A 57671-nucleotide genomic window follows, 5' to 3' on the forward strand; every position below is an offset into this window, starting at 1 on the left:
GAACGACGCTACGGCTGCCGTCCCCCCACACAAAACAGGTCCACCCCATCGAGCATTTGGCACCAGCGAGTCCGACTGTCCAGGCGCTGAGTAGGTGGGCTGGGGCGGACCTGACGGGGCGCAGGTTGGCACCGACGGATCCGAGTGTCCAGGTGTTGGGTTGGCAGGGCTGACGAGGGCGGGCTGGGTTGGCACCGGCCGTTCCGAGTGTCCAGGGGCTGGCACTGTGGGTTGGGGCGGGCCTGGCGGGGGCTGGGTTGGCACCGCTGGGTCCGAGTGCCCAGGGGTCAGCACTGTGGGGTGGGGCGGGCCTGACGGAGGTTGGGCTGGTACCGGTGGTTCCGAGCGTCCAGGCGTAGGGCTGGCTTGGTGGGGTTGGGATGGCGCCAGTGGCTTTGGGTGTTCAGAGGGCGGGGTAGAGAGAGCCGCGAGACTGGCGAACCGACGGCTCTGGGGGTGGAAAGACTGATGGCGGTGTCTCCGGGGGGAGACACCGCCATCAGGGGTGGAAGGGGGGTTAGGAGCGGAGCATCTCCGCGACCAGGAACGCCAGTTCCAGGGACTGCTGTGTGTTCAGCCGGGGGTCGCACGCCGTCTCGTAGCGGCCGGAGAGGTCCGCGTCCGAGATTTCCTGGGCGCCGCCGAGGCATTCGGTGACGTCTTCGCCGGTTAGTTCTACGTGGATGCCGCCGGGGTGGGTGCCTAGGCGGCGGTGGACCTCGAAGAAGCCTTGAACCTCGTCGACGATGCGGTCGAAGTGGCGGGTCTTGTAGCCGGTGGAGGACTCGTGGGTGTTGCCGTGCATCGGGTCGCACTGCCAGATGACGCGGTGGCCGGAGGCTTCGACCTTCTCCACGATGGCCGGGAGGACGTCGCGGACCTTGCCGTTGCCCATGCGGCTGATGAGGGTCAGCCTGCCCGGCTCGTTGCGCGGGTCGAGGCGGTGGACGTACTCGACCGCCATCTCGGGGGTGGTCGTGGGGCCGATCTTGAGGCCGATGGGGTTCGACAGCAGTTCGGCGAAGGCGATGTGCGCGCCGTCGAGTTGGCGGGTGCGTTCGCCGATCCAGAGGAAGTGCGCGGAGAGGTCGTAGAGCTTGGCCTCCGGACCTGCGGTGTCCATGCGCAGCAGGGCTCGCTCGTAGTCCAGCAGCAACGCCTCGTGGCTGGCGTACACCTCGACGCTGTGCAGGGAGGAGTCCTCGACGCCGCAGGCTTGCATGAAGCGCAGGCCGCGGTCGATCTCGGTGGCCAGGGCCTCGTAGCGCTCACCGGCTGGCGAGGTGCGGACGAAGTCGCGGTTCCAGTCGTGGACCTTGGTCAGGTCGGCCATGCCCGCGCCGGTCAGCGCGCGCAGCAGGTTCATCGCCGCGCCCGCGTTGGCGTAGGCGCGGATCATCCGCGACGGGTCCGGGACGCGGGCCTCGGGGGTGGCCACCAGCGAGTTGACGATGTCGCCGCGGTAGACCGGGAGGCCGAGGGCGTCGGTCTTGGCCGAGCGCGGTTTGGCGTACTGCCCGGCGATCCGGCCGACCTTGACGACCGGCAGGCTGGCGCCGTAGGTGAGCACGACGGCCATCTGCAGCAGCGTGCGGATGTTGCCGCGGATGTGCGGCTCGGTGTTGTCGGCGAAGGTCTCCGCGCAGTCGCCGCCCTGCAGCAGGAACGCCCTGCCGTGGGCGACCTCGGCCAGCCGGTTGTGCAGCCGGTCGATCTCGGCGGGCACGGTGATCGGCGGGACGCTCTCCAGCAGGGTGCGCACCTGGCGCACCTGCTCGCCGTCGGGCCACTCGGGCTGTTGGGCGGCGGGCAGGGACAGGGCGGCGTCGAGTCGGGTGCGCAGAGCGGGCGGCAGCGGTGGCAGTTCCGGGAGGGTGTCCACCGGCACGTCGACGGTCCAGTTCACCTCACCAGACTACGAGTTCGGGCAACCGCGTTGGGCGGCGGGAGGAATATTTCACCGCCACTTCCACCTGGCGGAAAAACGTAACAGGGGTGGGCATGGCTAATTGCGCACGGCACGATGCGCCGGTGACCCCACCGCAACCCCACCCGACCCCTGGGCTCGACGCCGATACGGCGAGTCGGCTACTCGACACCGCGATCGCGAACATCGGCCGCGACTACCCGGTGCACTGGGTGCATTTGATCAACTCGCCCGCTGAACTGGTCCCGCAGCGCACCCTGCACCCGATCTTCGCGGGCTCGCTCGACTGGCACTCCTGCGTGCACCAGACCTGGCTCGCCGTCCGCCTCTTACGCCTGTTCCCGCAGTTCAGCACCACCGCGGCGGCCACCATCGACGCCCTCGTCACCGAGGAGTCCGCCCAGGTCGAGGCCGAGTTCTTCCGCACCCCCAACGGTTCGTTCTGGGAGCGCCCCTACGGCTGGGCGTGGCTGCTGCTGCTCGACGCCGAGTGCCGCGCCTGGCCGGGCGGCGCGCGGTGGGCCGAGGCCCTCCAGCCGCTGGTCACGCAGGTGCGCACGGGCTGGCTGGACTGGTTGGGCCTGTCCAGGTGGCCGGTTCGGGTCGGCACCCACACCAACACCGCGTTCGCCCTGTCGCTGGTGCTCGACGCGGCCCGCGCGACCGGCGACACCGCCCTCGAGATCGCCTGCACGGCCGCTACCAGGCGTTTCTACCTCGCCGACCGCGACTACGGCGGGTTCGAACCGAGTGCCGCGGACTTCCTGTCACCCGCGCTCACCGAGGCCGACCTGCTGCGCCGCGTGCTGCCCCCGGAGGAGTTCGCGGGCTGGCTCGACGCGTTCCTGCCGGACCTCGCCGCAGCCCGCTGGACGGACCTGCGCGACCCGGTCCCGGTCGATGACCCGACCGACCCGCACGGCTCCCACCTGGCCGGATTGGCCCTGTCGAGGGCTTGGGCGTGGCGCGGCATCGCCGAGTCCCTGCCCGAGCACCACCGCTACGTCGAGCTCGCGAGCGCCGCGGCGGCACGCCATCGGGAGGCCGGGTGGCGGTACGTGTTCGGCTTCGGTTACGCCGCCGAGCACTGGCTGGGTGCTTTCGCCGCCTACCTGGACATCGGAGCGGTGACTTAAAGCTCGTCGAGATAGTGCTGTAGATGCGCTATTGGACGCCCCAGTCGCAGTTGGCCAATAGCGATCAACGGTGCCATCGACCGGCACCACCGCTCAAGGCGCTCCGGTGAGAGCGACGTCACCGAAATGAGGTCCGCTAATCGCACGGCGACGTCCGATTTCCCGAGGACGTAATCGACCGCGTCGAACTCCGGCTCGCCCAGGGTGCCTTGCGGGTCGAGCACGACGACCCCGCGCGGGCCCGCGTCGAGCAGGTTGTCCCGGTGCAGATCGCCGTGCAGCAGCACCGGGGCGCCCTGGGTGGCGATGAGGTCGTCGGCCAGGGCGCGGGCGCGGCGCAGGTGCTCGGCGGTGACCGGGCCGAGCGGGGTGAACCTGGGGAAGAACCCGGGTACGCCGGTGGCCAGGTCGGCGCGGGCGTGCCGAGCGGGGTCGGGCACGGCGTGCAGGTCGCGCAGCAGCGCGGCGAACCGGTCCGGATCGGGCCAGCGGGACTCGCCGTCGACCCGTTCCATGAGGACGGCGCCCTCGGCCGTCTCGAGGATCTCCGGCGCCCGAGTGCCCTGCAGCCGCATGAGCGTCACCTGCTTAGCGAGGATCACCGGGTCGGGCGAGACCTTGAGAACCAGCGGCACCCCGTCCCGACTCGCCCGCAGCGTCACTGCGGAGTTGCCGTCGGCGAACGCCTCGCCGAGCGATAGGTCCCAGCTCGCGGCCAGTCGTTCCAGCACACGCGGCAGGTCAGCGAGCCAGGGCCGGATGGACTCCCCATAGCGGCGGACCAAGCGCTGCTCGACGGTTACAGCGCGGGCCTGCGGTTCGACCACGGGCGGACCCCCTCGAATTGCGCTGACAGCGACAGCAGCAGCCGCTCGGCGCCGGGCTGCCCGATCAGTTGCACGCCGACCGGCAGGCCCCGGTTGTCCTGGCCGACCGGAAGCGCCGCCACTGGGTAGCCGAGCACGTTCCAGGTCGGGAAGTACGGGATGCGCGTAGTGACACCGAGCCAGGTGGTGAGCAGGTTGGCGGTCCTATAGAGGCCGATCTCCGGCGGGTTGCGGGTCCACGCGGGCTGCAGGATCACGTCGTGGCGCGAGGTGAAGCCCTCCATCCGGGCGTGCAGGTCGGCCTCTGCGTCGCGTGCCCACTGCAGCACCCGGTCGGGGACACGAGCGCCTATAGACGCGATGTGCCGTGTGCGGGCCTCCAGCAAGTGGGGGTGCGGCAGCCGGGCAACGTCATCGGCGACTCCGCGCAGGTAGCGGACAACGAACTGCGGCGTCGGCCGGGCGCCCAGCGGTGGGTCTGCCTCAATGACACGGTGGCCGAGAGATCGCAGCGTCGCAGCGGCGTCCAGAACTGCCTTACGCCAAGCGGGAGCTAGCCGTGGAGTTCCGAGCGGGGTGCGCCAAGACAGCGCGACACGGGTGGGCTCCGGGACAGAGTCAACTGCGGACCGGAAGCCGCGGGTGCCAGCGAGTGCATCTAGGAGCAGCCCGGCATCGGCGACCTTCCTGCCCATCGGGCCGATAGTGGAAAGACCTTGCCAGCCCTCAGGTTTCGGGTCCGTAGAGATAAGGCCCCTGGTGGTCTTAAGAGCGAACACCCCGCAAGCGGTCGCGGGGATGCGAATCGACCCGCCCCCGTCTGAGCCTGTCGCGGCACCCACGATGCCTGCGGCGATCGCGGCGGCAGACCCGCCGGAGGACCCACCCGGTGTGTACGCCGGATGCCACGGGTTCCGGGTCGCGCCTGCCGTCCTGGACTCGGTGAAGGGCCAGAGGCAGCGTTCAGGGGTGCGGGTGTGGCCGATGATCACAGCGCCCGCCGCCCGCAGGTTCGCCACGGCGGCACTGTCCTGTTCGGCCACCGGGAACTGCGGCTGCCCGCCCTGCGCGGTGAAGTCGCCCGCCACGTCGATGTCGTCCTTGACCGCGACGGGGACGCCGAGCAGGGGCAGCCGCTCACCGGCCTCGAGGCGGCCCTGCGCCGCGGCGGCGGACTCCCTGGCCTGCTCGGCGTAGACCGTGCGGAAGGCGTTGAGCGTCCCGGCGAGCTGGTCGGCCCGCCGCAGCACCAGCTCCAGCAGCTCGGGCGCGGTGACCCAGCCGTCGCGCAACGCCCGCGCCTGGGCGTCGGCCCCGGCCCAGAGCAGTTCGTCCATGAACGCACCCTAGGCGCTGTTCGGCGAGTCCGGCACCCGCTGTCCGCGCCCGCGCGGCCCTTGGTCCACCGGACAGCGCCCAGCCCGGGATCGCGGCTCAGTTCAGGGCCGCGACACCGGCGTTGAGCAGCGAGGCGTACAGGATCCAGGCCAGGTAGGGGACCAGCAGCCAGGCCGCGACCCGGTCCGCCCGGCGAAACCGCACGATCGTGGCTATCACGGCCAGGTCGAGCAGCAGGATCACCACGAACGCGGGCCACAGCCAGCGCAGCGCGAAGAAGGTCGGCGTCCAGGCCAGGTTCAGCGCCAGCTGCACCGCCCAGACGCCCAGGGCCGAGCGGTCACCGCGCCGCCACACCAGCCACGCGGCGACCGCGATCAGCCCGTAGAGCACCGTCCACACCGGACCGAACAGCCAGTTCGGCGGGGTGAACCAGGGTTTGTCCGCGCTCGCGTACCAGCCGCGGACGTTGTCCAGCGTGGCCAGCGACCCCAGCGCGGCGACGCCGTAGCTCAGCAGGCCGAAGCCGAGGAGGGCGAGCCAGTCCTTCGAACGGGTGACCATGGACCCAGTCCACCGCACCCCGGGCGACCCCACAACTCGAACCTCAGCCTGCTGAACAATCGCCATCCACTCGGCCTAACAAGACCCCGCCCACTGAAGACGTCAAGTCTCCAGGTCATCGGCGTCCGCTTAGCCGAAGAAGACTTCGGCCTCGGCGTAGCGCTCGATCGGCACGGTCTTGAGCTCGGCGGTGGCCTCGGCCAGCTTGACCCGGACGATGTCGGTGCCCTTGAGCGCCACCATCACCCCGAAGTCGCCGTCGGCCACCGCGTCCACCGCGTGCAGGCCGAAGCGCGTCGCCAGCACCCGGTCGTACGCCGTGGGGGTGCCGCCGCGCTGGGTGTGGCCCAGCACGACCGCGCGCGACTCCTTGCCGGTCTTGGCCGCGATCTCCTCCGCCAGCCAGGTGCCGATGCCGCCGAGGCGGACGTGCCCGAAGGCGTCCTTCTCCCCGGTGAGCAGCACCTCGTTGCCGCCCTCGGGCAGTGCGCCCTCGGCGACCACGATGATCGGGGCGTACTGCCGCTCGAAGCGGCGCTCCACCCACTCGATGACCTTCTCCACGCTGAACTCGCGCTCGGGCACCAGGATCACGTTCGCCCCGCCCGCCAAGCCCGAGTGCAGCGCGATCCAGCCCGCGTGCCTGCCCATGACCTCCACGACCAGCGCCCGGTGGTGCGACTCGGCGGTGGTGCGCAGCCGGTCGATCGCCTCGGTCGCGATGTGCACCGCGGTGTCGAAGCCGAAGGTGTAGTCGGTGGCGCCCAGGTCGTTGTCGATGGTCTTCGGCACGCCGACCACGCCGACGCCGTCGTCGGTCAGCCGCTTGGCGACCCCGAGGGTGTCCTCGCCGCCGATGGCGATCAGCGCGTCCACGCCGTTCTCGGCCAGGACGGCCTTGATCCGCTCGACGCCGCCGTCGACCTTGTACGGGTTGGTGCGCGAGGAGCCCAGGATGGTGCCGCCCCGGGTCAGGATGTCCTCGACGTCGTTGAGGCCGATCGGCTTCAGATCGCCCTCGATCGGGCCCTTCCAGCCGTTGCGGAACCCGACGACGTCCCAGCTGTGGGCCTCGATCCCCTTGCGCACGACCGCCCGGATGACCGCGTTGAGACCGGGGCAGTCGCCGCCCCCGGTGAGTACGCCGACCCGCATGACTACCGACCTTCCCCGCGCTCGCCCGTGATGACCACCACGGCTTGACGCGTCAAGACTGCCGGCAACTGAATCGGTATAGCAAGGTCGCGACGGCGGTTACTGCCCGTTGCGCATCCGCCACCGCTCGTCGATCACGCGCCAGCGCACCAGGTTGTGCCGGGCGTCGGCGAGCGCGTCGTGCGCGTCGTCCGGGGGCGGCGGCAGGGTCGGCTTGCCCACGTCCTCCCAGCGCTGCCGCAGCTCGCGGGTGAACCGGGGGATCAGCCGGGGCAGCGCGGGCATCGCGCCCCACAGCTGGCCGATGGCCACGTGGTCGTAGGCGCCGAACCAGGCCCACAGCTCGACCTTGTCCTTGGCCCGTGGCGGGGTGAGGAACTCCAGCAGCCTGCGGCGCAGCTCCGCGCGGTCGCACCAGGACTTGTCGGCGGGCGGCGGGAGCTTGTCGAGCACGTTGGCCCGCACCCACGGGCCCGCCTTGTCCGGGTCGAACTCGGTCGAGACCGCGTAGAACTCCCGGCCGTCCTCGTCGACGACACCGATCGACACCAGGTCGATGGTCGTTCCGTCCTCGATGAACTCGGTGTCGTAGAAGTAACGCACTGACCAAGCTTAGTCAGTTGTGTGCGGTGGATACTGATCGACATGCGCACACGGGCACTGGTGACCGTGCTGGTCGCCACACTTGTCGCGGCCGGTTGTGGCGGACCGGACGGTCCGCCACCGCTCGCGCTGACCAAGGTGGACCTACCCGGGGCGCCGGTGACCCTGACGCCCTCCGGTGGCGCGCTGCTGATCGGTCTGCACCGCGACGGCCAACCCGTGGTCCCCGCCCTGGTCCGGCGCGACGCCTCCGGCGCGGTCACCGAGATCCCCACGACGACCGCGACGCCCTACGGCAAGCTCGCCCGCTGGACCCAGATCGCCACCGACGGCACGAGGCTGTTCGCGGTCGGCGGCGAACGCGGCGGCGCCCACGGCAACGTCCGCTGGAGCGTCTGGGACGGCGCGCTCGCCGGGCTCACCGAGAAGCGCCAGGCGTTCAGCACCTTCGGCGGCTACGGCGCGGGCGACCTCGTCGGCGTCGTGATCACCCCGGCCGGACCGGTCGTGCTCGGCGGCTGGGACAACCCGAACGGCGGCTTCGACGTCGCCACCTGGCTGCCGTCGGGCGACGACTGGATCAGGCAGCCGTCGGCGGGCACCGCCCTGGAGGCCTCGCGCGAGGCGCTCCCGTTCCCCATCGCCGCCACCCCCCTCGGCGACGGCATCATGATCGTCGGCTGGCAGTTCGCCGACGGCCGCGAGCAGCCGGTGGCCTGGCGCTCGAAGTCCGGCAACACCGGCTGGACCAAGACCCCGCTGCCCGCCCCACCCACAGCGCACGGCGCCGCGATGTCCGTGTCGTGCTCGGCAGCGGAGTGCGTGGCCGCGGGCCGCCTCGACTCCACCCTCGCCCTGTGGCGGCTGACCGGCGACACCTGGTCCCAACTCCCGGACGTCCCCACCTTCCCGGTGAGCGACACCGACGTCCTACCCGCCCCGGCGGTGACACCCGACGGGACGGTCGTCCAGTTCATCGGCACCCCGGACGGCCTCAAAGCCCTTCGCCGCACCGGAACCACCTGGACCGTCCACAGCACCACCGCCAAGGGCAAGCCAACCGCCGCCACCACCGTAGGCACCACGATCTACACCGTCGTCGACGACGCGTTGTGGAGCGTGGACATCACCAAGCTGCCCTGATCACCGACTGTCGACGACGCCTCGAGGAGCCTGGAACTTCCCAAGCGGCAGGCTGCCTTCACCGCGGGGCCGAGGTCAGACCCTGGTGACGCTCGCTGTGTAGAGCAGGCGTTCGGTGGTGAGGAGGTTCTCGTCATCGCCGATGAGGCCGAAGACGCCGACCAGCTCGCGCAGCAGGACCACCCGCTCGGTCACCGACAGGTCGGCGACGCTGGTGAGTTCGGCGAGGACGGTCTGCGCGGTCGCGCCCGCGATGTCGGGGAGGCCGCCCTCGGCGAGCAGGCGGGCTTGGCGGACGTGGGTGCGGTGTTCGCCGAGGCGAGTTCTGGTGACGAGGACGTCGTGGGCGTCGGCGGCGCTGGTGGCGAGGATGCGCCGTTCGGGGACGTGGTCGGCGGGCAGCAGCCGGTGCAGGTGCGGGACCCGGTCGTGGGTGAGCAGGTGGAACCAGTCGCCGAGGTTGCCCGCGGTGAGGGCGAACATGCGGCCCAGGTGGTCACCCAGCCGCAGGCGGCCCGCCCAGTCGGTGTCGGCGGGCAGGTCGAACGCGGGGAAGGCGGTGTCGAGCACCCCGATCGTCGACCGCGGCAGCAGGTTCCACGCCGCTAGCGCAGGCACGACCCGCTCGCCCACCACCCGGCCGTAGACCAGCACGACCGGGAACCCGCTCAGGGCACCGCGGATGGCCCAGACGTCGGTGTCGAAGTCGCGCAGCGGGCGGTGCACGAGCCGGGGTAAGAGCGCCAGGTCGTCGTTCCACGGGCTGGCGGTCCACGCGCGGCGCAGGGCGACGGCGAACCCGGTCGAGCCGGGGTTGGCGTCCTCGGGCTGGAACGGGGCGATCAGCAGCGCGGGCCGCCTGCCGCCGTCGGTGTGCTCGGCGACCTGCTCGCGGGCGCGCGGCCCCAGCGGGCTGTCCACCCGCGAGCGCTCCAGCGCGGCGAGGTGGGTGTGCACGGTCGTGGTGACCGCCCCCCGGTCCCAGTCGGGGACCCGACCGCTCGCGCCGACCAGCTCACCGCCGACCTCCACCGCCGAGTCGACCCAGTCCAGCGACACCGCCGCCCTGGTCAACTCGGCCAGCCGGGACCTGCCCCGCCGCCGCGCCGTCGAGGTGCGCGCCCTGGCCGCCACCCCGAGCAGCTTGTCGGTCTGGCGCACGACCCCGACCAGCCCGGCGAACCTGGCCAACTTGCCCGACTCCACCGCGTCTTCGACCGACACCGCACCCCACCCGCATTCGCCGCTGACCCGGGTAGTTCGCGCTGGTGGCCCAGGTGTTCCTGCCCAGCGCCCGCATTCACCCGATGAGCCCAAACAGTGGAAGGGGGCTCACTTTCCAGGTGTGGTTCCCGTGTGGTCAGCCCGCTTCGCGCAGCTGCGGCTCGCGGTTCTGGGTGGGGACCTCAACCGCCTGCTGCTCCTTGGCCTTCGCAGCGTAGACGTCCACGTACTCCTGGTCGGAGAGTTCCATCAGGGCGTACATGATCTCGTCGGTGATCGACCGCTCGACGAACCGGTCGCCCTGCAGGCCCGCGTAGCGGCTGAAGTCCAGCGGCGGGCCGATCTTGATCCGGATGGGGTAGGGCTTCCACATCTTCGACCCGATCGGGTTCGCCTTGTCGGTGCCGACCATCACGACCGGCAGCACCGGCACGCCTGCCTCGAGCGCGATCCTGGCGACCCCGGTCTTGCCCTTGTAGAGGCGGCCGTCGGGGGAGCGGGTGCCCTCGGGGTAGATGCCGACCAGGTGCCCCTCGCGCAGCAGGCGGATCACGGTGTCGAGCGCGGCCTGCGCGGCGCCGCCACCGGAGCGGTCGATCGGGATCTGGCCGACGCCGGTGAAGAACCACCGCTTGACGCGGCCCTTGAGCCCCGGCGCGGTGAAGTACTCCATCTTCGCCGGGAAGGTCACCCGCCGCGGCACCACCAGCGGCAGGAAGAAGGAGTCCGACACGGCGAGGTGGTTGCTGGCCAGCAGCGCGCCGCCGGTGGTGGGCACGTGTTCGAGGCCCTCGACCCGGGGTCGGAAGAACAGGTGCAGGACCGGGCCGAGCAGGACCCGTTTCATCAGCCAGTACAACACGCGACCAGCGCTCCCGTCTCCCCGTTGTGCACCGCCGAGCCTACGAACGCCCCGGTGGCGCGCACAACGGCGGGGCCGATCAGATTCGCCCCGGTCGACAGGGGCGCGCGCGGCCGGGTTCGTGCGACGATGGCCCTGTCCCAGGCTCACCGGTGATCATCATAGGAGGGGCGCGGTGGTCGAGAACGGCCTGCGCTTCGCGCACGACGGCTCGACCGGGGTCGGCGTGCTGCTCAGCCACGGCTTCACCGGCTCGCCGGTCAGCATGCGCCCGTGGGCCGAGCGGCTCGTCGCCGAGGGCCACAGCGTGCGGTTGCCGCTGCTGCCCGGGCACGGGACGACCTGGCAGGAGATGAACGGCACGACCTGGCCGCAGTGGTACGCCGAGGTCGAGTCCGCCTTCACCGAGTTGACCGAGCGCTGCACGGCGGTGTTCGCGTTCGGCCTGTCCATGGGCGGCGCGCTGTGCCTGCGGTTGGCCGAGGAGCACGGTGACCGCGTCGCCGGGCTGGTGCTGGTGAACCCGTCCGTGCTGACCGTGCGCCGCGCGGCCCGGCTGGTCCCGCTGCTGTCGCGGGTGGTGGCCTCCGTCGCGCCGATCAGCAACGACATCGCCAAACCCGGGGTGAGTGAGCACGCCTACCCGCGGACCCCGTTGCGCGCGCTCGCGAGTCTGGCCAAGCTGTGGGAGACGGTGCGCCGGGACCTGCCCAGGGTCGACCAGCCGGTACTGCTGCTGCGCTCCGCGGTCGACCACGTGGTCGAACCGCAGAACGCCGCCGCGGTCCTGGCGGGCATCTCCAGCCGCGACGTCACCGAGGTCGTCCTGCACAACAGCTACCACGTCGCCACCCTCGACCACGACGCGCCGGTCATCTTCGACCAGAGCGTCGAGTTCGTCCGGCGGGTGCGTGCCGAGCGGGGAGAGTGATCGGCCGTGAAGAGCCGCCCCGGTGACGGCCCCGAAGACGTAGACGCCGCCTTCGCCCAAATCGTCGCCGACCTGGAACGCGAAGGCGTCGGCCGAGACATCCCCACCCTCAACGAAGTCCCCGCCGACCCCCCGCCGGACCCCGCCCCCGCCCGCCCCGCCTCCACCTGGCGAACCCACGACACCGAATACGACTGGTCCAACGACAACAACGACGAGCACTACGAACCCCCCGAGCCACCTCCCCTGCCCCGCCTGCGCCCGCTGACGGTGGTCGCGATCGGCTTGCTGGTGGCCGGAGTGCTCTTGCTGACCCTCGCCAGCATCCTCAACCTGGACGCCCGCATCACCACCCCCATCGCCCTGATCGGCCTCGCGACGGGAATCGCGCTGTTGCTGCTGCGGGCGCGGAAATCCCCACCTCCGCTGGATGACGACAACGGGGCACAGGTCTAGTAGCGCTATTCGATCTCGGTGGCCTCAGCCCCCATCGCAGTGCTGACGCGCCAGGCCAACACCTCCACCCCGCCCGCCTTACCGACCCCTGGGCACGCGACTCAGCGGTGCCAGCCCGGCTTCCGTCAGGTCCAGCCCCAACCCGCCTGATCAGCCCGTGGACACCCGGACCCAGCGGTGCAAACCTGCGCCCCGTCAGGTCTGCCTCAGCCCACCTGGCCAACCCCCTGGACGCTCGGAACCCGTTGGTGCCAACCCAGCCTCCGTCAGGTCCGCCCCAGCCCACCTGATCAGTCCGTGGACCTCGGACCCTGCGGTGCCACATCAACCCCCGTCAGGACCGCCCCAGCCCACAGTGCCGGCCCTGGCCACTCGGATCCGTCGGTGCCAACTGGCCTTCCGTCAGGTCCGCCCCAACCCACCTGCTCAGCCCTGGACACTCGGACTTGGCGGTGCCATCCCAGCCCGCACTCGTCTGCCCTGCCAACCCAGCCCGCGCTCCTCGGAGTCGCTGGTGCCAGGCCGGCTCGATGGGGCGGACTTGTTTTGCGTGGGGGGACGGCACCCGTAGCGTTTCCGCGCGGCAGGGCCTGCTTTTGGGCCCCTGCTTTGCGGTTCTGCGTCGGGTGTTGTAGGGGCCCCGCGCACAACAAGTTCGCCCCATCGAGCTCGTCGCATTGTCGCGGATCTCCGCCGATGTTGCCGCCAGGCGACGAGGCGTCCACCGGAGCCGAAGGCGGAGGCCCGAATCCCTTGCCCCGCATCCCCAACCACGGCCTACGCCAAGATCAACCTGATCGAAAGCCCCCAAATACACAGCCTACCGAGGAGGCCCGACAAACCGGCAGCAGCAATCAACGCCCTGTGGACAAGCGAACCCGTTGTGGACAACCACAACCAGCCCCACAAGATCATCTGCCACAAGAGCCCCCGATATACAGCCTACCGAGAACGCCCGACACAACGGGAGCAGCGAGCAGCAGCCTGTGGACAACAGAAAGCGTTGTGGACAACCACCCGCAGGCGTGGTCGATAACCACCCGCCAGCCCACTAAACCCAGCGCCAGCTCCCACAAAGCCACTGGCGCCATCTACTCAACCAACCCAGACCCGCGCACGAACAAAACCCGCGCTAGAACGCCGCCAACCGCTCCCGCAACGTGTCCAGGCCCATCGCGCCCATCTCCAGGGCGTCCTGGTGGAACGACTTCAGGTCGAACGCGTCGCCTCGGCGGGCTCGTACCTCGTCCCGGGCCTGCAACCACAGCCGCTCACCGAGCTTGTACGTCGGGGCCTGTCCCGGCCAGCCCAGGTAGCGGTCGATCTCGTCGTGCACGTGGGTCGGGTCGGTGATGGTGCGGGTGAGCATGAACTCCAGGCCGAGCTCCGGGGTCCACCGCTCGCCGGGGTGGAAGCCGTGGCCGGTCGGGATCTGCAGCTTGAGGTGCATGCCGATGTCGACGATCACCCGGGCGGCGCGGAAGAGGTGCGCGTCGAGCATGCCCAGCAGGTCGCCGTCGTCGGAGAGGTAGCCGAACTCGCGCATGAGCCGTTCGGCGTAGAGCGCCCAGCCCTCGCCGTAGGCGGGGACCCAGGCGAGCAGGCGCTGGAACTTGTTGAGGCTGGCCGCCTGGTTGACCGCGGTGGCGATCTGCAGGTGGTGGCCGGGAACGCCCTCGTGGTAGACGGTGGTGACCTCGCGCCAGGTGGAGAAGTCCTCGCGGTCGGCGGGCACCGACCACCACATGCGGCCCGGCCTGGTCCAGTCGTCGGTGGGGCCGGTGTAGTACGCGCCGACGCTGCCGCCGGGTGGGGCGATGCGGCACTCCAGGCGCATCAACGGGTCCGGGATCTCGAAGTGCACGCCGCGCAGGTCGGCCAGGGCCTGGTCGGAGAGCCGCTGCATCCACTCCTCGAGCGCCTTCTGCCCGCGCACCTGGTACCGCGGGTCGGCGTCGAGCAGGGCGGCGGCCTCGGCGGCGCTCGCCCCCGGGGAGATCCGGTTGGCGACCTCCTTCATCTCCGCCTCGAGCCGGGTGAACTCGGCCCAGCCCCACTCGTAGGCCTCGTGCAGGTCCAGCCGGGCGCCGGTGAACTCGCGCGACCACAACCGGTACCGGTCCTCGCCGACGGCGTCCTCGGTGGGCGCCTTGGCGGCGAGCTCGCCGGTGAGGAACTCGGCCAACCCGGCGTACGCGCCGGAGGCGGCAGCGGCGGCGGTGTCCAGGTCGGTGCGCAGCCCGCCCTCGACGTCGGCCCCGGCGACCATGTCGGTGAAGAACGAGGCGGCCCAGGTGCGGCACTGGTCGGCGACCTTGGTGACCTGGCGCAGCGCGGCGACGTCGCCCTTGGCGGCGGCCGCGCGCAGCGACTCCTGGTAGCCCGCGAGCGCGGCGGGGACCCGACCGAGCCGGGCGGCGATGGCGGCCCAGTCCTCGGCGGTGTCGTTGGGCATCAGGTCGAACACCTGCCGCACGTCCTGCGCGGGCGAGGCGATCACGTTCAGCTCGGCCAGCCGCTCCCCGGCCTCGAACAGCTCGACCTGCAGCCCGACCCGCTCGGTGAAGACGGCCTTGGCGTTGGCCTCACCGGCGTCGACCGGCTCGACCCCGCGGAGGGCGGCGAGTCCGGCCTTGGCCAGGTTCCCGCGCTCGCTCACCCCGTCGGGGGACAGGTCCGGCAGGTCGCGCTCACCACCCGCGACGCCGAGCAGGGTCGCCATGATCGGGTCGGCCGCGGCGATGTCGTCGACGTAGCGGTCGCTGAGCTGGTGCACGCCGTCGTGCGGGGAGGACGCCATGGTGGCCCACGTTACCCAACCGCGGGCGGTACCCAACAGTCGGCGGCGGGCGCGGTGGACGGGTACGGCAGGATGGCCGGGTGCACCAGGCCACACAACACCCCCGATCCGGTTTGCGCAGGTGGGCGGCCCTGCTCGCGCTCACCCTGCTGGCGCTGCTGACCCTGTCGGGGTGCGTGCGGGTGCAGGCCGCGCTCGCGGTGTCCGAGGACGACCTGGTCTCCGGCCAGCTCGTGGTCGCGCAGGTGGCGATCAAGCAGGGCGACAGCGGGCCCGCGCTGACGATCCCGCCGGAGCTCAAGGGCAAGGTCCGCGCGCAGAGCTACACCGCGGACGGGTACGTGGGGCAGACGGTGTCCTTCCAGGGCCTGTCCTTCGCGGAGATCACCGTGCTCAGCGACGCGATCACCGCGGGCAAGCAGTACCGGCTCAGCTTCCGCCGCTCGGGTGACCTGGTGACGATGGGCGGGTCGGTCGACCTGACCGAGCTGCCCGCCGACCGCGCCGACATCCAGGTGAAGGTGACCTTCCCCGGCAAGATCACCCGGACCAACGGCATCAACGACAACGGCACGGTCACCTGGAAGCCCAAGCCGGGCGCGGTGACCGAGTTCGACGCGGCGGTCCAGTACACCGACAAATCCGGCGTCTCGTGGACCAAGTGGGTCACCATCGTGGGGGCGTCGGCGATCGGGGTGGCTCTGCTGGTGCTCGCCCTGGCGTTCTTCACCCACCGCCGCTCGGTACGCGCCGCAGGCCCGCCGACCGTTCGCCGCTACTAGATCTATTCCTCCCACCACCCGCCCCCTCTTCCCCGCCCGGCATCGTCCCCGGCCTGAGGGGGCCTCCTCCTACCCGACCGGGCGAGCCGATCAGGTTCTGGCGGGTACCAGCCCCAGGCGGTTGACGACTTCCTTCGTCGCCTTGGACCGGTTGAACGTGTAGAAGTGCAGGCACGACACACCCTCGGCCAGCAGCCGCTGGCTGACCTCGGTGGCCAGGTCGATGCCCGCGGCGCGGAACGACTTGGGGTCGGTGTGCGGCTCCAGCAGCGCGGCGATGCGCGCCGGGACCGGTGCGCCGGACAGCTCGATGGTCTTGGCGAGGGTCTTGCGGGTGGTGATCGGCATGATCCCGGGCAGCAGGTCGGCGTCGCAGCCGCGGGCGGCCACCCGGTCGCGCAGCCGCAGGAAGTCCTCGGGCTCGAAGAACAGCTGGGCGATGGCGAAGTCGGCGCCCGCCTGGAACTTGCGCACCAGGTTGTCGGTGTCGGCGTCGAGGTCGTTCGAGCGCGGGTGGCCGTAGGGGAACGCGGCGACGCCGACGCAGAAGTCGCCGAGTTCGCGGACCAGCCGGACCAGCTCGTCGGCGTAGTGCAGGCCCTGCGGGTGGGCGACCCACTCGCCGTTGGGGTCGCCGGGCGGGTCGCCGCGCAGGGCCAGGATGTTGCGGATGCCCAGGGCGGCGTACCAGCCGATCACGTTGCGCAGCTCGGCGATGGAGTGGTCGACGGCGGTCAGGTGGGCCATCGACACCAGGGTGGTCTCCCTGGCGACCCGGCCGGTCGTGCGGATCGTGCGGTCGCGGCTGGACCCCCCGGCGCCATAGGTGACGGACACGAACGCCGGGTCCAGGCCCTCGAGCTCGCGGATGGCGTTCCACAGCCGCTGCTCGTCCGCGGCGTCGCGCGGTGGCATGAACTCCACCGAGAACACCGGCCTGTCCACCCGGATGCGGTGCACCACGGTCGTCATGCGCCCCAGCCTAGCGAAGTCCCGGCCCGTGGAACGCCGTTCTCACCCGATGGACCAGACCACGTCCTGGCGGGGGGTGCCGGTCACAGTGGCCGACCCCCGGCTGCCCGCCGCGGCGCGGCGCGGCGGACCATAGGCGGGTGCGGCGGACCCAGGTGATCGACAATTCCATGGACGGGGCGCTGGCGGTACACGTCGAGCGGGCCCTGTCCGATTATCTCGCGGGCAGGCACGCCGGGATGGCCGAGATGGCGCCGTCGTTCGGGTCGGCGGTCGAGTCGCTGGCCTCGTTCGTGCTCGGCGGCGGCAAGCGGATCCGGCCGACGTTCGCCTGGTGGGGCTGGCGCGGCGCGGGTGGCGCGGGCTCGGGCGCCGACGCCGAGGCGGTGCTGCGCGCGGTGAGCGCGCTGGAGCTGATCCAGGCGTGCGCGCTGGTGCACGACGACCTGATGGACGACTCGGCGGTGCGCAGGGGCAAGCCGACCGTGCACGTCGAGTTCGCCGCCCGCCACCGCGAGCGCGGCTGGCTGGGCACCTCGGAGCGCTTCGGCGCCGCGGCCGCGATCCTGCTCGGCGACCTGGCGCTGGCCTGGGCCGACGACATGTACGTCAGCGCGGCGCTGCCCCCGGCGCGGCGGGCGGCGGCGCTGGTGCCGTGGCAGGCGATGCGCGCGGAGATGCTGGCCGGGCAGTACCTGGACGTGCTGACCCAGGCCAGGGGCGACGAGTCGGCCGAGGCGGCGCTGAGCGTGGCGCGGATGAAGACCGCCGCCTACACGGTGGAGCGGCCGCTGCACATGGGGGCGGCGCTGGCCGGGGCGGACGAGCGGGTGACCGGGGCGCTGCGGGCCTTCGGCGCCGACATCGGGGTCGCCTTCCAGCTGCGCGACGACCTGCTGGGCATGTACGGCGACACGGACGTGACCGGCAAGCCCGCCGGGGACGACCTGCGCGAGGGCAAGCGGACGCTGCTGATGTCGGTCGGCCTGCGCCGGGCGGACGCGGCGGAGCGGGCCGGGGACGCGGCGGTGCTGCGGTCGGCGCTGGGTGACGAGAACCTCGATTCGGCGACCGTCGAACGTGTGCGTGCGCTGTTGGTCGACGTGGGCGCGGTGGCCGAGGTGGAGGGCCGGATCGGTGAGTTGACCGACTCGGCGATGCTGGCGCTGACCGGGGTCGAGTTGGCCGAGCCCGCGGGCGAGGTGTTGGCCGGGTTGGCCGTCAGCGCGACCAAGCGGGCCAGCTAGCGGTGGGCGGCACCCGGGTGCTGCCCGGTCGCACCGACCACGTCGTGGTCATCGGCGCGGGCCTGGCCGGGCTGTCCGCGGCGCTGCACCTGGCGGGCGCGGGCCGTGAGGTGACCGTCCTGGAGGCCGCCGCGGTGCCGGGCGGGCGGGTGCGCCGGGAGCGGATGGGCGCCTACACCGTCGACACCGGCGCGACCGTCCTCACGATGCCCGAGCTGGTCGAGGAGGCATTGGCCGCGGTCGGCGCCTCCCTTGACCTGGACCTTGTGCCGCTGGACCCGGCGTACCGGGCGCACTTCGCCGACGGCAGCACGATCCACGTGCACACCGCGGCCGAGGCGATGGCCGAGGAGGTGCGCCGGGTCGCAGGCCCGCGCGAGGCGGCGGGCTACCTGCGGCTGCGGGCCTGGCTGACCGAGCTGTACCGGGTGCAGCGGGACCGGTTCATCGGCGCCAACCTCGACTCCCCGTTCGACCTGCTCAGCCCCGAGTTGGCGCGGCTGGCGGCGCTGGGCGGCTTCGGCAGGCTCGGCCCGGCGGTGGCCAGGTACCTGTCTGACGAGCGGCTGCGCAGGCTGTTCACGTTCCAGTCCCTCTACGCGGGGGTCGCGCCGAGCCGGGCGTTGGCGGCGTACGCGGTCATCGCCTACATGGACACGGTCGCGGGGGTCTACTTCCCGCGCGGGAGCACCGGTGGCCGCGCGGGTGGGGTTGGCGCGGTGGCCGAGCGGATGGCGGAAGCAGCAGGTCGGGCGGGGGTGCGGTTCCGGTACTCGACGAGCGCGGCGTGGCTGGAGCGGGTCGGCAGCCGGGTGCGGGCGGTGCGGACGACCGGCGGTGAGCGGGTCCCCTGTGACGCCGTCGTGGTGACCGCCGACCTGCCCGCCGCCTACGGGTTGCTCGGGGTGAGCCCGTGGCGACCACTGCGGGTGCGCTACTCCCCGTCAGCGGTGGTCCTGCACACGGGTGTCACCCGATCCTGGGATGCCCTGGCGCACCACACGATCTCCTTCGGGGCCGCCTGGGAGCGCACCTTCGACGAGGTCACCCGGCGCGGCTCGCTGATGGGCGACCCGTCGCTGCTGATCACCCGGCCGACCGCGACCGACCCGGGCATGGCACCCGCGGGCGGGCAGCAGGTGTCGGTGCTGGCCCCGGTGCCGAACCTGCGCACCGGCCCGATCGACTGGCCGCGGATCGGGCCGATCTACCGCGACGAACTGCTACGGGTGCTCGAGCGGCGCGGTCTGAGCGGCTTCTCCGACGCCGTCGAGGTCGAGCGGTTGATCACCCCGGCCGACTGGGCCGCGGCCGGGCTGGCCGAGGGCACGCCGTTCTCGGTCGCGCACACGTTCACCCAAACAGGTCCGTTCCGGCCGCGGAACCTGGTGCCCGGTGTGGACAACGTGGTGTTGGCCGGGTGCGGCACCACACCGGGGGTGGGCATCCCGCCGGTGCTGGTCTCCGGGCGGTTGGCCGCGCTGCGGGTGACCGGCAGCAACGGGGTGGGCGCGGCCGGGCGGCGTCGATCCGTGAGCGGGCTGTGAGGCTATCTTTGGTTCCTGGCCACCCAGTGCCGCGATAATCCGCGCGGTGGGCGGGTGGCGGACGGGGAGCTGCGAGATGCGCTGGGCAGGTTGGCGGAGGACGGCACGCGGCCGGGCGGTGCCGCTCGCGGCCCTGGGGCTCGGCGTGCTGGTGGCCGCGGCGGGCTGCAGCAACGCGGTGCCGGGGACGCCGGTCGCCACCGAGATCGCCGCGCCGACCAGTGCCGCCTCGGCCGTGCAGTCGCTCGACGACCTCGGCGAGGCCGGGCTGCTGCGCTTCCAGGGCACGCTGACCTCGGCGTCGGACGACCCGGTCCAGTTCGACCTCAAGGCGGCCAGCGGCGGGGAGATCAGCGGGGCGCTGAACGTCAACGGCAAGGCCGCCTCGGTGCTGGTGCTCGAGCGCGGCACCTACCTCAAGGCGGCGGCGGACTTCTGGTCGACGCTGTCGGGGGTCGGCAACGCGGAGAGCAAGGGCACGGCGGTGGCCGATCGGTGGGTGAAGGTGCCCGGCGGCCTGATCGGCATGGAGCTGGCCGACGTGTTCACCCCGGAGTCGATGAGCCAGTTCCTGGTGGTCGACACGGACAAGGCCGAGGAGGCCGACCAGCCGCTGACCGACCGGCGCCCCACCGACCTGGCCGGGACCAAGGCGTTCCGGGTGCCGCTGGTCAACGGCGCGGTGTACCTCGCGGAGGCGGCGCCGCACGGCGTGCTGAAGATCGAGCTGGACTCCGCCGGGCAGTCCGCGACGACGACGGTGAAGAAGCTGACCACCACGGTCACCGACGTGACCGCCGAGGTCGCGAAGTTCTACCAGGACGTGACGACCGAGGCCGGTGCGCTGACCGCGCCGGTGGACGTGCTGAACACGGTGCAGGAGAGCGGACACACCTTTGAAGGCTGCGGCGCGGCGAGCTGCTCGATCGTCGTGAGTTTCACCAACAGCACCAAAGCGGCGGTTCGGGTGTCGGTGCGCGGCAACTGGCAGGGTGACAGCGCGCCACTAGGGGCGTGCGAGGTGCTGGCTGGCCCGGTAGCGCCAGGTCAGCCAGGTAGCGCTACCTGCACGCTGTCCAGTCAGGAGTGGGTGCAGTTCTTCGCCCGCGCGAACTCGGTGCCGGGCAACCACCCTTACAGCGTCGAGTGGTCGACAGTCGTGCTGGCCGACGCTCCGGACCTGACAAAGGTGACTGCGCTGTCGAAGGCCGCGCCCGCCGACGCCAAGGCCCGGTTGACCGACGGTTCGCATTTCGTATTCTCGATCGGCTACGCGGGCAAGAAGGTCTGGAAGTACGGAGTGACCGGCAAGCACTGGGCGGACCGGGCAGACCGGCAGCTCGCGGTGTGCATGGGTGTGACCGGCTCGGTGTGCCGGGTGGACCTGGTGACCGCGACCAGCGACGCGGGTTCGGCGTACGGGCTGCTTAAGCAACTGGTCGACGCTTATCGCAGCGCCGACGGGGCATGCCCGGTGGGGCAATGGGCGGGGTGCGCGCGCTGACCCCGCTACAGGCGGCCTACGCGGGTAGTCGGGAGATCAACGCCAGCCACGGCCGCACGTACTTCCTGGCGACCCGGCTGCTCCCACCCGCGCGGCGTCCCGCAGTGCACGCGCTCTATGGGTTCGCGCGGGTGGCCGATGAGCTTGTGGACAACCCCGGGCTTGATCCTGCCGGTGACCTCTTGGCTTTAGAACGCGCCTTGAAGGATGCCTTCGACGGCGGGCCTACCGAGGAGCCGGTGTTGTTGGCACTAGCCGACACCGTGCGGCGTTTCGGCATCGACCGGGACCTGTTCGGGGCGTTCTTGCAGTCGATGCGGATGGATCTCACGGTCACCGACTACGCCGACCAGGACGAGTTGGCGGAGTACACGCACGGGTCCGCCGCGGTCATCGGACTGATGTTGCTGCCGGTACTGGGGACAGTGTCACCGCCATCGGAAGCCGCTCCCTACGCGTCAGCCCTGGGCGAAGCCTTCCAGCTAACCAACTTCCTACGCGACGTCGGCGAGGACCTCGACCGGGGACGGATCTACCTGCCCGCTGATCACCTCGCCGCTTTCGGTGTCGACCGGGAGCGGCTCACGTGGGCGCGCGTGCACGGGCCTGACCGCGCGGTCCGGCGGGCAATGGCGCATTTCGCGGCGCTGGCACACGCGACCTACCGGGCCGCCGAGCCCGGAATCGCCCTGCTGGACCCGGTGTCGCGCCCATGCGTTGCCACAGCGGCACAGCTCTACCGGGCCATCCTGGACGAGATCGCAGCCGCCAACTACAACGTACTGACCCGACGGGCAGTCGTACCCGCCAGGCGCAGAGCAGCGATAGCGCTACCCGGAGCCGCCCGGTGCGTCCTGGCACGACTGGCCGGTAGAGCTACCTAGTGGCGCGTTGGCTCTACCCGCCCACGACCAACGTTCAGAGTCGAGCCACTAAGCGCCCGGGCACGCTCCGCCCCGGCGGGAAGTAGGCCCACCGGGGCAGGGAGCGATGGCGCTACCGGGAGTCGGCTGGCGCGACTGGCCGGTAGGGCTACCTAGAAGGCGAGTGCCTGGGCGCGCCGCTTGACCTCGCGGCCGCGGTCGCCGCGTAGTGCGTCGATCGGGCGGCCGGGGAGGGTGTCGTCGGCGGTGAACAGCCACCGCATCACCTCGTCCGGGCTGAACCCGGAGTCGTTGAGCACGGTGATCGTGCCGGGCAGACCCTTGACCACCTCGCCCGCGTCGGTGAGGAACTCGGCGGGCACCACCAGGACGCCCTTGCGCCGCACGGCGAGCAGGTGGTGGTCGCGCAGGGCCTGGTGCACCCGGGTGATCGGCTGGGCGAGGCGGTCGGCGACATCGGGCAGCGGCAGCACCGGCACGTCGGGGTCGAGGACGTCGGCGGCCGCGGGGATTGAGCTCACAGCCCACAACGATGCCACATCGGCCGCGGGTGGGCAGTCGACCACCCGCCGGGCCGTCGCGGTGCTCGATCACCACCGGCGGCGGGTTGGCCACACATCTGCGGGGGTCGGCACGCGCGGCCGGTCGGCTCCGTACGATCCACCCTTGTGGAGGACAAGGAGTCGGCTCTGGTCGGGGCACTGCTGGAGCAGCGCTACCGGGTGGACGCACCGCTGGCGCGGGGCGGCATGTCGGCGGTCTACCGCGGCCTGGACACCCGGCTGGACCGGCCGGTCGCCATCAAGGTGATGGACGCCCGCTTCGCCGACGACAAGACCTTCGTCGAGCGGTTCGAGCGGGAGGCGCGTTCGGCGGCCCGGATCCATCACCCGAACGTGGTGGCGGTGCACGACCAGGGCCTCGACGGCGCCCACGTGTACCTGGTGATGGAGCTGGTCAGCGGCGGCACCCTGCGCGACCTGCTCACCGAGCGCACCACGCTGCCGGTCCCGCTGGCCGTGGCGATCATGGAGCCGGTGCTCTCGGCGCTGGCGGCCGCGCACCGGGCTGGCCTGATCCACCGCGACGTCAAGCCGGAGAACGTGCTGATCGGTACCGGCGGCATCGTCAAGGTCGCCGACTTCGGCCTGGTCCGCGCCATCTCCAGCGTCGGCACCACCAAGAGCAGCGTCATCCTCGGCACCGTCGCCTACCTGTCGCCGGAGCAGGTGACCACCGGGACGGCCACCGCCCGCGGCGACGTGTACTCGGCGGGGATCGTGCTCTACGAGGCCCTCACCGGCTCCCCGCCCTACCACGGCGACAACGCCCTCTCGGTCGCCTACCGGCACGTCAACGACGACGTCCCGCCGCCGAGCGCGACCGTGCCGGGCATCCCGCCGATGCTCGACGAGCTGGTCGTGCGCGCCACCCGCCGCGACCCGGCCGCCCGCCCCGCCGACGGCGCCGCGTTCCTCGCGGAGTTGCAGCAGGTGCGCGCCGCGCTGTCGCTGCCGCGGATGCGCGTGCCGATCCCCCAGGTCAGCCCGGTCGACGAGACCGTCGCGGTCACCCCGCCCGCGGCCCCGTCCGGCCCGACGCACGCCGCGGTCGAGGACATCAACGCGCTGGACCCGGAGGAGACGGTCAAGGTCCCGCTGGCCGCGATCACCGCCGCCGAGGCGACCGTGCAGACCCAGCAGCCCCCCGCGCAGGCCACCGTCATGCGCCCGGTCCCCGGCTTCTCCGCGGCGGGCCCCCAGGGCACCCGCGCCATGCTCCGGTCCGACCTGGAACGCGTGATCGACTCCGCCGCCCAGGCCGGTCCCCCCTCGGCGCCGTTCCCCGCGCCGAGCCCGCCCCCGGCCCCCGAACCCAACCCCACCCGCAGGCTGGTCCTGCTCAGCGTCATCGGCGTCCTGGTGATCGGCCTGCTCGCCACCGGCATCTGGTGGTTCTCCAGCGGCCGCTACACCGAGGTCCCCACCCTGGCGGGCAAGGACTCCGAGACCGCCCAACAACTGATCCGCGGCGCGGACCTCAACCCGAACATCACCACCATCCGCGACAACGAGGTCGAGGCGGGCCTGGTCATCAGCACCAACCCCACCGCGGGCGCCGAAGCCCTGCGCGGCGACCAGGTGAACCTCGTCATCTCCTCCGGCAAACCCGTGGTCCCCGACGTCCGCCCCGGCGCCACCCGCGACGAGGCCGAACGGCAGATCGGCACCGAAGAACTCCAGGCAGCGGTGGACGACTCGCGCAACGTCCACGACGAACAGATCCCGCTCGGCCGTGTGGTGAAGCTGGACCCGCCCTCGGGGACGCGCATGCAGCTCAACGAGCGGGTCCTGATCGTGCTCAGCAAGGGACCAGCGCCAAAACAGGTCCCAGACGTACGCGGCAAGACCCGCGACGAGGCCTTCCAGGCGTTGACACAGGCCGGATTCGAACCGGTCGACGGCCCACAGGAGTTCTCCGCAGACGTCGACAGCGGCCGAGTAGTGCGAACAGACCCCGGCGCAGGCACGAAGATCGAGGCCTCGGCCGCTAAGCGCGTCTCGGTAGTGGTGTCCTCGGCAGTGACAGTGCCAGACCTGTCCCAGCGCCCGGTGGCAGAGGCACAGGCAATGCTGCAACAGCTGGGCTTGGTGCTAGAACTACAGCCGTTCTCGAACCAAAACGGACGGGTGTTCAGCCAGGGCCCACCTGCGGGGACGAAGGTGCGCAAGGGAGACAAGGTCTCGGTGTTCGCCTGGTAGGCAGGCACTGGACGCTATCCACAACGCCTTCCGCTGTCCACAGGCTGCTACTCGCTACTCCCGTCGTGTCGGGCGTTCTCGGTAGGCTGTATATCGGGGGCTCCTGCGGCGGATGATCTTGCGGGGCCTGGTTGTGGGTTTGGTTGTCCACAACAGATTCACTTGTCCACAGAGCGCTGGTCGTCGCTCCCGTTGTGTCGGTGTGCGGCGGTAAGCTGTGTATTTGGGGGCTTTCGATCAGGTTGATCTTGGCGTAGACCGGGGTTGGGAGTGCGGGGCAAGGGATTCGGGCCTCCGCCTCCGCCTCCGCCTCCGCCTCCGGTGAACGGCTCGCCTTCGGCATTGCATCTGATCCGCGACAATGCGAAAAGCTCGATGGGGCGAACTTGTTTTGCGCGGGGCCCCTACAACACCCGACGCAGAACCGCAAAGCAGGGGCCCAAAAGCAGGCCCTGCCGCGCGGAAACGCTACGGGTGTTGTCCCCCCACGCAAAACAAGTCCGCCCCATCGAGCCGGCCTGGCACCAGCGACTCCGACTGTCCAGGCGCTGGGCTGGCAGGGCAGACGAGAGCGGGCTGGGCTGACACCGCCAGGTCCGAGTGTCCAGGCGCTGAGCAGGTGGGCTGAGGCGGACCTGACGGGGGCTGGGGTGGCACCAACGGTTTCCTGGTGTCCAGGGGCTGGGCCGGTGGTGTGGGGGCGGACCTGACGGCAGTCAGGTTGGCGCCAGCGGCTCCGAGGAGCAGCGGGGTTGGCCAGGTGGGCTGGGGCGGATCTGACGGAAACGGGGGTAGCACTTCGGCGTTCGAGTGTCTCTGTGGTCGGCAATGCTGTCGGAGTAGGGCGGCGGGGTTGGTGCCGCTTGCTCCTGGAGTCCAGTGGCTGGCACCACGGTTTCCCCGGTGGCTGGGTTGGGGCCGGGGATTCCGCTAGTTCGGGTCGGTCAGCGGCAGGGCTCGGCCGAGGACGCCGAAGGGGCGGGGGTCGCCTGCGAATTGGTAGTCGCGGAGGACGTCGGTGAAGGACAGTTTGCGGTAGAGGTTCCAGGCCCTGGATGGGCCTTCGGGGGTTGAGAGCAGCACGTGTGCGTTAGGCGTGCCCGCGACCAGCCTGCGGACCAGTTCGCCGCCGATGCCTTGGCCTTGGGTGTCTGGGCGCACGTGCAGTTCGGTCAGCTCAAAATAGTCGTCCATCCACCGCTCGGCCACGTCCAGGCCGTGGCGTTCGGTGACGCCGCGTTTGACCTGTTCGTGCCACCACTGGCCGGGGGCGCCCTGGTAGCCGTAGGCGATGCCCGCCATGCGGTCGTCGGTGTCGAACGCGGCCACGCAGCGCCAGCCGATCCGCAGCATGTGCGCCAGCCACATCGGGGCGCGCTGCTCGGCGGTGCCCTTGGGGTAGTTCATGGCGGTCACGTACAGGGTCAGCGCATCGCGCAGGCGGCTCCGCAGCTCGTCGCCGCTCAGTTCGGCGAAGCGGGCGACGCGGGGTTCTGGAGCGGCGGTCACGAGAACGGATCATCCTCCTCGACGCCCACCCGCGCAGCTGTGCCCCCGGTGAGGGTCACCAGATCGGCGTAGGTGGTGGGGAACACCGACTTCGGGTGGCCCGCCGCGGCCCAGACCGCCGGGTAGCGCTCCAGGTGGCTGTCGACCAGGGTGCGCAGCGGCTCGGGGTGCCCGATCGGGGCGACGCCGCCGATGGCCTGACCAGTGTGTTCGCGGACGAACGCCGGGTCTGCCTTACGCACCTCGGTGGCCCCGACCAGCTCGGCGAGCTTGCCCGTGTCGGCGCGGTGATCGCCGGAGGTCAGGACCAACAGCGGTTCGCCGTCCGCGATGAAGACGAGACTGTTGGCTATAGCGCCCACCGGTATGCCCAACGCCGCCGCTGCCGCCGCGGCGGTGCGGACGTCGTCGTCGAGGAACCGGATTCCGGCGGCGGCCTCGGGCAGTCCTGCCGCGCGCAGGGCGTCCGCTATCGCGGCGACCCCGCGGTGCTCGAGTGTGCTCACCGCTCCATCACACCACCCGCTCCCGGGTGACGCCCACCTGCCCGCCAGGGTCACACCGAACTCTGCTTGAACCCCGTCCCACCACGGGTTACGCTGACTTTGTTCGAACATAGGTTCGAACACGGCCCGGTGGTGGGGCGGGGGAAGCGCCTCACCGCCGGGCACCGCCGGCTTCCCCTCGGCGGGTTCGTCGCAGTCGTGCGTGACGTCTCGATCGGGAGGAGGCCCTTGATGACCAGCACACTGGACTTCCCCGTCACCCAGGCACCACCGGCCGCCGCGGTGGCCCTGCTCGGGCAGGCCGAGCGCGGGTTCGCCGCGGTGTCGGAGCGGGCAACGCCCGCGCACCTGTTCACCGAGTCGTACCTGTGCGCGCTGCGCGCCGCGGCGGCGCTGCTGGCCGCCCGCGGTCGCCCGCACCGGGGTCGGGCCAAGCCGACCAGCGTGTGGACGCTGCTGGCCGCGGTGGCCCCGGAGATGCGCGAGTGGGCGGCGCACTTCGCCGCCTGCTCGGCCACCCGCGCCGCGGTGCAGGCGGGCATCACCAGCCGGGTCGGCCCCCGCGCCGCCGAGGACCTGCACCGGCAGGCGGCCGAGTTCATCGGCCTGGTGCACCGCGCCGTGCACGGCACCCGGCGGTGACCGCGCTGATCGAAGCCGACCGGCTGCTCGACGTCCTGGAGACCGAGACCACCCTGCTCGCCGCGGCCACGGTGGGCGCCGACCCGGACCGCCCGGTCCCCGGCTGCCCCGGCCTCACCGCCGGGGAGACCGCCCGCCACCTGGGCAGCGTCTACCGGATGGCCCTCACCTGGATCCGCACCGGCGACCGCCCCACCCGCTGGCAGCGCCAACCGCTCGACGGTGAGCCCTTGGAGCACTACCTGCGAGACGGTCTACGCGCCTTGCTCGGTGAACTGGAGTCACACCCACCCGACGCCTCTTGTCCTACCTGGCACCCCGAGAACCAGACCTACGGCTTCTGGCGCCGCCGCATGGCCCACGAGGCGACGGTCCACCGGATCGATGTGCAAGGCGCTGTCGGTGAACCGATCACCCCGGTGCCGGAGGACGTCGCTGTGGACGGCGTGGACGAAGTGCTGACGCTCTGGTTCACCCACCGCCTCGCGGTGCTGGGCGTATCAGGCACCCGCGCGACAACGGTGGCGGTTAGAACCGCGGGCCACACCTGGCTGGCCGAAGTGACCACAGATAGGACTACCGCCTCACCCGCACCCCTCTTGTCCGCCGAATCGGCAGCGGCAACGGTGACCGGGCCACCACAAGAGCTCTACCTATGGCTATGGGGCCGCAGCGCCGTCTTCAGCTCAGCAGTAGAACGAGAAGGAGATCTCGACGCCCTGACCCAACTCTGGGCCCTCCTGCGCCTCGCCACCCGCTAGCCCCGCCACCGCGCCGCGCACCCCGCTCGCGGCGCGGTGGCGGATCCACAAAGGACTGGGGTAGGGGTTCGCGCGGCCGCGTGCGGGTGGTGGGAAAAGCACGCGCCGATGCCGGTGGGCCGGGAGGACTACGGTGTCGGACATGCCCACCCGCCTGGCGAGCCTCGTGATCGATGCGACCGACCCGGCGGCCGCTGCCCAGTTCTGGTACATCATGCTCGGCGGCACCGCCACTCCCGGTCGCGGCGGTTGTCACCGCCTTGTCGCCCCTGACCTGGGGGGTTGTGGGCTGGACCTGGCCTTCGTGCCGCAGCGCTGGGACAAGGCGGCGAAGAACCGGATCCACCTGGACCTGGCCACCGAGAGCCCGCACGAGTACCAGGTGCTGACCTCCCTGGCCGCCGACGTCGGGGCGGTCGAGGTCAACGTCGGGCAGGGGCCGGGGGTGCCGTGGACGGTGTTCCGGGACCCGGCGGGCAACGAGTTCTGCATCCTGGAACCGGGCGACCTCTACCACCACACCGGGCCGCTGGCCGCGCTCGTCGTCGACGCCGCCGACCCCACCCGCCTGGCGACGTTCTGGTCCGCGGCGACCGGGTGGCCGCTGGTGCACACCGAGGAGAACTCGGCGGCGCTGCGGGCCAGTGAGCGCTCCGGGCCGTGGATCGAGTTCCTGCGCGTGCCCGACCCGCGCCGCGGTCCCAACCGCATCCGGCTCACCCTCGCCGCCACCGACGACGAGGCCGACACCAGCCACCTGATCACCCAGGGCGCCACCCACCGCGACGGCGTCTTCCACGACCCGGAGGGCAACGAGTTCCGGCTCGTCCCCACGCGCGTGTCGACCTGAGCCACCGGTGCAGCGGAACCCACCGCCCACCCCGTCTGGGGAGCAGCGGCCGAAAGGGTGGGGGATGGGGTTCGACGAGTACGTGCGGGACCGCGGGCAGGCACTGCTGCGGTTCGCGTACCTGCTCACCGGCGACCAGCACCTCGCGGAGGACCTGGTGCAGACCGCGCTGCTCAAGGCGCACAGCCGCTGGCGCCGGGTCGTCGCGGCCGATCACCCCGACGCCTACCTGCGCCGGATCGTGGTGAACGCGCACGTCGACTTCCGGCGCAGGCGCTCGAGCACCGAGGTCCCGCTGCGCCCCGGTGACGCCTGGTTCGAGTCCGCGAGCTCCGCCGACCACGCCGACGGGGTCGCCGCGCGCGCCCAGACGTGGGGCGCGCTGGCCGCCCTGCCACCGCGGCAGCGGGCGGTGCTGGTGCTGCGGTTCTACGAGGACCGCGACGACCGCTCCATCGCCGAGCTGCTCGGCTGCGCGGAGAGCACAGTGCGCTCGCAGGCGTCGCGCGCGTTGAGCAGTCTGCGGGCGACCTGGGCCGAGCCGAAGGAGTCCACCGGTGAGTAGCGGGGAGGGCGCGATGGACGAGGTGGAGCGGCGGTTGCGCTCGACCTTCACCGAGCAGGCGGCCGCGGTGGCGGGTGAGGACCTGCTGTTCGCGGTCCACCAGCGGCTCCGCAGACGCCGGGTCACGCGCCTGGTGTCCGCCGCCGCGGTCGTGCTGCTCGCCCTGATCGGCGGCGGCGTCGCGCTCCGCGTCGGCACCGAGTCCACCACGAGCACCGCGGCGGGGGCGATCGCGCCACCCGCCGCCGGGCTGACGGGCACCTGGGAACCGGTGTCGATCGTGGGCGACTCCCAGGCCCAACCCGCGCTCCGCCCCCAACCACCCCTGATCCGCTTCGCCCCGGACGGCCGCTGGACGGCCTCCGACGGCTGCAACGCCTCCCAGGGCCGCTACACCGCAGGCGGCACCTCGTTCACCGCCACACCCGAGGGCGGCACGACCTACATCGCGTGCGCCAACGTCCCCAACCAGGCCGTGCTGACCGCCGCCGCCACCTACCAACTCCAAGGCGACAACCTGACCTTCTACGACGCCGCGGGCAAAGCGCTGGGCACCTACCGGCGAGCGGGCTGACGCACCGGCAGTTCGGTGGGCTTTCAGCGGGAAACGGTCACCTGCACTAGCGTCCAGGCATGCCGACCCGCTTGGTCAACGTCGTGGTGGACGCCGCTGATCCGCCTGCCTTAGCGCGCTTCTGGGCCGATCTGCTGGGCTGGGCGGCGACGCAGGCCGACAGCGGCGAGGTCGACGTGTCCGCGCCGCCGGAGGACGGCTGGTGGATGGACCTGGTGTTCGTCCCGGTGGTCGAGCCCAAGCGGGTCAAGAACCGGGTGCACCTGGACCTGTCCAGCCACTCCCCGACCGACCAGGACGCCACCGTCCGCCGGGCCCTCAGCCTGGGCGCGGTCCCGGTCGAACTGGGCCAGGGCGCCGTGCCGTGGGTGGTCCTGGCCGACCCCGAGGGCAACGAGTTCTGCGTCCTGGAACCCCGCCCCGAATACGCCACCACCGGCGCCATAGCCGCCATCGTCGTCGACGCCGCGAACCCCAGCGCCCAAGCCACCTTCTGGGCAGCCGCCACCACCCTGCGCATAGTCCGTGACGAGCCCGGCTTCGCCTCACTGCACGCCAACGACCACCACGGCCCCTGGCTGGAGTTCCTCCGCATCGACGACCCCAAGATCACCAAGAACCGCCTCCACCTGGACATCGCCCCCCACCCCGGCGAAGACCAACACCAGGCCGTCGCCCGCCTCCGCTCGCTGGGCGCGACCCCCGTCAACATCGGCCAAGCAGACGCCCCCTGGGTCGTGCTGACCGATCCCGAAGGCAACGAGTTCTGCGTCCTCACCCCCCGCTGACCCCTTCACCCCCACAGCTGGCCGCCTCAGAAGCGCCAATGCCAGGCCCCGGCAACCAGAGCGCCTTCGCTTTCCCCAGAAGTCACCGGTGTTCAGAACACCCTCGACTCCGACCACTGGACACTCAGTAGCCGCAGGCCATTCACTCCGACCCCACACTCCTCGGAAGCCGTGGTTGTCACCCGGGCGCCCTACTCCCGACCGCCCAAGCCCAGCCACTGGACACCAAGAAACCGTCGGTACCAGCCCAGCCCCGTCAGGTCCGGCCTCAGCCCACCTGGCCAGCCATTGGGCTGGAGGAAGTCGTTGGTGCCAGCCCGACTTCCATCAGGCCCGCCCCAGCCCACCTGCTCAGTCCGTAGACACTCGGACCGTCGGTGCCATCCCGCCCCCGCCAGGTCCGCCTCAGCCCGTCTGCTCAGCGCGTGGACAGTCGGAGTCGCTGGTGTCAGCCCGACTTCCATCAGGTCCGCCCCAGCCCACAGTGCCAGCCCCTGGACACTCGGACCCGTCGGTGCCAACTGGCCTTCCGTCAGGTCTGCCCCAACCCACCTGCTCAGCCCTGGACACTCGGAACGGCCGGTGCCATCCCAGCCCGCTCTCGGCTGCCCTGCCAACCCAGCACCTGGACAGTCGGACTCGCTGGTGCCAACTGCTCGATGGGGCGGACTTGTTTTGCGTGGGGGGACAACACCCGTAGCGTTTCCTCGCGGCAGGGCCAGTCTTTTCGGCCCCTGCTTTGCGGACCTGCCACGGGTGTTGTAGAGGCCCCACGCAAAACAAGTTCGCCCCATCGAGCTTGTCGCATTGTCGCGGATCAGATGCAATGCCGAAGGCGAGCCGTTTACCGGAGCCGAAGGCGGAGGCCCGAATCTCTTGCCCCGCATCCCCAGCAACGGCTGACGTCAAGATCAACCTGATCGAAAGCCCCAAATACACAGCTTACCGAAGCACGCCGACAACCGGGAGCGTCAAGCAACAGCCTGTGGACAACCAGAACCGTTGTGGGCAACCGCCCGCCACAATTGGCACCGCAAGATCATCTGCCGCGAGAGGCCCCCGATGTATAGCTTACCGTGCACCGCCGACAAACCGGCAGTAGTGACCGGCGCCCTGTGGGCAACTGAAGGCGTTGTGGACAATCGCTCAGTAAGCGGCCCTCAAGCTCGCAATCGCAATCCTTTGGGGGTGGCTCGGAAACCGGCATCTCGCAGGACTGCCGCTAGGGCGGAGGTCAATGCCACCTCTCCGTCTGCTTTCTCTACCGACAAGCTCCCCAACCACCCCTCCCGGACGGCCCTTGATAGCGCGCCGGCGCCTGCGCGGAGCAATGTGTCGTTGTCGGTGAAGGAAAGTAGGGTCTTTCCTCCGCGTTCTACGTAGATCACGGGTACTCCATCGACGAGTACGGCGAGGGCGCCTGCTTTGCGGGCGGGGCGGTGTTTGCCTTCGCCGACGGGGGCGGGCCAGTCGAGGGCGGCGCCGTAGGGCTGGGCGGGGTCGGCTGCGGCTAGGACTACTGCGTCATGGGTGGGGGTTGGTGTGGCGGGGTGTTGCAGGCTTGCGGGGATGGGCCAGCCTTCGGCGACTACTACGTCGGGTTGGGGGGTGGGGGTGTCCGGGCGGGACAGGGCTCGTAGGCGATCTACTGCGCCTCGGGCGGCGAATTGGGCGGCGCCTAGGCCTTCTACGACGTAGCCGCGGATGATTTGGCCGGAGTCTTCCATGGCGCGTAGCACCTTGTAGACGCCGCTGAATCCGCCTACGACGCGTTCGGTGTCTAGGGCGCCGCGAGTGAGGACGCCGTGTCGCTCTAGGAATGCCTCGGCGCGGGCGTGTGCTCGGCGAGTGGGGTCTTCTTCGCGTGGTATGACCAAGGACCAGCGGCCGCCCACGGTCGGCGGGCCTGTGCGGCTTGGCATGACGGGGCGTGCGGTGCGCAGGCGGGCGTACCGGCCGCGTGGGGGAGTGCGGCGTGGTTTGTGGGTGGCGCCCTTGCCTGCGACTAGGGCCCGTAGGGGCGCGATTGTGTCGTTGGTGACGAGGCCGCCCCACACTAGGTCCCACAGGGCGGTCACTACGTCCGGGTCGTCCGGGGCCTCTGCGCCGCCGTCGAGGAGGACGGCGCTGGTTCGGTCGACGATCTGGCGGAAGAATAGAGCGCCACTGTCCAAAGAAGACAGGACTGCCGTGTGCAGCGGGGTGTCGGGGACGGCTTCCTCCACCTCCGGTAGCAATAGATCCGCCACATCCGTTGGTGCCAAGGCGATCCAACCGTCGCCACCAGCCAAGGAACCGCTACCGCACCAGGTAACCTCGCCTGCCGCTGTCAGCTCATCTAGCAGCGCGGGCGTGTACCCCGGCAACCGCGCAGGCAGGATCAACGACTCCACCGCGCTTGCAGGCAACGGTGCCCCTGCCAGCTGCTCCACCACCGACAGCACATCGTCTGCGGTTGGGGCTGACCGCAACCGGCGGCCAATCCCGTGCCAGCTCGGCAAGAACCGACCCAGCGCGGCAGGCTCAACCGGCTCGACTTCGGCCCGCAGCCGGGCCAGCGATGCCCGGCGCAATCGGCGCAGCACCTCGGCGTCGCAGTACTCGGTGTGCGTGCCGCCCGGTCGCAACTCACCGCGCACCAACCTGCCGGACCCCGCGAGCCGCTCCAACACCCCCGTCACCACCGACACGCCCAGCCCGAACCGGGTTGCCGCCTCCGAGGCTGGAAACGGACCGTGCGTGCGGGCGTACCGGGCCAGCAGGTCGCCGACCGGGTCCGCCACCGGCTCGGTGAACGCCTCCGGCACCCCCACCGGCAACGCCGTCCCCAAGGCGTCGCGGACCCGTCCGGCGTCCTCGATCGCGATGAAGCGTTCCTCTCCCGCGATCCGCACCCGCAACACCCGCCGCGCGTCGACCAACTCGGTCAACCACTCCGGCAGCACGCCGCGCTCGGCCGCCTCCGCCTCGGACAGATCGCCCAGGAACCGCAGCAGGTCGGCGGTGTCCTCGGCGTGCCTGGCGTGCCGCTTGGGGTCCAGCCGCTGCAGCGACCGCTCCACCTCGGCCAGCACCTCGGGGTCGAGCAGTTCGCGGATCGCCTCCGACCCGAGCAACTCGGCCAGCAGGGCGCTGTCGAGCGACAGCGCGGCCGCCCGCCGCTCCGCCAGCGGCACGTCCACCCCGTAGAGGAACATGCCCACGTACCCGAACAGCAGGCTGCGCGCGAACGGCGACGCCGACGGGGTCTCCACCTCGACCACCCGCACCCGCCTGGCTCGCACGTCCGACATCAACTCCCGCAGCCCGGCCACGTCGTAGACGTCCTGCAGGCACTCCCGCATGGCCTCCAGCACCACCGGGAACTGCTCGTACTTCGCCGCGACCGACAGCAGTTGCGCCGACCGCTGCCGCTGCTGCCACAGCGGGGTCCGCCGCCGGGGATCGCGCCGGGGCAGCAACAACGACCGCGCCGCGCACTCGCGGAACCGGGACGCGAACAGCGCCGACCCGCCCACCTCGGCGACCACGACCTGCTCGACCTCCTCCGGGTCCAGCAGCACGTCCTCGACCCCGGCCACCACCTCTTGGCCGCTGTCGTCGACCGCGTCCGGCAGCCGCACCACGATCCCGTCGTCGGAGTGCGCGATCTGCGCGTCCACCCCGCGCCGCTCCCGCAGCCGCGCCCCGATCGCCAACGCCCACGGCGCGTTCACCTGCGCCCCGAACGGCGAGTGCACCACCAGCCGCCAGTCGCCCAGTTCGTCGCGGAACCGCTCCACCAGCACGGTCCGGTCGTCGGGGATGTGCCGGGTCGCCTCCCGCTGCTCGCCCAGGTACGCCAGCAGGTTGTCGGTCGCCCACTCGTCCAGCCCGGCCGTCGCGGCCCGCGCCCGCGCCGCCGGTTCGTCCACAGCGGACAGTTCGCGGACGAACGCGCCCAGCGCCCGACCCAGCTCCAGCGGCCGTCCCGGCGCATCGCCCTTCCAGAACGGCATCCGCGCGGGCTCACCCGGCGCAGGCGTGACGATCACCCGGTCGTGGGTGATGTCCTGCACCCGCCACGCCGAGGTGCCCAGCAGGAACGTGTCGCCCACCCTGGACTCGTAGACCATCTCCTCGTCCAGCTCACCGACCCGCGACCCCGCGCCGCGCTCGTTCGGCGGTGTCATCACGGTGAACAGGCCGCGGTCGGGGATGGTGCCGCCGGAGGTGACCGCCAGCCGCTGCGCGCCGGGACGCCCGCGCAGCTCGCCGCTGATCCGGTCCCAGGTGATCCGCGGCCGCAGCTCGCCGAACTCCTCGCTCGGGTACCGGCCCGCCAGCATGTCCAGCACCGAGTACAGCGCCGAGTCCGGCAGCGACGCGTACGGCGCTGCCCGCCGCACCAGCGCGGCCAACTCGGTCACCGTCCACGGTTCCAGCGCCACCATCGCCACGACGTGCTGGGCCAGCACGTCGAGCGGGTTGCGCGGGTAGCGGACGGCCTCGATGGCCCCGCCCGCCATCCGCTCGGCGACCACCGCGCAGGACACCAGGTCGCCGCGGAACTTCGGGAACATCACCCCGCGCGAGACCGCCCCCACCTGGTGGCCCGCGCGCCCGACCCGCTGCATCCCGGCCGCCACCGTCGGCGGCGCCTCGATCTGCACCACCAGGTCGACCGCGCCCATGTCGATGCCCAGCTCCAGCGAGGAGGTCGCCACCACGCACGGCAGCCGTCCGGACTTGAGGTCCTCCTCGACCAGGGTCCGCTGCTCGCGCGACATCGACCCGTGGTGCGCTCTGGCCACCACCGGCTCGACCATCGTGGTCAGCCCGGACTGCCCGATCGCCTCGGCCGGGAACCGCGCGAGCGCCTCGGACTCCTCGCTGGCCAGTTCGTTGAGCCGCGCGGTCATCCGCTCGGCCAGCCTGCGCGAGTTGGCGAACACGATGGTCGAGCGGTGCTCGCGCACCAGCTCCAGCACCCGCTGCTCCACCATCGGCCAGATCGACGGCCGCTGCTGCGCCTCCGGCGCGTCCGGGTCGACCGGCGCCGCGGGACCCTCGCCCAGGCTCGCCATGTCCGCCACCGGCACCTCGACGCTGACCTGAACCGTTTTCGCGATCTTCGGCCGGACCAGGGTGACCGGGCGGCCACCGCAGAGGTACCCGCTGACCTCCTCCACCGGCCGCACCGTCGCCGACAACCCGATGCGCTGCGCGGGCCGCTCCAGCAGCGCGTCCAACCGCTCCAGCGACACCGCCAGGTGCGAGCCGCGCTTGGTGCCCGCCACCGCGTGCACCTCGTCGAGGATCACCGTGCGCACCCCGCGCAGCGACTCCCGCGCCGCCGAGGTCAGCAGCAGGAACAGCGACTCGGGGGTGGTGACCAGCACGTCCGGCGGCGTCCTGGCGAACGAGCGGCGCTCGTCGGCCGGGGTGTCGCCGGTGCGCGTCCCGACCGTGATGTCCGGTTCCGGCAGGTCGAGCCGGTGCGCGGCCTGCCGGATGCCCGCCAGCGGCGCGCGCAGGTTGCGCTGCACGTCCACCGCCAACGCCTTGAGCGGGGACACGTACAGCACCCGGCACCGCTTCTTGGGATCGCTGGGGACCCCCTCGTGCGCGAGCCGGTCCAGCGCCCACAGGAACGCGGCGAGCGTCTTGCCGGACCCGGTCGGCGCGACCACGAGCGCGTGCTCACCCGCCGCGGCCGCCCGCCACGCCCCGGCCTGGGCGTCGGTCGGCGCGGCGAAGGCCCCGCCGAACCAGTGCCGGGTCGGGGCGGTGAACAGGTCGAGCGCGTCGGTCGTCACGGTCCCATGGTTACCCCAGCCGACCGACAGCGCCACGACTCGGCGCGGGCTGTGGACGGCCGGGGTGCTTGTGGACAACTGCGCTCAGTGTCCATCCGGGACCTCGCCGTGTTGGCCGTGGGAGGCGGGGGCGGACCTGGGTACGGTAAGGCTCCACCCCGGGTGACCCCGCCGGGCGTGGAGATCTGGGAGACCAGGCCCGCACGGCGTGTCACGCATGGGAGCATCTGCGACGACAACCTGGGGGAAGCACGATCGGGGTTGCGTTGAGGGGAGAGCAGTGAACGTCCTGTCGGTCGATCTCGGCACGTCGAACACCGTCGCCGTGCTGTCCGCGCACGGTCGCCCGCCACGGGTGGTCGACGTCGACGGGGCCTCGATGATGCCCTCCGCGGTGTTCGCGGGTGAGGACGGCGGCCTGGTCGTCGGTCGCGACGCCGAACGGCGCGCCCGGCTCGACCCCTCCCGCTTCGAACCCAACCCCAAGCGCCGCGTCGACGAGGGCACCCTGCTGCTCGGCGACACCGTCGTCCCGGTCACCGACGCGCTGGCCGGGGTCCTGCGCCGCGTCGCCGACGAGACCTCCCGCCAGCTCGGCAACAAGAAGCCCGACGAGGTGCGGTTGACCCACCCCGCGCAGTGGGGCCCGGTGCGGCGCAACGTCCTGCTGTCGGCCGCCCGGCAGGCGGGCATGGGCTCGAACCTGGTGCTGGTCCCCGAACCGGTGGCCGCCGCCGCGCACTTCGCTTCTTTCCCCGGCCAGACCCTGGCTTCCGGACAAGCGCTCGCCGTTTACGACCTCGGTGCGGGAACCTTTGACGTCGCCATCGTCGGTGCGACGCAAAACGGATTCGTCGTACTGGCCGAGGCAGGCCTACCGGACCTCGGTGGCTTGGACGTCGACCAAGCGCTCTTGGAACACGTGGGCCGTCAGGTCTCCCACCGCGACCCGGCCGCTTGGCAGCGCCTGCTGCGTCCCGAGTCCACCGGCGACCGGCGGGCCCAACGCGCGCTGCGTGAGGACGTGAAGGCGTCCAAGGAAGCCTTGTCGCGCCACCCGCAGACCGAGGTGCCGCTACCCGAGCCGTTCGACGACGTCCTGGTGACCCGCGTAGAGCTCGAGGCGCTGATCCGCCCCGGCATGCTCCGCAGCGTCGAACTGCTCGCCGCGACGATCCGCTCCACCGGCATGAGCCCCGACCGCCTCGTCGGCATCTACCTGGTCGGCGGGTCCAGCCGGATCCCGCTGGTGGCGACGTTGATCGCCGAGCAGTTGCGGGTCGTGCCGACCAGCCTCGACCAGCCCGAGACGGCTGTCGCGCTCGGCGCGCACCACGTGCCGCAAGAGGGCATCACCATGCGCACCGGCGACATGGCCAGCACCATCGACGCCGTTCGCCGCTCCCGCGCGACCGTCCCCCCGCGTACCAGCGGCTTCAACGCCCAAGCCCCGCAAGCGCCCCAGGCCCCGCAGACGAGCGCCACCCCGGCGCAGCAGTTCCCCCAGTCCGGCCCCCAGCGCGTCCAGGGCCCGCCGTCGCGCCCGATCCCGGTCCAGGCCCCGCCGTCGGCCCCGATCCCCGTGCAGAGCCCCCCGTCGATCCCGACGCCGGTGCAGCACCAGCAGGTGCCGGCGCACCAGCCGTTACCGATCCCGGCGCAGCGGCAGAGCTCCAACAAGGTCTGGTACGTCGCCACCGCGATCATCGCCGTGGTGGTGGTCGGCATCGTCAGCGTCATCATCGCCACCTCCGGTGGCTCCAGCCTCGCCGCGGACTGCACCGACAAGACGACCGACGAGCAGGGGTTCACCCCGTGCATGCGCGAGGTCGCCGGGTCGGTCTCCGACCACAACTGCGAAGCGGGCATGGACATCAACGGCAGCCAACCCACCCCGGGGGCGATCGCCGTGACCTGCAAGCCCGACAACGGCTATTACGTCCTCTACCACCAGTTCACCTCCGAGGACCTGGTCGAGGCCAACATCGACGCGGCGTTCACCACCGTCAACATCGACGGGACGGTCGGCGACTGGGACGGCGGGGGGATGAGCGGCAAGTACCACTACGCCGACATCGGTGGGGGTACCGGTCTGCTCATGTTCTCCGTCTCCGGCACACCGATCATGGGGACGGTCATGGCGCTGTCCGGCTCCGACGACCTGGTCGGCTTCTTCAACGACCACGTCAAGCCCGGCAGCGGTACCTGATCCACCATGCGGGTCCTGTCCGTCGATCTCGGCACCTCCAACACTGTGGCGGTGCTGTCCGCGCACGGCCGCCCACCTCGCGTGATAGAGGTCGACGGGGCCACCACCATGCCGTCGGCTGTCTACGCCAACGAGGATGGCGGGCTCGTCGTTGGTCGGGATGCTGAACGGCGTGCACGGCTGGACCCGGCGCGTTTCGAGCCCAACCCGAAGCGGCGGGTAGACGAAGGGACTCTGCTGCTCGGCGATGTCGTCGTCCCGGTGGTGGACGCGCTAGCGGCGGTCTTGCGGCACGTGATCGACGAGGTTTCCCGGCAGCTAGGTGGCGCCCGGCCTGATGAGGTCCGGTTAACCCACCCCGCGCAGTGGGGGCCTGCGCGGCGAAATGTCCTCTTAGCCGCGGCTAGGCAAGCGGGCATGGGTTCGAACCTGGTGCTGGTTCCCGAACCGGTCGCCGCAGCCGCGCACTTCACTTCGCTAGGGCATCCGATACCGCCAGGACAGGCGCTGGCCGTCTACGACCTCGGCGCCGGAACCTTCGATGTCGCCGTCGTTGCCGCTACCCAGCAAGGGTTCGCGGTCCTGGCCGAGAACGGGCTACCGGACCTCGGTGGCGTTGACGTGGACCAGTTCTTGTTGGAACACGTGGGTCGTCAGGTTTCGAACCGCGACCCAGCGGGGTGGCAGCGATTGTTGCGACCGGAATCCACCGCGGACCGTCGCGCTCGCCGGGCACTGCAAGAGGACATCAAAGCGTCCAAGGAAGCTCTATCGCGGCATCCGCAGACCGAAGTGCCCATGCCGACGCCGTTCCACGACGTCCTGCTGACGCGCGTCGAGTTGGAAGGGCTGATCCGCCCCAGCCTGCTGCGCAGTGTCGAGGTCCTCGCGGGCACCACCCGTGCCACCGGGTTCACCCCGGACCGGTTGGTGGGCATCTACCTCGTCGGCGGGGCCAGCCGGATCCCATTGGTGGCGACGTTGATCGCCGAGCAGTTGCGGGTCGTGCCGACCAGCCTCGACCAGCCCGAGACGGCCGTCGCCCTCGGTGCGCACCTGGTCACCCGCGAGGGCATCAGCATGCGCACCACCACGGTCGAGCCGTCTCCGCCGCAGCAGCCCACTTACACCGGCCCACTCCAGGCGAACTTCCCGATCCCACTGCGCCCGGTAGAGCCGCCGAAGCGTTCGAAGCTACCTCTGCTGATTTCCCTTGCCGCAGTTCTTGTACTTGCCGTAGCAGCAGGGGTCTTCTTGCTGCTACCCAGCAACGATCTACCGAGCGCGGAGTCGTGTCAGACCGAAGGCACCAAGGACTCCCAGGGCTTCACCGACTGCCTACGCCAACTCGCAGGCGATGTCGCCGATGGCGGGCAGTGCAAGACAGGGGATACGCCCGCGGACGTCACCTGTGCCCTGCCGCAGTCCTACACCGTCAACTACGCCCAGTTCGGTTCACGCGAAGACGTCCAGACGCTGTTCGAGACCCAACTCGGCGCTATGACCGAGGGTGATCACGTGGTTGCGGACTGGCGCGGCAACGGTCTGGGCGGCACCTATCGCGCGGGGGTCAAGGACGGCGCGGGGGTCTTGGTCTTCACCGTCGCGGATCGCCCGATCGTCGGCTGGGTGACCCGCGCACCGGCACGCGGCTCCGACACCACCCCGGACTCCCTCGCCGACTTCTTCACCGCCGAGGTCCAGCCCGGGACCTAAGCGGTCGGCACGGGTGTCAGCGCCGCCGATTGCGCAGCGCCATGATCCCGATTACGACCGCCGCGACCAACCCGCCGAGGACGGCGATGTCGATCAGCGTGCTCTCCAGCGCGGACGGCGGTTCGATGGCCACACCCACGATTGTGCCCTACCCCCGGTGGCTCGCCCAGGGCCGCGGGCGGGTCGAGACGGGGTCGGCGCTCAAGGGCGCGCCACTACCGCGCCACTACACTGCGCGGCGATGCGCATCACCGCTTTCCGAGCCCTGCTCGCCGACGAGTTCGGCGCCCACCTGGCCGACACCATCGCCCACGACCACGTCTTCGGCGCCCTCGGCGGCCGCACCGTCGAGCAGGCGCTCGACGCCGGGATCCCGGCCAAGGAGATCTGGCAGGCCGTCTGCGAGGCCTTCGAGGTACCACCCGAACGGCGCTGAGCAGCCACGTCGGTCGGCGTGTCGGTCCCAGGGGTCGAACAGGTGTTCGCTACGCTCCCATCCACAACGGCTCCGTTTGTCCACAGACCGGCGGTGCCCGCCGACAATCGTCGGTCCCTGCCCGTAGCGTGCTCGGCGTGAGCACGAAACAGACCCGAGGTGGATCGAAGATGCCAGCAGCACCCGACCGGGACAAGGCGCTCGAACTCGCCCTTGCCCAGATCGACAAGAACTTCGGCAAGGGCTCGGTGATGCGCCTCGGTGAGGAGGGCCGCGCCCCGATCGCCGTCATCCCGACCGGCGCCATCGCCCTCGATGTCGCCCTCGGCATCGGCGGCCTGCCGCGCGGCCGGGTCGTGGAGATCTACGGCCCGGAGTCCTCCGGTAAGACGACCGTCGCACTGCACGCGGTGGCCAACGCCCAGCGCGCGGGCGGCATCGCGGCGTTCATCGACGCCGAGCACGCGCTCGACCCCGAGTACGCCAAGGCGCTCGGCGTCGACACCGACGCCCTGCTGGTCTCCCAGCCCGACACCGGTGAGCAGGCGCTGGAGATCGCGGACATGCTGATCCGCTCCGGCGCGCTCGACATCATCGTCATCGACTCGGTCGCCGCCCTGGTGCCGCGCGCCGAGATCGAGGGCGAGATGGGCGACAACCACGTCGGCCTGCAGGCCCGGCTGATGAGCCAGGCGCTGCGCAAGATGACCGGCGCGATGAACAACTCCGGGACCACCGCGATCTTCATCAACCAGCTGCGCGAGAAGATCGGCGTGATGTTCGGGTCCCCGGAGACCACGACCGGTGGCAAGGCGCTGAAGTTCTACGCCTCGGTCCGCCTCGACGTCCGGCGCATCGAGACCCTCAAGGACGGCGGCGAGCCGGTCGGCAACCGCACCCGGGTCAAGGTCGTCAAGAACAAGGTCGCCCCGCCGTTCAAGCAGGCCGAGTTCGACATCCTCTACGGCAAGGGCATTAGCCGCGAGGGCTCGCTCATCGACATGGGCGTCGACCAGGCCATCCTGCGCAAGTCCGGCGCCTGGTACACCTACGAGGGCGACCAGCTGGGCCAGGGCAAGGAGAACGCCCGCAAGTTCCTGCTGGACAACCCGGACGTGGCCGACGAGATCGAGAAGCGGATCAAGGAGAAGCTCGGCATCGGTGCCAAGCTCGACGCCGACGAGACCGCCCCGGCCCCCGTCGAGTTCTGATGCCGGAGCGCACCCCCCGGACCGAGGGGGCCGGGTGGTGGCACGAACCCGACCCCGGGGCGGCGGCCGAGACCGCCCCGGGGACCTGGTGGTCGGACGAGCCGGATGTGCCGGACGCGGCCGATGAATCACCGTCCCCGGCCGGGGGAGCCGAGCCGGGGACGTGGTGGAGCGCGGACACGGGTGCGCCGCCGTCGCCGGAACCCGCCGAGAACTGGTGGGCTACCGAGGAACGCCCCCGGCGCCGGGCGTCGCGGTCGCGTGCCGCACCGCCCCGCGAACCGGGGCGCCGGGAGAACCGGGGCGAGCGGCTCGCCGAGCGCGCCGCCGATCGTCCACAAGAGACTCCACAAGGGACGGCGCCGAGCCGTGAACCCGCTGCGCCCACGGCGGATCCGCCGGTCAGTGCAGTCGACCTCGTGCGCGCGAAGCTGGCCGCGCTGCCCAAGCGCGCGCCGGTCGCGCCCGATGACGACGGCCAGCGCCCAACCGCTCGAGCACGGGGAGCGGACCAACCGCGGACCCGCCGCCGCGGCGCGCCCACGGGTCCCGACGGCGACGCCGACCGCTCTGAACCCGACCGCCGCGAACCCGACCGCCCGGAACCTGACCCCGATGAGCTGGCGGCGAAGGCCAGGGACATCTGCTACCGGCTGCTCGCCGCCCGCGACCGGACCAGGGTCGAACTCGCGCAGGCGCTGCGGCGCAAGGAGATCCCCGACGACATCGCCGAGGTTGTGCTCGGCAAGTTCGACAAGGCCGGGCTGATCAACGACGCCGCGTTCGCCGAGAGCTGGGTGCGGTCCCGGCACACCCACCGCGGCCTGGGGCGGCGCGCGCTGGCCACGGAGCTGCGCCGCAAGGGCGTCGACGACGAGATCGTCGCCGAGGCGGTCGCGGCGGTGGACACCGACGCCGAGCAGGAGCGCGCCGCCGAACTGGTCGACAAGAAGCTGGGCGGCGTGCGCGGCCTCGACGAGCAGACCAAGATCCGCCGCCTCGTCGCGATGCTCGCCCGCCGCGGCTACGGCGAGGGGATGGCCTACCGGGTCGTCCGCGCCGCCCTCGACGCCGACGCGGCACGCGACTAGACGCGATCCCGCCGTCACCCCGGGTGATGATCCACCCCGGCGAGCGGACATTTCCGGGGCGTCGAAAAGCGCCCGGCGATGACCTTGAGGGCTGGCCACAGTGGGCAGTGTCACAGGAGACAGTTGCGGTCCGCTTTCCTTGCCGGGCAACGGTTTCACCTGCCTTAACAGTGTACGGTCGACCATGGTGTGTGCGCGAGATCACAGGTCTTGACCACTGCTGGCGAGGGGTCGACCACCCATCGACTCGCCGTATGTGGTACTTGTCACATCTGCCGTTGCAAGGCACAGTCGGCGACGAGCGGTGACGGGTCCCCCAACGGCACGGACCCACGCCGCGACCGGACGTAGGTACGGAGGTGCGACATGTCGAGTACGGAGATCAGCGAGCTGCAGCGGACCATCGGCCAGCTGCGGCAGTGCGTCGGTGCCCTGCGGGCCCGGTACGGCGACGTGCCCGCCGTGCGCAGGCTCGTCAACGACATCGAGCGCATCGATATCGACGTCGCCGACTTCACCACCACCCCGACCGCCCCCATCCCGAGGCGGCCGGAACCGGCTGACGTCGTCGTCGTGCCGGACACCCCGTACGACCCAGCGCTGTGGCACGGCGCCGACGACGAGGGCGTCGGCGGCTACCAGCGCTGAACCACCACACAGCTCAACAACGAGGACACGATGACGTCAGGTGTTGGCGCCCCCACCCGGGCGAGTATCTCCGCGCGCACCCTGCGGACCGACCGGTGGTGGCTCCCGCCCCTGCTCACCAACCTCGGCTTGCTGACCTTCATCGCCTACGCGACGGTCCGCTCGTTCATGGGCAAGTGGTACGTGGTCGAGGAGTACGGCTACCTGACGCCGTTCTACTCGCCGTGCCTCAGTGAGTCCTGCCTGCCGGGATCCAGCCACTTCGGCACCCCGCTACCGGAGCTGCCGGGCTGGATCCCGCTGGGCTTCGTCGCGTTGCCGTTCCTGCTCGGCTTCCGGCTGACCTGCTACTACTACCGCAAGGCCTACTACCGGTCGGTGTGGCAGTCGCCGCCCGCCTGCGCCGTGGCCGAACCGCACGCGTCGTACTCGGGGGAGACGCGCCTGCCGCTGATCGTGCAGAACGCGCACCGCTACTTCTTCTACGTGGCGCTGCTCGTCTCGGTGATCAATACTTACGACGCCGTCGTGGCCCTCACCCACGGCCTCGGCCTGGGGAACCTGGTCCTGCTCACCAACGTGGTCCTGCTCTGGGCCTACACGCTGTCGTGCCACTCCTGCAGGCACATCGCGGGCGGCAGGCTCAAGCACTTCTCCAAGCACCCCGTGCGCTACCGCGCCTGGACCCTCATCTCCAAGCTCAACGTCCGGCACATGCAGTTGGCTTGGACGACCCTGGGCACGCTGGTGCTGACGGACCTCTACGTGATGCTCGTCGCCAGCGGTGCCATCTCCGATTTGCGCTTCTTCTGAACCTGAAGCGGGTAGACATTCTCGAGAGGAACACATGACCGAGGTCGAGCGCCACTCCTACGACGTGGTTGTCATCGGAGCCGGTGGCGCGGGACTGCGCGCGGTGATCGAGGCGCGGCAGCGGGGGCTGCGCGTCGCCGTGGTGTGCAAGTCGCTGTTCGGCAAGGCCCACACGGTGATGGCCGAGGGTGGCTGCGCCGCGTCGATGGGCAACGCGAACTCCAACGACAACTGGCAGGTCCACTTCCGCGACACGATGCGCGGCGGCAAGTTCCTGAACAACTGGCGGATGGCCGAGCTGCACGCCAAGGAGGCCCCAGACCGGGTCTGGGAGCTGGAGACCTACGGGGCCCTGTTCGACCGCACCGCCGACGGTCGCATCAGCCAGCGCAACTTCGGCGGCCACACCTACCCCCGGCTCGCCCACGTCGGTGACCGCACCGGCCTCGAGCTGATCCGCACCATGCAGCAGAAGATCGTGTCGCTGCAGCAGGAGGACTTCAAGGAGTCCGGCGACTACGAGGCCAGGATCAAGGTCTTCGCCGAGTGCACGGTCACCGAGCTGCTCAAGGACGGCGACAAGATCGCCGGGGCGTTCGGCTACTGGCGCGAGTCCGGCCGGTTCATCCTCTTCGAGGCGCCCGCAGTCGTGCTGGCCACCGGCGGCATCGGCAAGTCGTTCAAGGTGACCTCGAACTCCTGGGAGTACACCGGCGACGGGCACGCGCTGGCCCTGCGCGCGGGCGCCACGCTGATCAACATGGAGTTCGTCCAGTTCCACCCGACCGGCATGGTCTGGCCGCCCAGCGTGAAGGGCATCCTGGTCACCGAGGGCGTGCGCGGCGACGGCGGGGTGCTGAAGAACTCCGACGACAAGCGGTTCATGTTCAACTACATCCCGGACGTGTTCAAGGGCCAGTACGCCGACGGCGAGCAGGAGGCCGACCGCTGGTACACCGACCAGGAGACCAACCGGCGCACCCCGGACCTGCTGCCCCGCGACGAGGTGGCCCGCGCGATCAACTCCGAGGTCAAGGCCGGTCGCGGGTCACCGCACGGCGGGGTGTTCCTCGACATCGCCAGCAGGCTGCCCGCCGAGGAGATCCGGCGCAGGCTGCCCTCGATGTACCACCAGTTCAAGGAACTGGCCGACGTCGACATCACCGCCGAGCCGATGGAGGTCGGGCCGACCTGCCACTACGTCATGGGTGGCGTCGAGGTCGACCCCGACTCCGCCGCGGCGAGCGTGCCCGGCCTGTTCGCCGCCGGTGAGTGCTCCGGCGGCATGCACGGGTCCAACCGCCTCGGCGGCAACTCGCTGTCGGACCTGCTGGTGTTCGGCCGCCGCGCGGGTCTGGGCGCCGCGTCCTACGTTGAGTCGCTCGCCGAGCGGCCCGCCGTCGCGCAGTCCGATGTGGACGAAGCGGCCCGGTTCGCGCTCGCGCCGTTCGAGCCGCCTGCCGACGGCGTCGAGGAGAACCCGTACACGTTGCAGAACGAGCTGCAGCAGTCGATGAACGACCTGGTCGGCATCATCCGCAAGGCCGAGGAGGTCGAGCAGGCGCTGGCCAAGCTCGTCGAGATCAAGGCCAGGATCGGCCGGGTCACCGTGGAGGGCCACCGGCAGTACAACCCGGGCTGGCACCTGGCCATCGACCTGCGCAACATGCTGCTGGTCAGCGAGTGCGTGGCCAAGGCGGCGCTGACCCGCACCGAGAGCAGGGGCGGGCACACCCGCGACGACTTCCCGATGATGGACGCCCAGTGGCGCAACACGCTGCTGGTCTGCTCGACCGAGGGTGACGCGCTCGTCCCGGACGTGGTGATCACCCGCAAGGAGCAGGACGCCATGCGCGAGGACCTGGTGGAGCTGTTCGAGCTGACCGAGCTGGAGAAGTACTACACCGACGGTGAGCTCAGCTCCCACCCGGGACGAAAGGACTGAGGTGCCCTACAAGGCGAAGTTCAAGGTGTGGCGCGGCGACGCCGAGTCCGGCGAGCTGCGGGACTTCCTGGTGGAGGTGCACGAGGGCGAGGTCGTCCTCGACATCATCCACCGGCTGCAGGCCACCCAGGCGCCGGACCTGGCGGTGCGCTGGAACTGCAAGGCGGGCAAGTGCGGTTCGTGCTCCGCGGAGATCAACGGCAGGCCCCGGTTGCTGTGCATGACCCGGATGTCGACCTTCACCGAGGAGGAGGTGGTGACGGTCACCCCGATGCGCACCTTCCCGGTGATCCGCGACCTGGTGACCGACGTGTCCTTCAACTACCAGAAGGCGCGGGAGATCCCGTCGTTCACCCCACCCGCGGACCTCGCCCCCGGTGACTACCGCATGCAGCAGATCGATGTGGAGCGCTCGCAGGAGTTCCGCAAGTGCATCGAGTGCTTCCTGTGCCAGAACACCTGCCACGTGGTGCGCGACCACGAGGACAACAAGGAGGCCTTCTCCGGCCCGCGCTTCCTCATGCGCGCCGCGGAGTTGGAGTTCCACCCGCTCGACACCGCCGACCGCGTCCCCGCCGCGCAGGACTCGCACGGCCTCGGCCTGTGCAACATCACCAAGTGCTGCACCGACGTCTGCCCCGAGCACATCGCGATCACCGACAACGCCCTGATCCCGATGAAGGAACGCGTCGCCGACCGCAAGTACGACCCCCTGGTCTGGCTCGGCTCGAAGATCTTCCGCCGCAACGGTTCCTGACCTGGCGTTGAGAGGTGCCCCCGCGGACCCGTGTCCGCGGGGGCACCTCTCATGTGAAGACCTCAGGTTGCAGCGGAGTTCGATGTGGCTGCGGACAGCGGATCAACCGCGGGCACGCGTTACCCGGCGAGCGACGAGGCCCTACCGGTCGCGGTGATCAGCGGGCCCACGGTGCTGACACGCCGGTGCCCGCGAACCCCCCGAGGTCCGCGGGCACCGGTGTGTCAGCGCTGAGGCTCCGGTGGCTCAGCCCCCGCCGCCGGTTCCGGCGCCCGCCGGGTCGGTGGCCGAGAGGGTGGCCGCGGTCTTCTTGCCGCGGCTGAGGCGCCGTTCGACCCAGATGGCGAGTCGGCTCACCGCGTAGTTCACGGCGATGAAGATGACGGCGATGATGAAGTAGACCTGGATGGGGTTGTCCAGGTTCTGGATGATGATCCCGGCGGTGCGCACGGTCTCCTCGTAGCTGATGATGAAGCCGAGCGAGGTGTCCTTGAGCACCACCACCAGCTGGCTGATCAGCGCGGGCAGCATCGCCCGGAACGCCTGCGGCAGCAGGATCAGGCCGAGCACCTGCCCCCGGCGCAGGCCGAGCGAGTCGGCGGCCTCCCGCTGGCCCTTGGGCAGCGAGTTCACCCCGGCGCGCACGATCTCGGCGATGATCACCGAGTTGTACGCGGTCAGCCCGATCACCAGGAACCACAGGTTCGACAGGTCGACGCCGAAGCCGGGCAGCACCCGGGCGGCGAAGAAGATCAGGATGACCACCGGGATGCCGCGGAACAGCTCGATGACCCCGACGACCAGCCAGCGCCACGAGCGGCCCGCGGTGATCCGCAGCACCGCCAGCCCGGTGCCGATCACCAGCGAGAACGCCATCGCCAGCACCGCGGCGACCAGGGTGTTGACCAGCGCGTCGCCCAGCAGCGTCCACACGTTGGTGAAGTTGTCGTCGGCCGGGTCGGTGAGCGGGGCCCACTTCTCGGCCTCGAACTGGCCCTTGTCGGCGAGCCGGTTGCCGACCAGCGCCAACAACCCGGCCAGCACGACGCCCGCGACGACGCTGCCCAGCAGCACGCGGCGGCGGGTGCGCGGTCCCGGCGCGTCGTAGAGCACGGAGGTGCTCATCGGGCGATCGCCACCTTTCGCTCCAACCAGGCCAGCAGCAGGCCGCTGGGGATGGTGATCACCAGGTACCCGATGACGACGCCGAGCAGCACCGGCAGCGCGGCCTCGCCCCTGGCCGAGGTCAACGTGTCCCCGACGGCGAACAGGTCGCCGCCGATGCCGAAGGCGCCCGCGATCGCCGAGTTCTTGATCATCGCGATGACCACGCTGCCCAGCGGCGGCACCACCGTGCGCAGCGCCTGCGGCAGCACCACCGACGACAGCGACTGGCTGAAGGTCAGCCCGACCGCGCGCGCGGCCTCCGCCTGCCCCGCGGGCACCGAGTTGATGCCGCTGCGCACCGCCTCGCAGACGAACGCCGAGGTGTAGAGGACCAGACCGGTGACGCCGAACCAGAAGTACGCGCCGTTGACGCCGATCTCGGGTAGGCCGAACGCGCAGAAGAACAGCACCACCGTCAACGGGCAGTTGCGGAACACGGTGACCCACGCGGTGCCGACCCAGCGCAGCGGCGGGACCGGGGACACCCGGAACCCGGCGATGACCGTGCCCAGCACCAGCGAGCCCAGCGCGGCGAACGCGCAGATCCGCAGCGTCTGCAGGAATCCGTTGAGGTAGAGCGGGAAGTTGTCGATGATGACGTTCACGGGTTGTCTCCGAGCCCGGTAAGGCTCGGGGCGCCCACCGGCAGGCGGGCGCCCCGAGCGCGGGTCAGCCGATCAGCTGCACGCCGCCGTCTCGGGCAGCTTCGGGGTGTTCGGGGCGACCTTGCCCGCGGTGTCCTTCCACGCCTTCTCGTAGCTGCCGTCGTTCGCGGCCGCCTTGAGGGTGTCGTTGATGAACTGGCAGAACTTGGTGTCGCCCTTCTTGATGCCGATGCCGTAGGGCTCGGTGGTGAACGGCTTGCCGACCAGCTTGTACTCGCCGCCGGACTTGTCGACCAGGCCGAGCAGGATCACGTTGTCCGTGGTGACCGCCTGCACCTGGTTGTTCTTCAGCGCGTCGGCGCACTTGGAGTACACGTCGAAGAGCACGATGTTGCTCTCGTCGACGTACTTCTTGATCGTCTCGGCCGGGGTGGAGCCGGTGACCGAGCAGACCTTGGCACCGCTGGACTTGAGCGACTCCGGCCCGGTGATGGCGCTGTCGTCCTTCTTGACCATCAGGTCCTGACCGGCCTCGTAGTACGGCCCGGCGAAGGAGATCCGCTCCTTGCGCTTGTCGTTGATGGTGTAGGTGGCCACGACCAGGTCGACCTTGCCCTGCTCGATGACCTCCTCGCGCACCTTCGACGGGGTCTCGACCCACTCGATCTTGTCGGCGGACAGGCCCAGCTTGGCCGAGACCAGCTTGGCGACCTCGACGTCGAAGCCGGTCGGCTTGTTGTCCAGGCCCTTGAGGCCGAACAGCGGCTGGTCGAACTTCGTGCCGATGCGGATCTTGCCCGACTCGTTGAGCTTGGCCATGGTGGTTCCGGCCTCGAACTTCGCCTGCGCGTCGACCGACGGGTTGGCCGATCCGGAGTCGCTTGACTTCCCGCACGCGGCCATCGAGAGGGCGAGTGCGGCGGTCACGGTGCCGACCATGAGGCCCCGGAGTCGCATGTGTGCTCCTTCGTTGTCGTCGGCTGCGGTCCAGCCGGGTGTGCTGCCTTCTCGGGAGAAGGCGTCAGTGGGTCAGGATCTTGCCAAGGAAGTCCTTGGCCCGCCCGGACTTCGGCGCGGTGAAGAACTCGCTGGGCGTGCTGTCCTCGACGACCTCGCCGTCGGACATGAAGATCACCCGATGGGCCGCCTTGCGCGCGAACCCCATCTCGTGCGTGACCACCAGCATGGTCATCCCGTCCGCGGCGAGCGCGGTCATCACGTCGAGCACCTCCTGGACCATCTCCGGGTCCAGCGCGGAGGTCGGCTCGTCGAACAGCATCACCTTGGGCCGCATGGCCAGCGCCCGCGCGATTGCCGCGCGCTGCTGCTGACCACCGGACAACTGGGCCGGGTACTTGTCCGCCTGGTTGGCGATCCCCACCCGCTCCAGCAACTCCAGCGCGGTCTTGCGCGCCTGCGCCACCGGCAGCTTGCGCACCTTCACCGGCGCGAGGGTCACGTTCTCCAGGATCGTCTTGTGCGCGAACAGGTTGAACGACTGGAACACCATGCCGACCTCGGCGCGCAACCGGGCCAGGTCCTTGCCCTCCGCGGGCAGCGGGCTGCCGTCGACCTCGATGCGGCCCGCGTCGATCGGCTCCAGCCGGTTGATCGCCCGGCACAGCGTCGACTTGCCCGACCCGGACGGGCCGAGCACCACGACCACCTGGCCGCGCGGCACGTCGAGGGTGATCTGCTTGAGCACGTGCAACGGACCGAAGAACTTGTCCACCGCGGCCAAACGGATCATCGGCGCGGTGGTGTTCGGTTCGGTCATGGCGTCCTCCGAGCGCTGGCGTACCGGGTGGCGTCAGGGGTCTGGGGATGGGTGTTCGGGCAACCTACTCCGACTCGCCCGCCACTCCCATGGGCCTTGAGCAACACTTAGGGTCTCAACTCTGTCACACAGCCGATCGGGAACCGTGGAGGTGCGCCGTGCGCGTGCTGCTCGTGGAGGACGACGACCGGGTCGCCGACGCGCTGACCCCCGCCCTGGTGCGCCGCGGCCTCGCGGTGCGCAGGCTCGCCTCGGGGGCCGGGGTGCTGGACCTGGTCACCGAGGTGGACGTGGTCCTGTTGGACCTCGGGCTGCCGGACGTGGACGGGATCGTCCTGTGTCGACAGATCCGCACGGTCAGCGACGTGGCGATCATCGTGGTCTCGGCGCGCGGTGAGGTCGACGACCGGATCCTCGGCCTGCGCGCCGGGGCCGACGACTACTTGGTCAAGCCCTACGACGTCGACGAGTTGGTCGCGCGGGTGCACGCGGTGCGCCGCCGCCGCTCCGACCGCGGCGGTGGGCCCAGCGGCGTGGTCGAGCTCGACGGGGTGCGGGTCGACTTCGACCGTCATGAGGTCACTGTGGACAGTGCGCCGGTTTCCCTGTCGCGCAAGGAGTTCCAGGTCTTCGCGCTCGTCGTCGACGCGCAGGGCGCGGTGTGCGGCCGCGAGCAGATCCTCGCCGAGGTGTGGGGTCGGGCGGGGGCCGCGGAGAACCGGTCGCTGGACGTGCACGTGGCGACGTTGCGCACCAAGCTGGGCCGCCCCGCGCTGATCGAGACCGTTCGGGGGGTCGGGTACCGCTTGTCGGGTCAACCGGGCAGACTCGCTTAAGACGTACTCGGGGGAGGCGCGATGCGGACACGGCTGCTCGGCATGGTGTGGTTCCTGGTCGCCCTGCTGGTGTTCGGCCTCGGCGTGCCGCTCGCGCTCTCGGTCGCCGGGTCCGAGCAGCAGAAGCTGTTCCTCGACCGGCTCACCGACACCAACCGGTTCGCCTCGATGGCCCAGCGCCCGCTCACCGACGACAGCGCGGACTCCATGGTGGAGGAGTTGCAGCGCTACGCCGAGCTGTACGGGGTCGCGGTGCTCGTCGTCGACCAGGACGGCAACTCGAAGGTCGGCTCCGGTCGCGCGGGCGGGTCGGTCCAGGTCGACCTCACCTCCGAGGACGTGCGCCAGCAGGTGCAGCGGGCGCTGGCGGGCCGCAGGCCCGTGTCCGGCGCGCTGCTGCTGCCGTGGGACGACACACCGCTGGTGCTCGCCGGACCGGTGCTGGTCGACGGCGAGGTGCGCGGCGCGGTCATCACGGTCTCGCCGACCGCCAGCAGCCGCACCCGGGTCGTCTGGTGGTGGCTGCTGATCGCCGCGGGCGGGATCCTGTCGTTCGCGCTGGCGCTGATGCTGGCCGTCCCGGTCATCCAGTGGATCCTGCGGCCGGTGCGCAGGCTCGACGAGGCGACCGGCTCGCTGGTGGCCGCGGTGGTCAGCGGTCGCGACACCGAGGGGGTCGGCGACGAGCAGGGACCGCCGGAGCTGCGCAAGCTGGTCCGCTCGTTCGACCAGATGGCGGCCAGCGTCGGCGACGCGCTCGCCGCGCAGCGCGCCTTCGTCGCCGACGCGTCCCACCAGCTGCGCAACCCGCTGACCGCGCTCAAGCTGCGGTTGGTCAACCTGGAGGGGCACGTCGACGTCGACGCCGACGACCACCGGGTGGCCGCGGCCGCGGAGGCCGACCGGCTCAACCGGATCCTCGACGAGCTGCTGGCGATGGCCCGCGCCGAGAACACCGGCGGTGACCTGGTGCCGGTCGACGTGGACGCCGTGGTGGCCGAGCGGGTCGCCGAGTGGGGCGTGGTCGCCGACTCGCGCGAGATCACCCTGAGCACGGCCGGGTCGGTCGGGCGGACCCGGGTCATGGCGCCCGCCCGCGGCCTGGACGGGATCCTGGACGCGCTGCTGGACAACGCGCTCAAGTTCACCGGGTCGGGCAGCGCGGTGGTCGTGTCGGTCGAGCAGGTCTCGACGCGGGTGCTGGTCGGCGTCCGCGACCACGGACCCGGGTTGCGCGCGGGCGAGCTGGAGCGGGCGACCGACCGGTTCTGGCGCAGCTCCACGCACCAGAACGTGCCCGGCTCGGGACTGGGGTTGGCGATAGTCAGCCGAATCGTGGCTAGAACGGGTGGGGACCTGCGATTGGACCTACCCGACGGTGGCGGCTTGCGCGTCACGGTAGAGCTACCTACGCAGATCTAGACCTTCTCGCCCCGGTAGAACCGCTCGGCACCGGGATGCAGCTGCAAGGGGTCTGTCTCGATCGCCGACTGGAGGTCTATAGACAGCGCCGCCGGGGTCTGCTTGGCCAACTCGGGCAGCGCGTCGAAGAACTCCCGGATCAACCCCTCCGCCAGGTCGTCGGACATCTGGTCGGTGACCAGCAGGAAGTTTGGCACGGCCAGGGTGTTCACCGGCCTGCCCGCCAGGTGGTAGATCGACGCCGGGATCGACGCCGAGTTGTAAACCGGGTACTGCTTGCGCAGCGCCGGGATGTCCTCCGCCAGGTCGAGCAACCGGATCGGCAGCACGTCGCCGAGGCTGGAGATGGACGGGGTGGGCAGCCCGCCGGACCAGAAGAACGCGTCGACCGTCCCCGCCTTGAGCGCCTTCACCGAGGACGCCAGGTCCATCGACTGCTGGGTGAGCATGCCGGGGGTGTCCAGGCCGGTCAGCGCCAGGATCCGCTTGGCGATGAACTCCACCCCGGAGTCCTTCGCGCCGATGCCCACCCGCATCCCGCGCAGGTCGGACAGCTCCTGGATGCGGCCGTCGTCGCGGACCACCACGTGCAGGTAGTCGTCGTAGATGCGCGCCAGCGCCCGCGGCACCCGCGGCCCGGTGGTCGGCTTGGAGGCCACGTCCGCGGCGCTGAAGGCGATGTCGACCTCACCCGCGAGCAGCTTCTTGACGTTGTCGGGCGACCCGCCGGTCTCCAGCACCTCCGGCCGGTCCATGCCCAGCCTCGCCTGCCACACCCCGGCCATGAACTGCGAGATCGTGTTGTAGACCCCGGACTTGTTGCCCGCGGCCACCCGCAGCCGCACCGAGGGGAACTGCGCCTCGCACGCGGCGAGCAGCGTGAGCGCCACGACGAGGACCGCGATCGTCCTGCGTCTCCCACCGCCGCGCGCCATGGCACGATCGTGCCAGAGGCGCCGGGTCCGTTCACCGGGAATCGGTTGGCGGGTGCTCGACGTCCGTTCGCCGCCGCGTACCCTCGGACACCGAGATGAGCGCGCGCACCTACCAAGTCCGCACCTACGGGTGCCAGATGAACGTCCACGACTCCGAGCGGCTGTCCGGCCTGCTGGAGGACGCGGGCTACGTCGCCGCGCCCGAGGGCGCGCAGGCCGATGTCGTCGTGTTCAACACCTGCGCGGTGCGGGAGAACGCCGACAACAAGCTCTACGGCAACCTCGGGCACCTGGCGCCAGCCAAGACGGCCAACCCCGACATGCAGATCGCGGTCGGCGGCTGCCTGGCGCAGAAGGACCGCGGCGAGATCGTCCGCCGGGCCCCCTGGGTCGACGTGGTGTTCGGGACGCACAACATCGGCTCGCTGCCGACCCTGCTCGACCGCGCGCGGCACAACCGGCACGCCGAGATCGAGATCCTGGAGTCGCTGGAGGTCTTCCCCTCCACGCTGCCCGCCCGCCGCGACTCCGCGCACTCGGGCTGGGTGTCGATCTCGGTCGGCTGCAACAACACCTGCACGTTCTGCATCGTCCCGTCGCTGCGCGGCCGCGAGCGCGACCGGCGCCCCGGCGACGTGCTGGCGGAGGTGTCCGCGCTGGTCGCCGAGGGCGTGCTCGAGGTGACCCTGCTCGGCCAGAACGTCAACTCCTACGGCGTGGAGTTCGGCGACCGCTACGCGTTCGGCAAGCTGCTGCGCGCCTGCGGCGGCGTCGAGGGCCTGGAGCGGGTCCGGTTCACCTCCCCGCACCCGAAGGACTTCACCGACGACGTCATCGCCGCCATGGCCGAGACGCCGAACGTGTGCCACCAGCTGCACATGCCGCTGCAGTCGGGCTCGGACCGGCTGCTGCGCGAGATGCGCCGCTCGTACCGGTCCGCGCGCTACCTGTCGATCATCGACAAGGTCCGCGCCGCCATGCCGGACGCGGCGATCACCACCGACATCATCGTCGGCTTCCCCGGTGAGACCGAGGCGGACTTCCAGGCCACGCTGGACGTGGTCGCCCAGTCCCGGTTCGCCAGCGCGTTCACCTTCCAGTACTCCAAGCGCCCGGGGACCCCCGCCGCGACCATGCCCGACCAGCTGCCCAAGGAGGTCGTGCGGGAGCGCTACGACCGGCTGGTCGAGCTGCAGGACGACATCGCCTGGCAGCTGAACAAGGAGCAGGTCGGCCGGGTCGTCGAGGTCGTGGTGGCCACCGGCGAGGGCCGCAAGGACGCCGACACGCACCGCATGAGCGGCCGCGCCCGGGACAACCGCCTGGTCCACTTCACCCCCGGCGACCACCCGATCCGCCCGGGCGACGTGGTCGAGACGGTCATCACCTACGCCGCCCCCCACCACCTGGTCGCCGACGGCGCCCTCCGGTCGCACCGCCGCACCCGCGCGGGCGACAACCACGAAGCGGGCCTGCGCCCCAAGACCCCCGGCGTCACCCTCGGCCTCCCCGGCTTCGGCGTACCCGCCCCGGCCACCGGAGGCTGTGGATGACCGCCGCGAACGAGGAGGAGCTGGCCTCCCTCCGCGCCGAGATCGACGCCGTCGAACGCTCCGCCCCGGTAGACCTCGGCTTCCGGGCCGTCATCCTCGCCATAGCCGTCTTCACCCTGATCGTGGGCTACGTCCTCCCCTGGATGGGCTCCGCAGCAGGCTGGCAAGTCCTCCTAGCCACCGGCGACGCCACCGGCAAGGCAGGCGCCGTCCCCCGCCTCTTCGCGGGCACCGCCCTCGCCTTCGGCATCCTGGCCTCTGCCCTAGCCCTCTCCCTGCGCCGCTGGACCCTCACCTGGATAGCCGCCCTCGGCGGCTGGTTCGCCGCGGTGGACGGCCTCCTGGCCATCTGGACCCGCCAGTCGACGGCAGGCTTGAACTCCCCGGGCCCCGGCATCGGCCTCATCATCAGCGAGGCCGCCATGGTCGTCCTAGCCGCCCTCTGGCTAAAAACCGCCTGGTCCCGCCCCGCCCAACCCCGCTAGCACCCCCCTTCTGGGCCCACCGCCACCCCCGCCCCGCCTCCCCGGCTGCTGACGCCCCGCACCTATCGCGTCCCCCAGCCCTACCCCCTTTGTCCACCGTCGGTAGCCCCACCGGCTCCCGTCAGCCCGTGGGCGAGCTCTTGCCCCCGGCAGCCCACCGCTCTCGTCTGCCTTTCGGGTAGCCCTACCGGGCGTTCGTTTGCTCCGGTGGCCCTGCCGCTCTTGTCGGACCTCGGGCGGCCCTGGCTTACCTTGGTGGTCTTGCCGTTCTCGTTGGCTTTCGGGTGGCGCTGCTGGGTGTTTGTTTGGTCCGGTGGTCCTGTCGCTCTTGTCAGCCCTGGGCGGTTCTACAACCTCGGCCTATCCCGGGAGTCCTGCCGTTCTCGTGTGCCTTCGGGTAGCTCTACCGGCCTTCGCTGGCCTCGGTAGCTCTGCCACTCTCGTCGACTGCTGGGCGGCATACCGGCCTGGTCTACCTCGGCCGTCTTGCCGTTCTCGTGTGCGTTGGGTGGCCTTCGCTTGCTCCGGCGGCCCTGCCAGCCCCTGGCCAACCCCGACAGTCCTACCGCTCTCGCTTGCCTTTGGGCGGTCCTGCCGCCTTCGCTCTGGTAGCCCTACCGCCCTTGTTAGCCTCGGTAGCCCTACCCATCCCCGCCTGCCCCGGTAGCCCTACCTCCACCCCCGCACCCCTCTTCGCGCGCACTCCCGAGTCCAGCCCGGCCCCCACCCTCTCCGGGGGGCGGCCCCGGTGCCAGTCTATCGCTTCTGACCTGCGGAGGAAGGGGGGCTGGTGCGCGGTGGACAAGTGCGGGGGTTGTGGATAACTCGGTCCGCAGGTCGGCGGCGTGGGGTGGGGGAAGTTCAGCCGGTTGGGGGACTAGGGCGACCAGTTCGACTGCGGGGGTGCCGTCTCGGGCGTAGGGGGTGGGGGAGCGGGAATGCCAAACGGCCCCGGGGCGGGTGCGCCGGGGCCGTTTGGGGGGGATGTTCTAGCGGGTCGCGACCGCCTGCTCGGCGGCGGCGAGCCACTCGCGCCACTGGGCGGCCTGGGCCTCGGCCTGCTCGGCGCGGCGCTTGTCGCCCGCGGCGCGGGCCTTGGCGGCCTGGGTCTCGAACTGCTGGACCCGCTCGCGGAACTGCGCAGCCCGTGCCTCGGCTTCGGGGTCGGTCCGGCGCCACTGGGCGTCGGCCGCGGTGCGGACCTTCTCCTCGACCGTGCGGAGCCTGCCCTCGAGCTCGCGGATGCGCTCGCGCGGCACCTTGCCGATCGCCTCCCAGCGCTCCTGCACCTTGTGCAGCGCGGCGCGGGCGGCGTCGAGGTCGGTGATGGTGATCTTCTCCGCCTCGGCGAGCAGCTCCTCCTTGAGCCGCGCGTTCTCGGCGAACTCGGCGTCGCGCTCGTCGAAGA

The 57671-nt window shown here is 70.9% G+C and carries 49 protein-coding genes (1 of these 49 running past the window's edge); 29 read left to right on the plus strand and 20 right to left on the minus strand.

Going from position 1 to position 57671, the window contains the following annotated elements:
* Positions 1-517 precede the first annotated feature (517 nt).
* Complete coding sequence (locus tag LV75_RS00005) at positions 518-1906, minus strand: class II 3-deoxy-7-phosphoheptulonate synthase (protein ID WP_253884459.1); 1389 nt, start codon at positions 1904-1906, stop codon at positions 518-520.
* Between the two features lie 125 nt (positions 1907-2031).
* Between LV75_RS00005 and LV75_RS00010 the strand changes: the two genes are divergently transcribed.
* Positions 2032-3063 carry a DUF2891 domain-containing protein gene (locus tag LV75_RS00010; RefSeq protein WP_253884460.1) on the plus strand — a complete coding sequence of 344 codons (1032 nt, stop codon included), beginning with the start codon at positions 2032-2034 and terminating at the stop codon, positions 3061-3063.
* On the opposite strand, the gene LV75_RS00015 is transcribed toward LV75_RS00010, so the two are convergent.
* The 5 genes from LV75_RS00015 to LV75_RS00035 all read right to left on the minus strand — a co-directional run bounded on the left by LV75_RS00015 (position 3060) and on the right by LV75_RS00035 (position 7550).
* Positions 3060-3890, minus strand: coding sequence for an aminoglycoside phosphotransferase family protein (locus LV75_RS00015; protein WP_253884461.1), 831 nt, complete (start codon positions 3888-3890; stop codon positions 3060-3062). The genes LV75_RS00010 and LV75_RS00015 overlap by 4 nt on opposite strands.
* Positions 3863-5227, minus strand: coding sequence for an amidase family protein (locus LV75_RS00020; RefSeq protein WP_253884462.1), 1365 nt, complete (start codon positions 5225-5227; stop codon positions 3863-3865). The genes LV75_RS00015 and LV75_RS00020 overlap by 28 nt, the downstream gene beginning before the upstream one ends.
* A gap of 97 nt (positions 5228-5324) precedes the next feature.
* On the minus strand, positions 5325-5792 hold the full coding sequence (locus tag LV75_RS00025) for a TspO/MBR family protein (protein WP_253884463.1): 468 nt from the start codon (positions 5790-5792) through the stop codon (positions 5325-5327).
* Between the two features lie 129 nt (positions 5793-5921).
* Positions 5922-6947 (minus strand): 6-phosphofructokinase, encoded by a 1026-nt coding sequence (locus LV75_RS00030; RefSeq protein WP_253884464.1) that lies wholly within the window; start codon positions 6945-6947, stop codon positions 5922-5924.
* Positions 6948-7046: 99 nt separating this feature from the next.
* Entirely contained in the window at positions 7047-7550 is a 504-nt protein-coding gene (locus tag LV75_RS00035; protein WP_253884465.1) for a polyadenylate-specific 3'-exoribonuclease AS, read from the minus strand.
* A 42-nt stretch (positions 7551-7592) separates the two neighbouring features.
* Between LV75_RS00035 and LV75_RS00040 the strand changes: the two genes are divergently transcribed.
* Positions 7593-8693 carry a hypothetical protein gene (locus LV75_RS00040; RefSeq protein ID WP_253884466.1) on the plus strand — a complete coding sequence of 367 codons (1101 nt, stop codon included), beginning with the start codon at positions 7593-7595 and terminating at the stop codon, positions 8691-8693.
* Positions 8694-8768: 75 nt separating this feature from the next.
* On the opposite strand, the gene LV75_RS00045 is transcribed toward LV75_RS00040, so the two are convergent.
* Both LV75_RS00045 and LV75_RS00050 read right to left on the minus strand, forming a co-directional pair.
* Positions 8769-9917 (minus strand): hypothetical protein, encoded by a 1149-nt coding sequence (locus tag LV75_RS00045; RefSeq protein ID WP_253884467.1) that lies wholly within the window; start codon positions 9915-9917, stop codon positions 8769-8771.
* A gap of 136 nt (positions 9918-10053) precedes the next feature.
* The gene (locus LV75_RS00050; RefSeq protein ID WP_253884468.1) at positions 10054-10779 is read right to left on the minus strand and encodes a lysophospholipid acyltransferase family protein; all 726 of its coding nucleotides are present in this window, start codon (positions 10777-10779) and stop codon (positions 10054-10056) included.
* A gap of 175 nt (positions 10780-10954) precedes the next feature.
* Between LV75_RS00050 and LV75_RS00055 the strand changes: the two genes are divergently transcribed.
* Positions 10955-11710, plus strand: coding sequence for an alpha/beta hydrolase (locus LV75_RS00055; RefSeq protein ID WP_253884469.1), 756 nt, complete (start codon positions 10955-10957; stop codon positions 11708-11710).
* Positions 11711-11716: 6 nt separating this feature from the next.
* Positions 11717-12166 carry a hypothetical protein gene (locus LV75_RS00060; protein WP_253884470.1) on the plus strand — a complete coding sequence of 150 codons (450 nt, stop codon included), beginning with the start codon at positions 11717-11719 and terminating at the stop codon, positions 12164-12166.
* Positions 12167-13298: 1132 nt separating this feature from the next.
* Here LV75_RS00060 and LV75_RS00065 read toward each other — a convergent pair.
* On the minus strand, positions 13299-14966 hold the full coding sequence (locus tag LV75_RS00065) for a DUF885 domain-containing protein (RefSeq protein ID WP_253884471.1): 1668 nt from the start codon (positions 14964-14966) through the stop codon (positions 13299-13301).
* An 80-nt stretch (positions 14967-15046) separates the two neighbouring features.
* Between LV75_RS00065 and LV75_RS00070 the strand changes: the two genes are divergently transcribed.
* Positions 15047-15748, plus strand: coding sequence for an LppM family (lipo)protein (locus tag LV75_RS00070; protein WP_253884472.1), 702 nt, complete (start codon positions 15047-15049; stop codon positions 15746-15748).
* Positions 15749-15838: 90 nt separating this feature from the next.
* On the opposite strand, the gene LV75_RS00075 is transcribed toward LV75_RS00070, so the two are convergent.
* Positions 15839-16720 carry a methylenetetrahydrofolate reductase gene (locus LV75_RS00075; protein ID WP_253884474.1) on the minus strand — a complete coding sequence of 294 codons (882 nt, stop codon included), beginning with the start codon at positions 16718-16720 and terminating at the stop codon, positions 15839-15841.
* A 170-nt stretch (positions 16721-16890) separates the two neighbouring features.
* On the opposite strand from LV75_RS00075, the gene LV75_RS00080 reads away from it, so the two are divergent.
* The 4 genes from LV75_RS00080 (at position 16891) to LV75_RS00095 (ending at position 21902) form a co-directional block, all read left to right on the plus strand.
* Entirely contained in the window at positions 16891-17967 is a 1077-nt protein-coding gene (locus LV75_RS00080; protein WP_253884981.1) for a polyprenyl synthetase family protein, read from the plus strand.
* 2 nt (positions 17968-17969) lie between these two features.
* Positions 17970-19514 carry a phytoene desaturase family protein gene (gene crtI / locus LV75_RS00085; protein WP_253884475.1) on the plus strand — a complete coding sequence of 515 codons (1545 nt, stop codon included), beginning with the start codon at positions 17970-17972 and terminating at the stop codon, positions 19512-19514.
* Positions 19515-19590: 76 nt separating this feature from the next.
* Positions 19591-21018, plus strand: a complete 1428-nt coding sequence (locus LV75_RS00090; RefSeq protein WP_253884476.1) for a hypothetical protein — start codon at positions 19591-19593, stop codon at positions 21016-21018.
* Positions 20997-21902 carry a phytoene/squalene synthase family protein gene (locus tag LV75_RS00095; RefSeq protein WP_253884477.1) on the plus strand — a complete coding sequence of 302 codons (906 nt, stop codon included), beginning with the start codon at positions 20997-20999 and terminating at the stop codon, positions 21900-21902. The genes LV75_RS00090 and LV75_RS00095 overlap by 22 nt, the downstream gene beginning before the upstream one ends.
* A 152-nt stretch (positions 21903-22054) precedes the next feature.
* Here the strand turns inward: LV75_RS00095 and LV75_RS00100 are convergent, their stop codons facing one another.
* Positions 22055-22423 carry an Rv2175c family DNA-binding protein gene (locus tag LV75_RS00100; RefSeq protein ID WP_253884478.1) on the minus strand — a complete coding sequence of 123 codons (369 nt, stop codon included), beginning with the start codon at positions 22421-22423 and terminating at the stop codon, positions 22055-22057.
* Between the two features lie 147 nt (positions 22424-22570).
* On the opposite strand from LV75_RS00100, the gene LV75_RS00105 reads away from it, so the two are divergent.
* Positions 22571-24664, plus strand: coding sequence for a Stk1 family PASTA domain-containing Ser/Thr kinase (locus LV75_RS00105; protein WP_253884479.1), 2094 nt, complete (start codon positions 22571-22573; stop codon positions 24662-24664).
* A 930-nt stretch (positions 24665-25594) separates the two neighbouring features.
* On the opposite strand, the gene LV75_RS00110 is transcribed toward LV75_RS00105, so the two are convergent.
* Both LV75_RS00110 and LV75_RS00115 read right to left on the minus strand, forming a co-directional pair.
* The gene (locus LV75_RS00110) at positions 25595-26173 is read right to left on the minus strand and encodes a GNAT family N-acetyltransferase (RefSeq protein WP_253884480.1); all 579 of its coding nucleotides are present in this window, start codon (positions 26171-26173) and stop codon (positions 25595-25597) included.
* Positions 26170-26679 (minus strand): YbaK/EbsC family protein, encoded by a 510-nt coding sequence (locus LV75_RS00115; RefSeq protein WP_253884481.1) that lies wholly within the window; start codon positions 26677-26679, stop codon positions 26170-26172. The genes LV75_RS00110 and LV75_RS00115 overlap by 4 nt, the downstream gene beginning before the upstream one ends.
* Before the next feature lie 231 nt (positions 26680-26910).
* Here LV75_RS00115 and LV75_RS00120 point away from each other — a divergent pair, with 231 nt between their 5' ends.
* The 6 genes from LV75_RS00120 to LV75_RS00145 all read left to right on the plus strand — a co-directional run bounded on the left by LV75_RS00120 (position 26911) and on the right by LV75_RS00145 (position 30859).
* Positions 26911-27321, plus strand: a complete 411-nt coding sequence (locus LV75_RS00120; RefSeq protein WP_253884482.1) for an SAV_6107 family HEPN domain-containing protein — start codon at positions 26911-26913, stop codon at positions 27319-27321.
* Positions 27318-28082, plus strand: coding sequence for a maleylpyruvate isomerase family mycothiol-dependent enzyme (locus LV75_RS00125; protein ID WP_253884483.1), 765 nt, complete (start codon positions 27318-27320; stop codon positions 28080-28082). Before LV75_RS00120 ends, LV75_RS00125 begins: the two co-directional genes overlap by 4 nt.
* Before the next feature lie 142 nt (positions 28083-28224).
* Positions 28225-28932 (plus strand): VOC family protein, encoded by a 708-nt coding sequence (locus LV75_RS00130; RefSeq protein WP_253884484.1) that lies wholly within the window; start codon positions 28225-28227, stop codon positions 28930-28932.
* 64 nt (positions 28933-28996) lie between these two features.
* Positions 28997-29497 carry a SigE family RNA polymerase sigma factor gene (locus tag LV75_RS00135; protein ID WP_253884485.1) on the plus strand — a complete coding sequence of 167 codons (501 nt, stop codon included), beginning with the start codon at positions 28997-28999 and terminating at the stop codon, positions 29495-29497.
* Entirely contained in the window at positions 29490-30071 is a 582-nt protein-coding gene (locus LV75_RS00140; RefSeq protein ID WP_253884486.1) for an META domain-containing protein, read from the plus strand. Before LV75_RS00135 ends, LV75_RS00140 begins: the two co-directional genes overlap by 8 nt.
* 59 nt (positions 30072-30130) lie before the next feature.
* Positions 30131-30859 (plus strand): VOC family protein, encoded by a 729-nt coding sequence (locus LV75_RS00145; protein ID WP_253884487.1) that lies wholly within the window; start codon positions 30131-30133, stop codon positions 30857-30859.
* 1160 nt (positions 30860-32019) lie between these two features.
* On the opposite strand, the gene LV75_RS00150 is transcribed toward LV75_RS00145, so the two are convergent.
* Entirely contained in the window at positions 32020-36657 is a 4638-nt protein-coding gene (locus tag LV75_RS00150) for an ATP-dependent helicase (RefSeq protein WP_253884488.1), read from the minus strand.
* A gap of 280 nt (positions 36658-36937) precedes the next feature.
* On the opposite strand from LV75_RS00150, the gene LV75_RS00155 reads away from it, so the two are divergent.
* The 9 genes from LV75_RS00155 (at position 36938) to LV75_RS00195 (ending at position 47483) form a co-directional block, all read left to right on the plus strand.
* A complete protein-coding gene (locus LV75_RS00155; RefSeq protein WP_253884489.1) occupies positions 36938-38866 on the plus strand; it encodes an Hsp70 family protein in 1929 nt (642 codons plus the stop codon).
* A 6-nt stretch (positions 38867-38872) separates the two neighbouring features.
* The gene (locus LV75_RS00160) at positions 38873-40582 is read left to right on the plus strand and encodes an Hsp70 family protein (RefSeq protein ID WP_253884490.1); all 1710 of its coding nucleotides are present in this window, start codon (positions 38873-38875) and stop codon (positions 40580-40582) included.
* Positions 40583-40823: 241 nt separating this feature from the next.
* A complete protein-coding gene (locus tag LV75_RS00165; RefSeq protein WP_253884491.1) occupies positions 40824-41018 on the plus strand; it encodes a DUF3046 domain-containing protein in 195 nt (64 codons plus the stop codon).
* 170 nt (positions 41019-41188) lie between these two features.
* Positions 41189-42229, plus strand: coding sequence for a recombinase RecA (recA, locus tag LV75_RS00170; RefSeq protein ID WP_253884492.1), 1041 nt, complete (start codon positions 41189-41191; stop codon positions 42227-42229).
* 620 nt (positions 42230-42849) lie between these two features.
* Entirely contained in the window at positions 42850-43320 is a 471-nt protein-coding gene (locus LV75_RS35770) for a regulatory protein RecX (RefSeq protein WP_253884982.1), read from the plus strand.
* Between the two features lie 366 nt (positions 43321-43686).
* Entirely contained in the window at positions 43687-43968 is a 282-nt protein-coding gene (locus LV75_RS00180; protein WP_253884493.1) for an Rv0250c family protein, read from the plus strand.
* Positions 43969-43998: 30 nt separating this feature from the next.
* The gene (gene sdhC, locus LV75_RS00185; RefSeq protein ID WP_253884494.1) at positions 43999-44781 is read left to right on the plus strand and encodes a succinate dehydrogenase subunit SdhC; all 783 of its coding nucleotides are present in this window, start codon (positions 43999-44001) and stop codon (positions 44779-44781) included.
* A gap of 34 nt (positions 44782-44815) precedes the next feature.
* The gene (locus LV75_RS00190) at positions 44816-46726 is read left to right on the plus strand and encodes a fumarate reductase/succinate dehydrogenase flavoprotein subunit (RefSeq protein ID WP_253884495.1); all 1911 of its coding nucleotides are present in this window, start codon (positions 44816-44818) and stop codon (positions 46724-46726) included.
* Position 46727: 1 nt separating this feature from the next.
* Complete coding sequence (locus LV75_RS00195) at positions 46728-47483, plus strand: succinate dehydrogenase/fumarate reductase iron-sulfur subunit (RefSeq protein ID WP_253884983.1); 756 nt, start codon at positions 46728-46730, stop codon at positions 47481-47483.
* Between the two features lie 246 nt (positions 47484-47729).
* Here LV75_RS00195 and LV75_RS00200 read toward each other — a convergent pair whose 3' ends face one another.
* The 4 genes from LV75_RS00200 to LV75_RS00215 all read right to left on the minus strand — a co-directional run bounded on the left by LV75_RS00200 (position 47730) and on the right by LV75_RS00215 (position 51005).
* Positions 47730-48608, minus strand: coding sequence for an amino acid ABC transporter permease (locus tag LV75_RS00200; RefSeq protein WP_253884496.1), 879 nt, complete (start codon positions 48606-48608; stop codon positions 47730-47732).
* The gene (locus LV75_RS00205) at positions 48605-49255 is read right to left on the minus strand and encodes an amino acid ABC transporter permease (RefSeq protein ID WP_253884497.1); all 651 of its coding nucleotides are present in this window, start codon (positions 49253-49255) and stop codon (positions 48605-48607) included. The genes LV75_RS00200 and LV75_RS00205 overlap by 4 nt, the downstream gene beginning before the upstream one ends.
* 72 nt (positions 49256-49327) lie before the next feature.
* Positions 49328-50212: a glutamate ABC transporter substrate-binding protein gene (locus tag LV75_RS00210; protein ID WP_253884498.1), complete on the minus strand. Its 885-nt coding sequence runs from the start codon at positions 50210-50212 to the stop codon at positions 49328-49330.
* 64 nt (positions 50213-50276) lie between these two features.
* Positions 50277-51005 (minus strand): amino acid ABC transporter ATP-binding protein, encoded by a 729-nt coding sequence (locus LV75_RS00215; RefSeq protein WP_253884984.1) that lies wholly within the window; start codon positions 51003-51005, stop codon positions 50277-50279.
* Positions 51006-51190: 185 nt separating this feature from the next.
* Here LV75_RS00215 and LV75_RS00220 point away from each other — a divergent pair, with 185 nt between their 5' ends.
* Together LV75_RS00220 and LV75_RS00225 are read left to right on the plus strand one after the other, a co-directional pair.
* Positions 51191-51868, plus strand: a complete 678-nt coding sequence (locus LV75_RS00220) for a response regulator transcription factor (RefSeq protein ID WP_253884499.1) — start codon at positions 51191-51193, stop codon at positions 51866-51868.
* A 21-nt stretch (positions 51869-51889) separates the two neighbouring features.
* Positions 51890-53290 (plus strand): sensor histidine kinase, encoded by a 1401-nt coding sequence (locus LV75_RS00225; RefSeq protein ID WP_253884500.1) that lies wholly within the window; start codon positions 51890-51892, stop codon positions 53288-53290.
* Here LV75_RS00225 and LV75_RS00230 read toward each other — a convergent pair.
* On the minus strand, positions 53287-54225 hold the full coding sequence (locus LV75_RS00230) for a TAXI family TRAP transporter solute-binding subunit (RefSeq protein WP_253884501.1): 939 nt from the start codon (positions 54223-54225) through the stop codon (positions 53287-53289). The genes LV75_RS00225 and LV75_RS00230 overlap by 4 nt on opposite strands.
* A 95-nt stretch (positions 54226-54320) precedes the next feature.
* Between LV75_RS00230 and miaB the strand changes: the two genes are divergently transcribed.
* Positions 54321-55778 (plus strand): tRNA (N6-isopentenyl adenosine(37)-C2)-methylthiotransferase MiaB, encoded by a 1458-nt coding sequence (gene miaB, locus LV75_RS00235; RefSeq protein WP_253884502.1) that lies wholly within the window; start codon positions 54321-54323, stop codon positions 55776-55778.
* Complete coding sequence (locus LV75_RS00240; protein ID WP_253884503.1) at positions 55775-56263, plus strand: Rv2732c family membrane protein; 489 nt, start codon at positions 55775-55777, stop codon at positions 56261-56263. The genes miaB and LV75_RS00240 overlap by 4 nt, the downstream gene beginning before the upstream one ends.
* Positions 56264-57252: 989 nt before the next feature.
* Here LV75_RS00240 and LV75_RS00245 read toward each other — a convergent pair.
* On the minus strand, positions 57253-57671 hold the 3' end of the coding sequence (locus LV75_RS00245) for a DUF349 domain-containing protein (protein ID WP_253884504.1). 1186 nt of this gene lie beyond the right edge of the window; 419 of the gene's 1605 nt are visible here — the last part of the coding sequence; the start codon falls outside the window, past its right edge; its stop codon occupies positions 57253-57255.

Origin of the sequence: Actinokineospora diospyrosa (assembly GCF_024171925.1) — a bacterium.
Lineage (GTDB): Bacteria > Actinomycetota > Actinomycetes > Mycobacteriales > Pseudonocardiaceae > Actinokineospora > Actinokineospora diospyrosa.

What these genes read in the sequence shown, in the direction of transcription:
- LV75_RS00020 (WP_253884462.1), bottom strand. Translation starts at nt 5,227, where the DNA reads ATGGACGAACTGCTCTGGGCCGGGGCCGACGCCCAGGCGCGGGCGTTG.
- LV75_RS00025 (WP_253884463.1), bottom strand. Translation starts at nt 5,792, where the DNA reads ATGGTCACCCGTTCGAAGGACTGGCTCGCCCTCCTCGGCTTCGGCCTG.
- LV75_RS00030 (WP_253884464.1), bottom strand. Translation starts at nt 6,947, where the DNA reads ATGCGGGTCGGCGTACTCACCGGGGGCGGCGACTGCCCCGGTCTCAAC.
- LV75_RS00040 (WP_253884466.1), top strand. Translation starts at nt 7,593, where the DNA reads ATGCGCACACGGGCACTGGTGACCGTGCTGGTCGCCACACTTGTCGCG.
- LV75_RS00065 (WP_253884471.1), bottom strand. Translation starts at nt 14,966, where the DNA reads ATGGCGTCCTCCCCGCACGACGGCGTGCACCAGCTCAGCGACCGCTAC.
- LV75_RS00075 (WP_253884474.1), bottom strand. Translation starts at nt 16,720, where the DNA reads ATGACGACCGTGGTGCACCGCATCCGGGTGGACAGGCCGGTGTTCTCG.
- LV75_RS00080 (WP_253884981.1), top strand. Translation starts at nt 16,891, where the DNA reads ATGGACGGGGCGCTGGCGGTACACGTCGAGCGGGCCCTGTCCGATTAT.
- LV75_RS00090 (WP_253884476.1), top strand. Translation starts at nt 19,591, where the DNA reads ATGCGCTGGGCAGGTTGGCGGAGGACGGCACGCGGCCGGGCGGTGCCG.
- LV75_RS00095 (WP_253884477.1), top strand. Translation starts at nt 20,997, where the DNA reads ATGGGCGGGGTGCGCGCGCTGACCCCGCTACAGGCGGCCTACGCGGGT.
- LV75_RS00120 (WP_253884482.1), top strand. Translation starts at nt 26,911, where the DNA reads ATGACCAGCACACTGGACTTCCCCGTCACCCAGGCACCACCGGCCGCC.
- LV75_RS00130 (WP_253884484.1), top strand. Translation starts at nt 28,225, where the DNA reads ATGCCCACCCGCCTGGCGAGCCTCGTGATCGATGCGACCGACCCGGCG.
- LV75_RS00135 (WP_253884485.1), top strand. Translation starts at nt 28,997, where the DNA reads ATGGGGTTCGACGAGTACGTGCGGGACCGCGGGCAGGCACTGCTGCGG.
- LV75_RS00145 (WP_253884487.1), top strand. Translation starts at nt 30,131, where the DNA reads ATGCCGACCCGCTTGGTCAACGTCGTGGTGGACGCCGCTGATCCGCCT.
- LV75_RS00160 (WP_253884490.1), top strand. Translation starts at nt 38,873, where the DNA reads ATGCGGGTCCTGTCCGTCGATCTCGGCACCTCCAACACTGTGGCGGTG.
- LV75_RS00165 (WP_253884491.1), top strand. Translation starts at nt 40,824, where the DNA reads ATGCGCATCACCGCTTTCCGAGCCCTGCTCGCCGACGAGTTCGGCGCC.
- recA (WP_253884492.1), top strand. Translation starts at nt 41,189, where the DNA reads ATGCCAGCAGCACCCGACCGGGACAAGGCGCTCGAACTCGCCCTTGCC.
- LV75_RS00180 (WP_253884493.1), top strand. Translation starts at nt 43,687, where the DNA reads ATGTCGAGTACGGAGATCAGCGAGCTGCAGCGGACCATCGGCCAGCTG.
- sdhC (WP_253884494.1), top strand. Translation starts at nt 43,999, where the DNA reads ATGACGTCAGGTGTTGGCGCCCCCACCCGGGCGAGTATCTCCGCGCGC.
- LV75_RS00190 (WP_253884495.1), top strand. Translation starts at nt 44,816, where the DNA reads ATGACCGAGGTCGAGCGCCACTCCTACGACGTGGTTGTCATCGGAGCC.
- LV75_RS00200 (WP_253884496.1), bottom strand. Translation starts at nt 48,608, where the DNA reads ATGAGCACCTCCGTGCTCTACGACGCGCCGGGACCGCGCACCCGCCGC.
- LV75_RS00210 (WP_253884498.1), bottom strand. Translation starts at nt 50,212, where the DNA reads ATGCGACTCCGGGGCCTCATGGTCGGCACCGTGACCGCCGCACTCGCC.
- LV75_RS00215 (WP_253884984.1), bottom strand. Translation starts at nt 51,005, where the DNA reads ATGATCCGTTTGGCCGCGGTGGACAAGTTCTTCGGTCCGTTGCACGTG.
- LV75_RS00225 (WP_253884500.1), top strand. Translation starts at nt 51,890, where the DNA reads ATGCGGACACGGCTGCTCGGCATGGTGTGGTTCCTGGTCGCCCTGCTG.
- LV75_RS00230 (WP_253884501.1), bottom strand. Translation starts at nt 54,225, where the DNA reads ATGGCGCGCGGCGGTGGGAGACGCAGGACGATCGCGGTCCTCGTCGTG.
- miaB (WP_253884502.1), top strand. Translation starts at nt 54,321, where the DNA reads ATGAGCGCGCGCACCTACCAAGTCCGCACCTACGGGTGCCAGATGAAC.
- LV75_RS00240 (WP_253884503.1), top strand. Translation starts at nt 55,775, where the DNA reads ATGACCGCCGCGAACGAGGAGGAGCTGGCCTCCCTCCGCGCCGAGATC.